We start from the raw sequence: 55,324 nt of genomic DNA on the forward strand, positions 1-55,324 counted from the left end.
AAGATGTATTTCCTATATGTGAATCGAAAGAAAATAGGTAATAGAGTAGAACATTGAAATAGAAAAGAGTAAAGACCTATTTCTTTCTTACGCTTTCGTGTAAAAAATCCGAAACCATACAAAATGATTTCGGATTTACTTTCGTTAAAATATTAAATTACATTTCGAACAAAAAGGAGCAGAATTTCCTCTTCGAATTTTCGCATCACATTTTGGACAATATACATATCTCTCTTCTATCTTTTCTCGTTCTATCATATGTAAAGATACGATTCTCATACTACACATAATCCCAATTAATATAAGGCTAACGATGAGTAGCATACCTCTCACTCCCCCCTCTATACTTTACCATAAAATAACAAAACCGATTCCCTCAATGAGAATCGGTTTTATCTTTATAACCCTAACTTCGTCTTCGCACCATCAGGAATTTTATCTATCGTTACTTGCACTTTATCATGTAAAATCTTTCCCCTTGTAAGCACATGCCAGTATGAATCTTTTTGTAATTCACCTACTCCATCAATCGTTACTTCTTTCTTATCGCCATTCTCATCATAGGCTGTAACTGTATATTCAAACCCTTTATTTCCACCAAACTCTTTTCCATCTGTATCAATAATTGCGTAATGATTTTCTAAATCAATAAATGGATTCACTCTATCAATCGCAGCGCTCCCATTTAATAAATATGCCGCTCCTGCCACGATAACAAGTAATGATCCAAAAATAAATCTTTTCATCTATATTCCGCCTTTCATTATGTTTTCTTTAAGATGTTTCTAAGTATAGAGCGTATTTCTTAATAAAAACTCGTACGGTTTCTTAACATTTTCTTAAACTAGAAGTGAAATATTAATTAGTAAGCTCAAGAAATAAAAAAAGAATTCTCCACACCACAATTGACAAAATTACACCTTTAGTGTAATTTTACACTATGATAAAAAAGGAGCTGTATGATGAATAAACAAGAATTTATTGAACTCGTTAATTCCAAATTAAAACTCATACGTGTTGAAAATGATTTATCACAAGATAAAATGTCAGAAATTATTGGTTTATCGAAGAAAACATTAGTAGAAATTGAAAAAGGAAGACGCACGCTAACATGGTCAGGTGCAGTTTGTGTCGTAACACTCTTCGAACAGAGCGATACAGTCCAGATGACATTCGGAGATGATGTGAATGAAATTATAAAAACAATCGCTTTTACACATTACAATACGAACTTCCCAAAGACGTTAGGAGGAAAAATGTGGTGGCGACAAATAAAAGAATTAAACGGTTATCAAATTCAACAAAATATTTTATCTCAACATTATAGAATTTTAGATAAAGAAGACCGCAGAATATGCCATTCATTCGAATTGGATGCAATAGAACAAAGATTTATGGAAATGGCAAAAACATCTCTATAAAGTGAAACTTTAATCAGTGGAGGTTTTACTACCCACAAATAGTGGGATAAATTAAACTTCGGAGTATAAATTAAATGAAGAAACAGATACATATTACTATTTTAAATACGTTAATCATTAGCAACTTAGTATTAAATTTATTTATTTTCACATCAAGAATGAGCTTTTTACCTTGGTATATTGAAGATGGTTGGGGCTATTTAGGATTATTATTTACATCCTTTATTTTTTTGCTTTGCTTCTTTCAATCGTCAAAGCTTCATAAAGACGGAAAGTTAACGACTCTGCAAAAGTTCATTCCACTTGCTTCTGCCGCACTTTCAATCTTTGTTCTTATCACTCCATCAAGTGATTTTATGACTGTATTAGCCAACTTAATTAATACAATTATATTAACAATTTATATAACTGTATTTCAAACAACACCTAATGTAAGTAATGAGAAGCTATTACGTTAAAAGGGAGAGTTATTCTACAAAATAACTCTCCCTAAGCATATACCTTTATTCTATTTACTTACTCATCACCGTACTTCTTCTTTGCTTATACAAATAAGCACCACTCGCAACAACAAAAACAATCCCGCCAAAATACACACCATACTCTATCGCAACTGCTACAATACTTTCAATATGTTGTCCAAATAAAGAACCGAGCACAAAGTAAACGAGTGTCCAAACAAATCCTGTCGTATAGGAATACAAAGCATATGCCTTAAATGACATGTTATTCATTCCAACTAAATACGGTACGATATGCCGCACGACTGGTATGAAGTAACTTGTGACTAACGCATAATGACCATACTTCTCTACCATTTGTTGAGATTTCAAAAGATATTTCGCTTTTTTCTTTTTCATTAGCTTATCAAGTATTTTTGTACCAAATATTTTCCCTAATATATAACCTAGCGATAACCCAGATACAACGCCTAAATATGTTAATAAAAATGCTGGAATGAAACTTAATATCCCTAGTGAAGATACAAAACCACCACTCATTGCAATCATTTCGTCTGGAATTGGCATACCAATAATACCTAACCATAAACAGAAAAATAACGCCCAATAACCGTATTGTTCAATATAAGATAATAATTCATGTAATTCCATTATGCATATGCTCTCCTGAGTTCTTTTTTACAGCTAAAGACGTACGCTGGTGGGAAATTGAGCCACACTTTCTCTAGCGTAATTTCGGGAAAGAAATGCTGTATAAATCCTTTTTTCACAAGCGAATATTGAAATGTTATGAATTCCCCATTCTCATGTATTGCTTCCATTGCATTGTTTAAAATGCGTTTTGAAACTTCTTCTGGCAAAGAAGTAAAAGGCAATCCTGATAAGACGTAATCAACGCATTCTATATGGAACTCTTCCATATACCTCTTTATATTTTCGGCTGAACCATGTACAACAATGACGTTTTGCTCATCTTTAAACTTTCTCTTTAACTCTTTGCAAAACACTTCATTAATTTCAATAAGAAGAAATATTGTTTCCTTCTTCTTTCTCTTCATAATTTCTTTCGTAAAGACTCCTGTACCAGGCCCTAACTCTACGATGCATTTTGCTTTATTAAAATCAATTACATCTACCATTTTCTTTGCTAATATTTTTGAACTTGGCGCAATTGCACCAGTATGTTTCGGATGTTTTATAAATTCATGTAAGAATGTTATGAGTTGCATGTAAACCTCTCCCCATTCGTTCAATAGTTTTTAACTTGGTTCTAAGTATAACTATCGTTTCTTAACAAAAATTGAGGAGATTTCTTAAGATTTTATGAAGAAATCAAAAAACAGCTACCGCTTATAGCGATAGCTGCTCCTTTATTATTTCGCACTCACAATCTTATAATAAGAACGAACTGTTATAAAGTAATATCCGATATAAATGACACCGTATACTCCAATACTAATTAGAAGCGGAATCATAATTTCAAATGGTAGTATGTTCCCTAAACCTTTTAATGCAAACAAGCTGTGCAGGATTCCGATTACTAACGGAATCGCAAAGATAAAGCTTACTTGTTTTGCGATAGCTTTTTTCATTTCTTGTTTTGTGACCCCTACTTTGTGAAGTACAATATAGCGCTCACGATCAGCATTTGCTTCTGTTAATTGCTTAAAGTAAATGATAGAACCCGTTGCTAGTAAGAATACAAGTCCTAAGAACATTCCGATAAACATCATTAGTCCTGTTCCTTCAAGCCCCATATGGAAACCAGTGTAGAAATCTCTAAATGGTGGTACCATTTCTGATTCACCAGCTGGCATCACTTTTGTTAATTTTTCTGTTAACACTTTACTATCTTTTTCATCTTTTACATCAATATTTTTTACAACGCGTGTTCCAAATGCTTGCTTCGCTTGCTCATACATTTCATCTGAAACGACAACAACTAATTCACCTAAATTTGTAATCGCAACGTCATTTGCACCTTGGATTTTTAATTGCTTCGTTTCATTTCCAATTTGGAATACTGCTTTGTTTCCTTTATATTGTGGACTAAACTCATGCCCTTCAATATATGAACTATCATATATAAATGCTTCACCAGCAGCTACATTCACTGTTTCTGCGTCGATTTTTTTAGCAAGTTTATTAAATTCAGACTGAGACATAAACTGATATTTCTCTGAAATCGTGTAATTCATATTAAGAATGAAATCAACTTTGTCTCCTTCAAACTTCCCTTTTACAGGAACTGTCTCAATTTCAAATTGATCTTTAACAGGGTGATTCTGCTTCTCTTCCGCAAGAATCGTATTTACTTTCTTATCTAGTTCTGCATCTTTTTTCTCATAAGAATAGCTGTATGGTGTAAATGCTTTTGATTGCGTAAATGTGTTGTAATACATCGTAACTGACGTACCAACCGCCGTTAATGTCACTGCACTTAAAATAGAAATTGTCGCAAGTGACTTTGCATTTCCTTTAATACGATATAGTAACTGTGACGTCGTTACCATATTCATACCGTTATAAAACGATGATTTATTATTTCTTGCACGTTTTAATACGAATACTGTAAAGAACATAAATAGTAAGTACGTACCTAATACTGTCGCAAGTAAAATATAAAGTGCAACTGCCATAAAGTCTGCATATTTAACTGCCTTCATAAACATTAACGCTAAGAAATAACCTGAACCGATTAAGAACACTGAAATTAATGCCATAATGACAGATCCTTTTGGCATTGCTTCTCCTTCACGTTCTGCGCGGAAAAGTTCAATTAACTTGAAGCGATAAATTAAACGATATCCTTGAAGTGATGTATACAATATAATCACAAAGAAAATAATTGCCGTATCAACAATTGCAGCCATCGGTACTTCAAAATGAACATTTAAGTTTAATCCCATCATACTTACTAGTAACTCAAGGAATAATTTTGAAAGGACACTACCAATCGCAATCCCGATTACTAATGACATTAATCCCATTAACATATTTTCATAAAACAGCATTTTACCAATCTGTCTTTTACGAATACCTAATAAGGAATATAATCCAACTTCTTTTTTACGTTTCCTTGTAAAGAAACCGTTTGAATATATAATGAACACTGCTACGAATATAATTAGCATGACACTGGAAACTTGGAACGCTCCACTAATTTTTTTAGAAGCTTCCGCTGCTTTTTCCATTTGTGAATTATATTGCAGTGCTTTAAATGTAAAATAAATAACAATACTAAAAATCATAGATGCAAAATATACAAAGTAGTCTTTAAAGTTCCGCTGTATGTTGCGGAGGGCAATGCTAGATAAGGTCATCAGCCATACCTCCGGAAATAGAAGACATTACGTCAACGACTTGTTGGAAGAACTGTTTGCGCGTTAATTCACCGCGGTGCAATTCTTTATATAACTCACCATCTTTAATGAAAATAACTCGTTTACAGTAACTCGCCGCAAACGCATCATGCGTTACCATTAAAATTGTAGAGTTATCATATTCATTTAACGACTTCATACTTTCAAGTAAATCTGTTGCTGATTTAGAATCAAGCGCTCCAGTTGGCTCATCCCCGAAAATCATACTTGGATTTGTAACAATCGCACGCGATGCTGCGCAACGCTGTTTCTGTCCGCCAGATACTTGATATGGGAACTGACTTAAAATATGATCGATACCGAACTTTTTCGAGATTTCAAGAACACGACGATCAATTTCATTTGCCTTTACTTTTGATAACGCAAGAGGTAACGCAATATTCTCTTTTACCGTTAACGTATCTAATAAATTATAATCTTGGAAAATGAAACCTAAATGATCGCGGCGGAATAACGCTAACTTATCATCATTCATTTTCACGATATCTTTTCCATCAATTAAAATCTCACCGTTCGTCGCATTATCAATTGTAGAAAGAACGTTTAGTAAAGTCGTCTTACCCGAACCAGAAGGTCCCATAATTCCAACGAACTCACCTTCTTTTACTTGTAAGTTAATACCTTTTAACGCTGCGAATTTATTACCACCCGTGTCATACACTTTTTCAATATTTTTTGCTTCTAACACTGTTTTCATCTCGACATCCCTCATTTCTTCTATTCTCTATTTTCAACTATATACATTCTCTACTCTTGCCACTATCGATGTTTCTTACACAAACATGACAGTTATGTAAGACGCATAAGTAAAGATATAAAAATTTAACCTACTGAACAAAAGTACTTTGTTACTATAGCATTGGGATATCATACCATCCATTCATTCTCCTTACAGGAACATTACAATTTTGTAAGGTTAAAAATGTATCCTACAAAGTTGTGCATGAAATGTCGGATGGGGCTATTTCTTTCCTGCTATTCTACTTACAGAGGAGGTCATTTAATGGATTCACTAAAAAATATGAATGCTGCAATGCAATATATTGAAGACAACTTGACAGATGAAATTAATTTTAAAGAAGTTGCACAGCTAGCACTCTGCTCTGAGTATCACTTTAAAAGAATGTTTTCTTTCCTAGCCGGCATATCACTGTCAGAATATATTCGCTGTAGACGTCTTACTCTCGCTGCTTTTGAACTAAAAGATAGCAATGCAAAAGTCATTGATGTCGCTATAAAATATGGGTACAACTCGCCAGATTCTTTTACACGTGCTTTTCAAAACTTGCACGGCATAACACCTTCAGAGGCCCGAAATAGTAGTCATTCTTTGAAAGCTTATTCACCAATGACCTTCCAGTTATCGATTCAAGGAGGAAACGAAATGAACTATCGAATTGAAGAAAAAGAACCATTTCAAATTATTGGTATTACAAAACGCGTACCGATTGTATTTAACGGTGTAAATGAAGAAATTGCTTCTATGTGGAAAAGTTTAAATCCAGAGTCCATTCAAACATTAAAGTCCCTTTCAAACATTGAACCTACTGGAATTATTAGTGCTTCTACTAACTTTTCTGAAGGTAGAATGGAGGAAAAGGGAGAACTCGATCACTACATTGGAGTAGCCTCAATGAAAGATTGTCCAGAGCAATTCACACAACTTGAAGTCGCAGCTTCAACGTGGGCCGTATTTGAAGCTGTCGGTCCATTTCCTGAAACATTACAAAATGTATGGGGACGCATTTATTCCGAATGGTTTCCTTCCTCAAACTATGAACTAGCGGAAGGACCAGAAATATTGTGGAATGAACAGAAAGATATATCTTCTCCGAATTTTAAAAGTGAAATTTGGATACCGGTTTTGAAGAAATAAAAAACAAAGCTGCTTTTCCATGAAAGGAAAAGCAGCTTTGTTTTACATTTTTAGTTCCTTTTTATAAGCGATATAGGAATACACCATCGTACCAACAACCAGTACGACTACAACACTTAACAAACTAATCATTTTCCACATTCCCGGTAGAAACGCCGAAATCGTAATTACAATACCGCCAATCATCATAATCTTTGATCCTAAGCGATGTGTTTTTCTCCACACTTCCTCACTACTTAACGTCCACGGTGTTTTTATACCTATGAAGAAATTTGGTTTACATTGCTGCATATAATTGCCGAGCACGACGAAGAGAATACCGACCATTATATTCACAACGATTCCAATTGGAATGTTATATCCTAAAGCATTTGCTAGTGTCATCATATTAATAGTAAATAAGAAAAATAAAATTGCTCCATTGATCCTTCCAAGTGCTTTAGGAAATTTTTTATAGTTATCGTACTTTGGATCTATCTTAGGCAATACAGTTACTAATGCATATATAAAAATCATAATTGCTACATCAAAAATCAACATTCCCATTTTTGACATATGCCCATTTACCTCACCATCAATGTTCCAATGGCTCGGAACTTCACCTGGTAAATGGGGCCACGCGACACACCATGCAATAATCGTTAAAGCAATTAATAATAACGGAAATATATGCTTCTTCATTTCCCCTCTTCCCCCTTATTCGTAAATGTAAACACCCAAGTCAATAAATCTTGAAATACAGTTGTGTTTAAAGAGTACATAACGAATTGTCCCTTTTTTTCATCTTGAATAAGTTCAGCATTTTTAAGTGCGTTTAAGTGGTGTGAAATACTTGGCTTTGTCATATTGAAATGTTTAGCAATCTCACCAGCAGTTAGATCACCTTCTTTTAATAAGTCCAAAATTTTTCGCCTTGTTGGGTCTGCTAATGCTTTAAATGCTTGATTCAATGTCTTTCTTCCTTTCACTAATTAGACATTTAGATATTTATCTAAATATTAAATCAATTTAAGTTAATTATCAATTGTACATACGCCCTTTTTACTTTCCACGCTTTTGACCTATACTGTTTACTAGCTTATCTTTCAACATAATGAAAAGACTTGAAACACATGATACACTATAGCTACAATTGTTTTTTTAGGAGGAATATACATATGTACAAAATTTTAATCGTTGAAGACGATCCAAATATTTCATCATTACTACAATCTCACATTCAAAAATATGGCTATGAAGCTGTTGTTGCAGAGAACTTCGATGATATTATGGAATCGTTTAACGCTGTAAAGCCACATCTTGTTTTACTTGATGTAAACTTACCGAAATTCGATGGATTCTACTGGTGCCGTCAAATTCGTCATGAATCTACTTGTCCTATTATTTTCATTTCAGCTCGTGCTGGTGAAATGGAACAAATTATGGCGATTGAAAGCGGTGCGGATGATTATATTACAAAACCGTTCCACTACGACGTTGTAATGGCAAAAATTAAAGGTCAACTACGTCGTATTTACGGTGATTATGCGCCAAATATTTCTGAACGTATCGTTGAAGTAGAAGGTTTAAAGTTATTCCCAGAACGCCCAGAAATTCATTTCGGTGCTGAGCAAGTTCTTTTAACGAAGAAAGAAGCTATTTTAGCAGAAATGTTATTATCTAAATTCCCTCGTACAGCGAGCCGTGAAGATTTACTAGCTGCTCTATGGGATGACGAAAGCTTTGTTGAGGAAAATACATTAAACGTAAACATTACGCGTCTTCGTAAAAAGTTCAATGAGCTTGGTATTGAAAATGCTATTGAAACAGTACGTGGACTTGGGTATCGTTTTAACGCAACTTGGAGTGAATAAGCATGAAGCTATTTTTACGTGATCATTTTGCATTTTTTCTACTATACGTATTAAACTTCGGTATCATTTTCGTTCTTTATGATGCAGTAGATGGATTTCAAAATAATAAATTTTACTTCGTCGTTTTAAGTTTATATTTATTCATTTGTTTCCTCGCTTATCGTTACGTTCGCAATCGTAGAATGTACCATAGATTAAGTGAGCAACCAGAGAAAATGGAAGATGCGTTTATTGAAAGAGCAACTGCTCCGATGCCTCACGGTGTAAATGAACTCGTGCGCACGCAGTACCGTCTCTTCCAGAAAGAACTACAATCATATGAAGTAAAACAACAAGAACATCAATTATTCATTAACCATTGGGTGCATCAAATGAAGACACCCGTTTCTGTTATGCAGCTTATGGTGCTCGAAATGGAAGACGAACATTTAATTCCGAAATATAAAAAGGAATTAGAGCGTCTAAACCAAGGGCTTGATATGGCTTTATACATGGCAAGATTAAATAACTTCCATGAAGATTTCCATGTTGAGACGATTTCATTAAAAGATGCGGTAACAAAAAATATTAATGGATTAAAAGAACTCTTCATTCGAAACGGGGTCTTCCCTGTTTTAGAAGTTCATTCTGATTTAAAAGTTGCTTCGGATGCGAAATGGCTAAAGTTCATTATTTATCAGTTAATGACAAATGCCGTCCGTTACTCTGGTGAGCGCGGAAAGAAAGTTTTCTTATCTGCTTACCGAAACGGAAAAGATATTATTTTAGAAGTTCGCGATGAAGGTGTTGGTATTCCGCAAGAAGATATTCGAAGAGTATTTGAACCGTTTTACACTGGGAAAAATGGTCGTGCATTCGGAGAATCTACTGGTATGGGACTTTATATTGTAAGTAAAATTTGTGATTATTTAGGTCACTCTGTCAAACTAAATTCTGAAGTTGGTAAAGGAACGACGATTAAAATCATCTTCCACAACGCTGCAAATAATCAAGCAGAAACTACGGAGAAGGTGACCGAAGCATGATCGGAACATATGCTAGCAAAATGTATGAGAACTTACTCTCATACATTTTTTGCAATAAAACTACATATTTGCCTTCTAGCGAGAGGTACATATTATGACATTTTGGCAATTTGCATTTAAAAATGTAACGCGCAACTCGAGAGCTTATTTTGCTTACTTTGTAAGTAGTTCCTTTTCCATTGCTGTTTTCTTTTCGTTTGCTGTTTATTTGTTTCATCCGAAATTACAGAATCCCACTATGATCTCTGAAATTTCAGGATTAATGATTTTTTCAGAAGTTGTTATTGTTTTGTTCTCGTTCTTTTTTCTACTCTATTCAATCGGATCGTTTTTAAAAGTTCGTAAAAAGCAATTTGGTATTTTAACTATTTTAGGTATATCAAAAAAACAATTACATCGACTCGTTTTCACTGAAAATATGTTAATTGGTATTTTATCTATCTTTTTCGGTATGCAGTTTGGATTTGTATTTTCACAATTTTTCTTATTAGTGACAGCGAAAATTACACATCTACCAGGGATATATTTATATCCCCCTACGAATGCTTTCATTTTAACAACGATTGTATTTCTTGGTCTCTTTATCGCTGTATCTTCATTTACACCCATGCTAATTCGTACGAAAAAGACGGTAAACCTTTTAAAAACTAATGGTGGGAAACAAAAGGAAAGAAAACCATCCATATTCATTTCTCTATTTGGTGCTATCTGTTTATTAGGTGGTTATACTTTAGCTGCAAACCCTAAATATTTCTTCTCAATAAACACGCAAGTAGGCGTTATCTATATGGTTTCAAGTGTTTTTGTGATTCCAGCACTTGTTACAATTGGGACATATTTTTTCTTTTCTCAAATTAGTTTCTTACTTATTTATATTTTAAAGAAAAGAAGAAATTTTTATATGAAACGAATTAATATGCTTTGGATTTCAGATTTAGCAAGTCGTATTCGAACGAATATCAATATGCTTTTTATTGTAGCGATGCTTTCTACAATTGCTTTCACAATGATTACGTTCCTATATGGATTCGGAAAGTTTACAAAGCTAGATGTTGCGAGAACTTCACCTTTTCCATTTTCTTATTTTTCGTATGACGCAAATCCTTTTGTTAACGAGCATTTAACTTGGCTTGAAAAGCAGTTACAAAAGGAAGATTTCTCTTATAAAAAACTAAAGGCTGATTTATATGAAACACCACTGAAAGAAGATGAAGGTATAACGACTTACAATGACATCTATGCAATGAAACAAAGTGACTATAACAAACTTGCAACTTCCCTGCGAATGAAACAACTATTCATGAGCGATAACGAAGCATATGTCTTAACAGGTAGCACTTATTTCACCTTATTCAGCCAATTTGAGCCAAGCTACAACAGAAAATCCATTACACTTTCTAGCACAAATACGACATTACAAGTAAAAGGCTATGAACAAGTAGGGGCCATTCCCTCTGACTTTTCATATCAAACTTTAATTTTACCTGACGCTGTTGTAAACAACTTACCAAATACAACAAAGCATGTAGCAGCGTACAATTATAACGTACAAAACTGGGAAAAAACGTATGAAATTGCTGATGATTTTATGAAAAGGATACAAAGAGATCGACAGGAATTCCAATACGATGGACCCCTTATACGCTCCTATGAATCAGCAGGCTCATTATATAGAATTACATCAGGAAGTGCCGCATACTTCCTAATCGGGACATTCTTAGGTGTCATTTTCTTTATTGGAGCAGGTAGCGTTCTTTACTTTAGAATGTATACTGATTTAACGAATGAACAAGAAAAATATGTAGCAATTTCAAAAATTGGTGTAACAGATGCAGAGATGAAAAAATCTGCAACCATTCAACTTAGCATTTTATTTTTCGTTCCGTACGTTATGGCGTCCATTCATACAATGTTCGCAACAAAAATGCTCCAAGACGTAATTGATTTATCACTATTCAAAGAAATTTCAGCTGTTCTTATTATTTTTGGAGTCGTTGAAGTCATCTTTTTCTTATTCATTCGTTCCTTTTACATGCAAAAGTTATCAGAGTATACGAATGGTTAAGTTTTATAAATATATTAGTACAGGAAAAGGGTATCTTTTATATCCTTTTCATCTTCACTCTATTAGGAGGCTTAGGTGAATGACATTTTGGCAGTTTGCATTTAAAAACGTGACTCGGAACGCCAGAGCTTATTTCGCCTATTTTGTAAGCAGTGCGTTTTCCATCGCAATTTTTTTCTCATTTGCAGTTTATTTATTTCATCCTAAATTGCATATGACAGACGTAAATGTTGCTCTGAACATATTAATGACAATATCAGAAGTTGTTATTGTATTCTTTTCGTTTTTCTTTTTACTATATTCAATTGGTACTTTCTTAAAAGTACGAAAAAAGCAATTTGGGATTTTAACAGTACTTGGCATATCTCAAAAGCAATTAAAGAGACTCGTATTTTTAGAAAACATGCTAATTGGTGTCCTATCCATATTTTTTGGCATTCAATTAGGGCTTGTCTTTTCACAGTTCTTTTTATTAGTTACCGCCAAAATTACGCATGTGCCTGGTCTATATTTATATTGGCCTACAGGCGCTATTATTTTAACAATAGTAATCTTTCTCGGTCTCTTTATTCTCGTATCGTCTTTTACACCGATGCTCATCCGTACGAGAAAAGCTGTACGACTTTTAAAAGAAGGAACAAAACAAAAAGAAAGAAAAGCATCCGTGCTCATCTCTCTATTTGGTGCGACGTGTTTAATATCTGGATATGCATTAGCCGCAAATCCGCTGTATTTTATGTCGCTAGGTGACATCATTGGGCTTTTATATGCCATCTCTAGTATATTTGTCATTCCATCGCTTATTGCAGCTGGAACATACTTTTTCTTTTCACAGATTAGTTTTTTACTCATTCGTATATTAAAAACGCGAAGAAAGTTTTATATGAAACGAATTAATATGCTCTGGATCTCTGATCTAGCATCGCGCATTCGTACGAATATTAATATGCTCTTTATAGTAGCGATGCTATCGACGCTCGCTTTTACAATGATTACATTCTTATATGGATTCGGTAAGTTTACAAAATTTGATGAAATTAGGAAAAACCCTTTCCCGTTTACTTATTTATCTCATACTGAAAATACGTTAGCTGATGAACATTTAAACTGGTTAGAACAAAAATTTAATGAAGAGCACTTTACTTATACAAAATTTAAAACGGATATATATGAAGTATCTTCAGCTGAAGATACCACGCATCTCTATTATGCCATTAAACAAAGTGACTATAATGTACTTGCTAAGGCTTTAAATTGGGAAACACTCACGGTGAATAAGAATGAATCTTATATTCTTATGAAAGACTTAGATGATCAGGTTATTGGAACACTTCATAATCAAGAAAAGAAAAATACTCTTACACTTACTCAAAACAATTTACAACTACAAGTGAAAGAATATAAAGGTTATAACCCATTCCCAAATCGCTTAATATACCAATTGCTCATACTATCTGATGAAAATGTAGAAGCATTATCCACCGTTTCAAAACAAATGAGTGTATATAGCTTTAAAGTTTACGATTGGGAAAAAGCACATAACATCGGTTCGGCATTTACAACAAAAATTTATAATGAAAGTGAAGCGATCAAAGCAGAGCATCCTCCTTTCCACGCAAGTGAAGCGAGTGATTCTCTATATAAAGCAAAATTAAATGTCGCTTCGTTCTTCTTAATTGGTACTTTCCTAGGAGTTATTTTCTTTATCGGTGCTGGTAGTGTTCTTTACTTCCGAATGTATACAGATTTAACAAATGAGCAAGAAAAGTATGTAACGATTACAAAAATTGGTTTAACAGCAGCTGAAATGAAACGTTCAGCAACTATTCAACTTGCTATTTTATTCTTTGTTCCATACATTATGGCATCGATCCATACGATGTTTGCGACAAAGATGCTACAAGAAGTTTTACATCTCTCGTTCTTCGCTGAGATTACAGTCGTACTGATGATTTTTGGAACAGTTGAAGTGATATTTTTCCTTTTAATTCGTTCCTTCTATATGCAAAAATTATCACAACATATTAAGTTTTAACGAATAGAAAGGTGATTACTATGGAAGAAGTTTTACACATAAAAAACGTATCAAAAGTCTATGAAGGAAAAGTCCCTCATACTGCTTTAAAAAATATAAATTTACATGTAGATAAAGGTGAATTTGTTGCTATCATGGGACCATCTGGTAGTGGTAAATCTACATTTTTAAACGTTATCTCCACAATTGATTCTCCTACTTCTGGTGACGTCGTTATTAACGGAAAAAAACCGCACACATTTCGTAGAGAGAAGTTAGCTATTTTCCGCCGCCAAGAGTTAGGATTTGTTTTCCAAAACTTTAACCTACTAGATACATTAACAATCGGTGAAAATATCGTACTCCCTTTAACGTTAGATAATGTTCCATTAAAAGAGATGGATGAAAAGCTTGATAACATTTCAAAAAAGCTTGGAATTGATCATATTTTAGACAAGCGTATTTTTGAAGTTTCTGGCGGACAAGCGCAGCGTACCGCAGTAGCACGTGCTGTTATTCATCATCCATCACTTCTACTTGCCGATGAACCGACAGGAAACTTAGATTCAAAGGCGGCAATTGATGTAATGGAGTTATTTACGAAGTTAAATAACGAAGAAGATGCAACAATTTTAATGGTTACGCACGATCCATTTGCAGCAAGTTATTGTAACCGTGTCATTTTCATTAAAGATGGCGAGCTTTACAACGAACTACACCGCGGACTATATCGCGAGAAATTTTATCAAGAAATATTAGATGTTTTAGCCTTATTAGGAGGAAGACGTGGATGACATTTTGGCAATTCGCATTTAAAAATGTCTCGCGTAATTCTAAAGCATATTTCGCTTATTTTGTAAGTAGTGCTTTTTCTATAATGGTTTTCTTTTCATTTACTGTATACGCGTATCATCCGCGCTTACAAAGTGTACAAAACTTTCAAGATCGAGATCCTCTAATGAATTTAGCTAGTACAGCTCAATTCGTTATCGTTATGTTCTCGTTCTTCTTTCTCTTATATTCAATCGGGACCTTTTTAAATGTTCGGAAGCAGCAATTCGGGATACTCACGATTCTCGGTATCTCACAGAGACAATTAAAAAGATTGTTATTTACTGAAAACATGATAATCGGGATATTATCTATCTTTATCGGCATTCAAGGTGGGCTTGTATTTTCTAACTTTTTCTTATTAGTCACTTCGAAATTAACAAGTGCGAAAGGCCTTTATTTATATTGGCCAACAGAAGCAATTATCGTGACAACCGTAACGTTTATCATTTTATTTTTAATCGTTTCTACGTTTACACCGATGTTTATTCGGACTCGTAAAACAGTCCACCTTATTAAAGGGAACAAGAAAGTGACAGCCGAAAAAAGGCCGTCTATACTCATTTCGATATTTGCTTTAACTTGTTTAGGGTTATGTTATTATATTGCCGGTTATCCACAAGGCTACGTAACCGAAAAAAATGTGCAAAACGGATCTGTCTTCTTTATTATATTATCTATTTTGCCACTCGTAGTAATCGGAACATATTTTTTCTTTTCACAAACATTTCTTCTTTTTATCTATATTTTAAAGAAGCGTAGAAAGTTTTATTTGAAACAAATAAACATGTTATGGATTTCAGATTTAGTTGCTCGTACCCGTAGTAATATTAATGTACTCTTTATCGTTTCTATGCTATCTGCGCTTGCATTTACGATTATTATCGGACTATTTGCTGCGAATAATAATACGAAAACGTCGATACTAGAGCGATATCCTATTCCCTTCACATACAAATTAGAAGGGGATCATTCCCTTGAACGAAAGCACGTTAATACTATTGAATCCGAACTTTCCAATGCTCATTTTCAATATAAAAAATATAAATTTACGCTTTTAAAAGATACTGCTTCAAAAGAAGAGATTGCAATTATGAAAATGAGTGATTATAACGAAATTGCTAAACAGTTAAAGAGACCTACAATCACCCTGGATTCAAAAGAAGTTTACATTATTTCTGGCTATTCACCAGAGCTATTAAACCTTGTATCAAATCCATTTGTAAAACAAAATACAATTACGCTTGAATCCAATAAAAAGGAGTTTTATATAAAGGGATTTATTAACAAAGGAATAGCACCACCATTTGCATTAGCAAATTTAGTTATTATGCAAGATTATGCAATCGATACTATGATTCCTCATATTGAAACCATTACAGTTTATAACTACTTCGTGGATAATTGGGAAAATGCAATTATTCCAACAAAAAATATATTAAAAAGTATTAGTAATGACACCGAAAAATATTATGAGGCACATAAAGACGATAAGCATGCATCTCCCGTTCCTTTTAATATTTATACAGCTACTGATGAGTTACTCCATAATAAAGAAAATGCAGTTGCTCAATTCTTTATTTGGGCATTTCTTGGCTTTATCTTCTTTATCGGTGCGGCTAGCGTTTTATACTTCCGTATGTATAACGACTTAACGAATGAAAAACAAAAATACATTACGATTACAAAACTAGGCTTAACTGAATCAGAAATGTTTCGCTCTGCAACGATTCAGTTAGGAATTTTATTTTTCGTTCCTTATATCGTTGCTGGTGTTCACACGTTATTTGCGGTTAAGTTTTTACAAAGCATGTTCGCTTTTTCTTTACTAAAAGAGTTATTGATTGTACTCACCTTTTTCGGGATTATCGAGATTATTTTCTTCTTCTTAATCCGTTCTCTGTACATTAATAAATTATCACAGCATATAAAAATATGAATAAAATAGCCTTGTGCAGTATGCACAAGGCTATTTTCAATAGTTTTTAATTAGCAGCAATATCCACCATAGCCGCCGCCATAACCGCCGTAACCACCATAACCACAACCGCCTCCGCCTCCGCCGAAGCAGCTAGCACCGATGATAATTAATAAAATAAACAATACGATTAGAAGCGCAAAACCGCCTCCGCAACCATGGTTTCTGCGGTTACAATCATCATGTCTGTGTTCACACTTTTCGCTCATTACTCTATTCCTCCTTTAGTATCATTCATAACAAGTTCACCTTGCTCTAAATGAGGGGATTCCATTTATAGTATGTTTTCAGGGCGAATAGGAAGCTTGGCTTACCTAAAAACGGGCTTGTTTTTGGAAATGGGCTTCATCAAAAAAAAGATACCAATTAAGGTATCTTCTAAATAAAAGTATTTAATAAAAGCGCAAAACCAAATGCAATAAATGATAACAATGTCTCAAGTACCGTCCACGTTTTAAACGTTTCCTTCACCGTTAATCCTAAATACTCTTTTACAAGCCAGAATCCTGCATCATTTACGTGAGAAAACATTAATGATCCTGCACCCGTTGCTATAACGAGCAATTCTAAATTTACACCTGACATGTGCTGAATAACTGGTGAAACAATCCCTGCTGCTGTCGTTAATGCTACTGTCGCTGAACCTGTTGCAATTCGAATTAATCCAGCTACCATAAAAGCTAACACAATTGGTGATAACGCTATATGTTCTGCCATTTGGGCAATCGCTGTTCCAACGCCGCTTTCAATTAATATTTGTTTAAATCCACCGCCTGCACCAATAATTAAAATAATGGAACCGACCGGTAATAAACTGTCATCCGTTAATTTTTTAATCATCTTTTTATTAATTCCTTGCCTTATTCCAAGTAAATAAAATGCTGCAAAACATGAAATAAGTAAAGCAATTACTGGACTTCCTATAAATACAAAAAATTCAGTTATCTTTTTTGGTAATGAAATATATGGTGCCACTACTGATAAAATCATCAATACAACTGGTAATAAAATAATAAAAAATGAAACTTTACGACTTGGTAAATCTGTTGATACAGTCGTAACTCGAACAAGCTCTGGTTCATTTTCAGGTATAACCCTTTTATGTACCCACTTTGCAAATATCGGTCCTGCGATAATGGCTGTTGGTAACGCGATAATTAATGAATATAAAAGTACCTTTCCTAAGTTCGCGTTATAAATACCGATTGCTGTCATCGCCCCTGGATGTGGTGGCACTAGCCCGTGCACAATAGATAATCCAGCAATAACAGGTAACGCAATTAATAATATATTTTGCTTCGTCGTTTTTCGAATAGAAATAACAAGTGGTAATAAAATGACGATCCCCACTTCAAAAAACACTGGAATTCCTATAACAAATCCTGCAAATAACATAGCCCACGGTAGTTTCTTTACACCGAAAAATCGAATAAAGAAGTCTGCCACTTGCATGCCGGCCCCTGAATCGGACATCATTTTTCCTAAAATTGTTCCGAGAGCTAAAATACCAACTAAATGCCCTAGTACACTACCAACACCAGTTTCATAGGCAGTCACTATTTTCGTCAAATTCAATCCAGACATGATAGCTAAAAATAAACTCGCAACTGTTAAACTAATAAATGCATGCCATTTCCACCATGATACCCCTAAAATAACAATCGCGATTGCAAATAACGTGACGATTAATAAGTATATATCCATCTCTCATTCCCCTTACTTTTATCCCGTATTTGCAGGCAATAAACACCTAATTGGTGCGGGATGAATCTAATGAAACACTTTATAAAAAAAGAGGGCGAATACCCTCCTTTTATACGTCATAATTCACTACATAATGCTGCATTTCTGTGTTGTAGTAGCCTTCGCTATATTCAATTACTTCGCCAACTTCATCGTAAGAATAGCGCATACGTTTTAATAACGCTGTCCCCTCTTTTTCACCTAACGCTTCTGCAACGAAACTAGGCGCAAGTCCAACAGCGAATTCATCTCTGAAGTTTTCTAAATGTATACCTCGGTCTTCAACTAAATCGTAAAGCGATTGCAAGTCAAAGTCCGATAAATCTGTACTTGCCATGTGTGCTGAGAAATAGTGCGTATAATGAATGTACGGTGCATCATTTAACGTATATAAACGTTCGATACGAAAACTTTCCCTACCGAATAATTGAAATGGCACTGTTCCTTCTTCATTCTGAACAATTTCTGCTTTTAGCAATTTTTTCTGTACTTTATATCCTTCTTCCACTAACACTTCAGTAAATTTCTTACCCTTTGACAGTTTTGTCGCAGAAGTGTTACGGATAACTTTCGTTCCTTTACCGCTTTTCTTTTCCAAATATCCTTCTTGAGCGAGTTCTTTAATCGCATTTCGTACTGTAATTTTACTTACTTTGAACTCTTCTTCTAACTGTGGTTCGGAAGGAATATTTGTATGAATCGCATATACACCATGCAATATTCGATCACGAATAATATTTTTTATTTGCAAATATAATGGTCCTTTTTTTCTCGTTACGTTCACCGTTACACCCACTACCTTTCTACATCACCTACTGATGCCGTCATTGCCCGAAGTATATCCTTCTCTGATGACATTGGCGTATCACCGACGATTGTATGTGCAAGCATTCCAGCTGCTGACGCAAATGAAACAGCTTTCTCTGGTGCAAACTCTTCTATCTCGCCATGAATAATCCCGCTCGTATAAGCATCTCCAGCACCTATTCTATCATATACAGAAAACGTAAGTGTTTTTGCAAAAGTGAACGCACCATCTTTACATATAAACCCGCGAAGCGAGTGTGTATTATCGCTATTAATAGAGCGATGTGTACCAGCAATTGTAGCGATATGATATGTTTCAGCAACCTTTGGAATAAGATCAACAAGTTGCGCCTCTCGCTCTGTCTCCTCTGTTTTCATTCCAAGAACGAACATTGCATCTTTTTCGTTCATCATAACGATATCAGCAAGAGATAGCATTTCTTCGTAATGTGGTTTCGCCTGCTCATACCCGTCTTTTCCCCAAAGAGATGGACGATAGTTGCAATCAAAGACGACAGTTCCTCCGTTTTCTTTCACTGCTTTCGCTAAAGATTTCATATGATGGCGCACCGTATCATTCATCGCAAGTGTAATTCCGCAAAAATGAACGATATCAATTTCCTTTGCGATTTCTTCAAATTGATACATGTCTTCACATGCCGTATTGAAGCTGCTTTCTAATCGATTTGAATATGTAACGCGGCTTGCACGTGCTCCAAATCCATTTTCTAAAAAGTACATGCCGACATATTTACCGCCTCTTGAAATAAACGGTGCCCGAATGCCTAACTTTTGAATATGTGATACCGCAGCATCCCCAACAGAATTTTCCGGTAAAGTTGAAATAAGAAAGCCTTCATGACCGAGATGAGAAAGTGCTGCTGCAACGTTCACACCTGTACCAGAAAATGAGTACTTTAATGTGTTAGCTTGCGATAACAATTCATACCCTGGTACTTGCAGGCGCATCATTACTTCGCCGAATGCTGCAATTTTCTTACGCATTTTGATCAACTAGCTTCTTCACTACCGCTAATAATTCGCGAACATCTTCTACTTTCGTATTGCCAGTTTCTTTATCAATAATAGAAGAGTACACGTGCGGGATAACTTGCTCTACATTTGCTTCTAGCGCAATACGTACAATTGTTTCGAAGTTTTCTTTATCAATTCCGCCTGTTGGCTCTAATGCAAATCCTTCTTCCGCACAAGCTTTCGCAACTGCGCGATATTCTTCTTCATGAGCTAACCCTTTCATTGGGAAGTATTTCAATGAATTTCCGCCCATATCACGTACAAGTGCGATTGCTGTTTTAATTGGAACGATTGCTTTTTCTTCTCCAGCTGCACTAATTGGACCAGTAGAAATATTTACGTACCCTACTTTTCCTGTTGGTGATACTAAACTATTAATCCAGCTATCTTTTCCGCCAAGATTTGCACGTGTCGCTCCAACTGAAGGGAACACTTGATTAATATGACTACCAGGGTAATGCTTCGCAATTTCAGCTACAACTGCCGCTTGGCGATTATCTCCAGCTCCTAGTCCGATTGATACCGCGTCATCAATTTCTTTTCCGTATGCTTTCATCGCTGTAACGGCTTCTTCTACTGTTGGGTAGTCTTTTGATAACACTCCCACTACTACATAACCTTCTGCTGCTTCAAAGATGTCTTTCGCATTTTCAATATTGTTCGCTAATACATTTAATGCTACACGGCCTTTATAAAAACGTTTTTGAATGTTTGTCATTTTAGTTTCCCCCTACAATTTCTCTCAATTTTTCTTCAATTACATGTATGTCATCACCTTGAAGTGGACGTGGATCAATATCAAAGAATCCTTGTCTTACTCCGTAATCACGTGTATAAATGGCAATTTCCCCTTCGCGTAATGCTGTTACGACGTCTTTTGCTGATTTATTTAACTCGTTCTCGTTAATGTGAATACGCGCTCTAAAGATTGCTCTTCCTGCCTCATCTTGAACGATCGTTACATTTACACCGTTTAATTCTTTAAGCGGCATAAGTACTTGTAATAACTCTTTTTCTTGTTCACTTTTATCTTCTTTTACTCCGTACTCGTCAAGCGCTTGAAGTAAGCCGAAAGTTGTTTCTTTCCCAACTTTCATACTTCTTCCGATGCAATGTAATTGCACTTTCAGCCACTCGATATATTTTCGTTTACCGCCGACAATACCAGAAGTTGGTCCTTCAATTGCCTTTGAACCGCTATAAATGGCAAGGTCTGAATACTTCACATATTTTTGAATATTTTCTTCAGCTGCCGCATCGACGATAAGTGGTACGTTATTTCGCTGCGCAACTTCCCATGCTTCTTCAACAGAAATCATATTTTTTTGCACGGCATGATGGGATTTCACATATAGAATCGCTGCTGTATTTTCACCAATCGCATCTTCAATATGTTCTGCTTTCCCTTCATTTGCGTAGCCAACTTCTACAAGTTTTCCTCCGCCTAAGTAAATCATCGTTTCAACAGGAGCACCGTATTGAACGTTATGACCTTTTAACATAATCACTTCGTTTTTCGCGATGACCTCTTGATGAAGTCTTTCACTTTTACGGCGATTTCCTTCTGTAACGATACTAGCGATAGAAAGTGCAATTCCGCTCGATGCTGAATTTACAACGACAGCTGCCTCTGAATCTAGAATTCTCGCAATATGGTCTCCCGCTTTATCTACTAAATCTGCAATTTCCACATAATTTTGTCCACCATGTTTCATCGCATCCATAACTGTATCTGTCGGAGCGGATACACCTAAAATACTCATTCTACCGCTCGCATTAATTACTCTTTTTAATCCGTACTTAGCATTCAATGAATGACCCATTGATTACAACCCCTTTCGTATCAATTCTTCTTTCAGCAACGCGCTGATCCCCTTCTGAATCAATTAACGTAATCGGTTCATCTTTCACCGTAAATAAAGTTAAGTTTGCAATATCGCCTTCTTGAATACGGCCAAGCTCTGGTTTCTTCAGCCACTCTGCCGCATTTTTCGTCACCGCATTTATTACTTCTTCTAGCGGATATCCTAAGTAAAGAAATTTCGAAAGAACGTGAGCCATACTATACACTGGACCGTGTATACGATTCTTCCGGTAAATGTCTGTACTAATTGTATTAAAGGCAATACCGTGACGCTTCGCCGCTTCTGCTACTTTAAAAGAAAAACTAGCATTACCGTGACCAACATCTAAATGAACACCGCGCTTCACTGCATCTAATAAAACTGGTAGCGGTTTTCCTTCTTCATCAAATAAATTATTTTCTTTCCCGTTTAAATAATGTGTAATCACATCATCTTTTTCTAAAAGAGGTACAACTTCCTCAATGCGAGGAGGCGCTGAACCGATATGTACCATAATCGGTAATGATGTTTCACGAGATAAAGAGCGTGCAACATGAAGCGGTTCAATTCCACTATCACAAACGACACTTTTACTCATTCTCGCCTTTAACCCGACGATTACATCTTTATACTTTTCTACTGCTTCTATTACTTTCTCTTTATCTATCCATCCCATGTTGGATAATTCATCAATTCGTTTCAAACCGATGCGAGAAATATTTAAAAAGGCAAATAAATTCGTTTTCGCCTGCTCTCTACTTTTTACTAAATCTGCAATACGATCAGCTCCGCAGCTACCCGCATCAACAATTGTCGTTACCCCTTGCTTAACGCCAATTTCATCCACCTCATCGCCATACGGATCAAACTCTGGAAAAGCATGAACGTGTAAATCAATCCAGCCACTCGATACGTAAGTACCTGAGTAATCAAGAACCTTTCCACCCTCGCCAGCACCAGCTTTCGTCACCTTTGCGATTTTATTATTTTCAATTACAATGTCAATCTCTTCCCCGTTCACACGTTTCACATTACGTAGTACGAATCGTTCTGTCATTGTATTTCCACCCTTTTCTATAAGAAGCCCAAGAATACGCTTACATTAAAGTTTCATTTTTATTTATCTCTTTCACATATTTAGAGTAGCACAAAAAAAGGAAGAAGTAAATATAACGTTATAATGTTTAAAAGTAGAATAAGAGATACTCCTCAAAATTCTGATAGTACAGGAAATTATATCAACGATTTTTCGAATATATCTATCAAAACCTGCACTATATCAACGATTTTTCAAATATATCTACCGTAATTCAAAATATATCAACGATTCAACAAGAAATATCGATTTACCGACAAAAAACGCCAATCCCTTTCTTATATACGAAAAAGCTGCTCCAAAACGGAACAACCTCTTTATCTATTCCTGAACCGTCACAATAACCCCATCCATATTGTTCCCCGAAATTTCATACTGCTTATTCGCTGGAACATTCACGTTCCTGTTCTCTGACACTTTATAATAAGAAACCGTATATTTCTTACCTTCCACATCGGTTGTGATTTCTTTTTTCTCTTTTAAGTAGTCTAAGTATTCCTCTAATGTAATTTTCTCCTTTTGCATAATCGCACTATGCGGTAAGCCTACATAACGTATATGCCACGGCTCATATTGAATGCCTGTAATATGACTTTTATTTTTCGGATAACGTAAAACAAAGCCATGCTTCCATACGTTCTCTTCAATCCACTTTCCTTCAGGGGCTCTCTCCATTTTCTTTTGCGTAGATCCAATGTCGAGTGATAATCCTAAATTATGTTCACTGTATCCTGCTGGAAGTGCATAGTCAGATCCCATTTCTTTATATAATTTACTTTGCTCTTGAAAATCTCGATAACCACTACTCATTAAGAAATGCTGTACTCCATCTTTTCCAGCTGCATCGACAACGTTCAAAAACTTTTTTACAACATCCTTTGATAAACGAAGGTTTCTATCAAATATTACGTAACCTCTTACTAATTCACTATTGTGATTTACATTTATAATGTCAGACCTAATACTATCTTTTTTTACTGGGTAATCTTTATTCACTAATAACAGATTACCTTTATAAATCTCGTCTTTTGTAATCTCTATCTTTTTCATATTTTCAGCCTTTACTGCACTATTTTCCTCGCCGATTTTCACATCAATTTCCTTTTGAAACAACGGTGATATATAAACGCCTACACAGATTGTGCATGCTATAAAAAAAGAAATAAATACCCACTTTTTCATTTCTAGTTCCTCCTTAACGTAACTTACGTATAGAATAGAAAAAACTATTAAAATAAAAAGTGGGGTAAAGTTTAAATTTTTATTAAATTGTTAAGTCTCGTCTTTTGGTAATCTCACTTCAAATACCGTTCTAACTACATTACTTTCAGCAGAAATCTTCCCATCATGCTGCTCGACAATATTTTTCGCAATAAATAGTCCAAGACCTGTCCCGCCACGGTTCTCCGTTCTCGATTTATCACCTGTATAAAACATATCAAATAGATACGGTAAATCTTCTTCTGGAATGCTATCTCCGTAATTAATAACTTGTACGACAACTTCTTCATTATCGATATACCCATTCAGATCAACAAGTTGTCCATCATATCCATATCGAACGGCATTTGTTAACAAGTTTTCAAATACTCTAGCTAACAATTTTCCATCACCGTTAATCGGTAAATGTGGATCAACATTCAATCTAGCTTCTAAATGCTGTTTCTCTAATAGCGGATACAATTCTTCATCTAGCTGTATAAGCAGCTCACTGATATCAATTGGCTTTTTATTTAGTTGTAACATGCCATAGTTCATACGTGTAATTTCAAATAGCTCATCAATTAAGCTTTCAAGCCTTTGTGATTTCGTAAAAGCAATCGTGGAAAAATGTTTAATTTGTTCTTTTGTTAAGTTTTTATCTTTAAGAATTAAATCTAAATATCCTAACACGGATGTTAATGGCGTTCTTAAATCATGAGCCAAATTCACAACGAGCTGATCTTTACTACTTTCAGCAAAGTCCCCTCTTTCCACAGCTTCTTTTAACTTTTCACTCGCAACATTTATTTCGCGCGCGATATTTCCAAACTCATCATTTGATGAAACTTGAACTTTATTTGTAAAGTTACCGTTCGCAAGATGATGAATTCCATTAGAAATTTCACTAAAGTATTTTAAATACGGTTTTGTCAAAAAGAAGAAAAAGATAATAGATAACGGAATAAAGAAAATTAAAAAGAAGTTAATATCTCCAACTTCCCTTACCATTGACCTAAATTGCGCTAAAGGCTCTTCGTAGCGAACCATCTTTTTATAATACAGCTGCAATCCTTTATAAATGATATAAGTTACAGTTGCTGCGAGCACCATACTTAACGCAAATAAGGCAATCATTTTAAATCGAAAGCTTTTCATCATGTTACCCATTGAAAGTATAACCTACCCCCCACACTGTTTTTATTAACTTATCCTTTCTTTTATCTTCTCCAAGTTTTTTCCGCAACGTACGAATATGTACCATAACTGTATTTCCGCTTTCATAATAATCATCTGCCCATACTTGCTGAAAAATATTTTCCACATTGTACACTTTCTTCGGATGGCTCGCTAATAAATATAAAATATCAAACTCTTTTGGCGTTAATTCAATTTTCTCATCGTACACATCTACCGTTCGGCGCTCAGGATCAATCACAACTCCGCCTATGGCTAAAGCAGATTTGCTCTCCGCTACTTTCGGTTGATTTAACGTAAGAAATCGGCGTAATTGTGCATTCACACGTGCGACTAATTCAATTGGTGTAAAAGGTTTTGTCATATAATCATCTGCACCTAATACAAGACCTGTCACCTTATCAAAATCAGATGTTTTCGCACTTAGAAAAATGATTGGCATATGGTGCTTCGCGCGAATTTGGCGCGTCACTTCATAACCATCCATTTTCGGCATCATAATATCTAAAACCACTAAGTCGATTGGCTGCGTTTCAATAACATGAATTGCCTCTTCTCCATCAGCTGCTTTCACGACGTGGTACCCTTCTTTTTCTAAATGTATCTCAATTAAATCAGCAATTTCTGCCTCATCATCCGCTATTAAAATTGAAATGCGCTTCATATTACTCCCCCTTATATACGCTCGATTGTAAACTAGTCTATCCAATTTGTACAATACGAAAAGGTTACTCGCAGGAGTAACCTTTTCGTATTGTACTGTGATAGTAAATGAAATTATATCGACGATTTTTCAAATATATCGAACACAACTTGAAATATATCAACGATTTTTTTAATATATCGACGTTTCGACAAGGAATATCGACTTACCGACAATTAACGACGAAATTCGCCTGCTATTTGAAAGACTCAACCTACCGCTCCAAAACAATTCGCTGCTTCGTAATTTCCGCCAGCCTTCCGCGGTCAACTTCATACTCAGCACCAACGCTTTGCGGTACAATCACTTTCCCGCCCTCAAGCATCACTTCCGGCGAAATAATATCCTTCTCCCAATGTCGACTAGAAGCGGATATATCACCAGGAATCGTAAAGTTCGGCAATGAGGCGAGAGCAACATTTTGAGCTCGTGAAATCCCCATCTCTACCATACCTCCGCACCAAACAGGTATGTTATGCTCCATACAATAATCATGGATTTGAATCGACTCCGTTAATCCGCCCACTCGTCCTGGTTTAATATTAACGATACGGCAACTGCCAAGCGTAATCGCAACGCGCGCGTCTTCTAAACTATGGATACTTTCGTCTAAACAAATCGGCGTTTCAATTTTCTTTTGCAGCTGTGCATGATCAAGAAAATCGTAATCCGCTAGCGGTTGCTCAATCATCAGCAATTGAAATTCATCTAATCGTTTCAGTTTCTCCGTATCCGCTAACGTGTACGCTGAATTTGCATCAGCCATTAACGGGATATGCGGGAACTCTTTACGAATTTCTTTCAATAATTCGTAATCATGCTCTGGCTTTATTTTTACTTTAAAACGCTCGTATCCTTCTTCCGCGTACTTCTCGATTTGTTTTAACATAACCGGAATCGTATTGATTCCAATTACAACACCGGCTTCAATTTCAGTCCTAGTTCCACCAAGTAATGTCGCTAACGGTTTCTTTTGACGCTTCGCATATAAATCCCAAACAGCTCCTTCAATTCCGGCCTTTGCCATTCGGTTTCTCTTTATATGCTGGAACAAACTCGGCATTTCATTCGGATGAGAAATTTCAGCCTTTAATAAATCAGGTAATAAAAAGTCTTGCAGTACATGCAGCGCTGTCTTCACTGTTTCTTCCGTATACCACGGTTCAGAGAAGGCAACGACTTCACCAAATCCAATATGTCCATCTGTATCTTCTAATTCAATAACGATGCTCTCACGCTTTTCGTAAGTTCCGTAGCTTGCAGCAAACGGGATGACGAGTGGCATTTCTGTTATATGAAGTGCCGCTTTTTTTATTTCCACTTACATCTCCTCCACTAATTGTCTTAACTCTCGTCTTAACAATTTTTTCGAAGCATTTCGTGGTAATTCCTCTAAGAAACATGCTTTCTTCGGCACTTTATATTTCGCTAATTTCTCCTCGCAAAAATGCAGAATTTCTTCTTCTGTTACCTCTCCACTTTTTACAACAAAAGCAGCAGGTACTTGTCCCCATTTATCGTCAGCCATACCGACAACACCAGCTTCTGCTACCATCGGATGAGAAAGCAACACTTCTTCAATTTGAGCCGGATATATATTTTCTCCGCCAGAAATAATTAAATCACTGCGGCGATCTAATACGTATAAAAATCCTTCTTCATCTAAATAACCGAGATCACCAGTATGAAGCCATCCGTTTTGAATGGTTTCGTGCGTCGCATCTTCACGGTTAAAATAACCACCTGTTACGTTCGGTCCTTTTACTACGATCTCGCCTTCTGCAAACGGCGGTACTACTACGCCATCTTTTTCAATACGAAGTTGACACTGAAATAGTGGTTTTCCAGCTGATCCTACTTTCGTTAACATATAATCTGCGGATAACGTACAAATTTGCGACGAAGTTTCTGTCATACCATACGTTTGATACACAGGAATTCCTTTATCTACACATGTTTCGAGTAACGGTTTCGGGGCTGGTCCTCCGCCAAGTAACATGCATCGTAAAGAAGATGGATATGTCTCTTCTCCAAGTCTCTCTAATAAATCAGTTAACATTTTTGAAACGACAGAAATAATCGTAACACCTCTCGTTTGAAGTGATTTATGAATAAAATCAGCATCGTATTTCGGAACGAGTAAAATGCGCATGCCGTACATAATATTTTTCATTAGAAGAGATAACCCGCCAACGTGGAACATCGGCATACAAGCTAACCAGCAATCATCCTCACGAAGTCCTAAATTAAACGAAGAACCAACTGCGCTCGCCCAATGATTGCCGTACGTTAAAATAACGCCTTTCGGTTTCCCTGTCGTCCCAGACGTATAAATAATTGTCATCGCTTCTTCTAAAGAGAATTCTTCTTGTATAAATGCTTCCGCCTTTGGCCCATTCATCACTTCGGCGAACGAATATACAGGAACATCTTTAGCCTCGAAATCTTGATCCGTCACTAAGCATACAACTTCAGCATCATCCATTTGCCAAAGTAGCTCTTCTCTTGAAAGACGCGTATTTAAAAGTACAGCTACTGCACCTACGTAAGATAGGGCGTGAATAACTGTAATCATCTCCATACCATTTTTCATCAGAACAGCCACCTTTTGCCCACGCTTTATCCCAACATATGAAAGGTGTTCACAAACAGATACTACTTTTTCATGCAGCTGCATAAAAGTAACCTTTTCATCCTCTATTTCAATTGCAGTGCGATCTGGTGTTAAAAATGCACGTTGCATTAACCAATTTGGCATCGTCTCCATCATTCATTCTCCTTTCATGAAAGAAAGAGACTTGATATGACATCAAGTCTCTTAGTTGTTTTGTTTCTTGTTGATCTCATCTAGCTACGCCTCCTAGCCCCTTCCGTCTAAGAACCTTCCGCACGAGAAAGTAAAAAACACTTTCTGTGCGAAAGAACCTTAGCCAACGGGGCTAAGCAGTCGGCTTCGCTTTTAAAACATCTAGCTACAGCGGCTAGAACAGTCGGTCGTTTCACGCCTTCCTACGAGGCAAAAAGCGCCTCTACGTCAGGAGTTCCAACGCCCTCTTGTTCTAAGCGAGCCGCTTCCGCTTTTGGTTTGATCACGGGAAACGAGGGAATTGACCGAAGTCCGGACTGCGTTTTTCTTTGAACGCGTCGCGACCTTCTTTTGCTTCGTCAGTTGTGTAGTACAATAACGTTGCATCTCCAGCTAGTTGTTGAATACCAGCTAGACCGTCTGTGTCTGCGTTGAATGCAGCTTTTAGGAAACGAAGTGCCATTGGGCTGTTTGCTAAGATTTCTTGTGCCCATTGTACTGTTTCTGCTTCAAGCTCTTCTAATGGTACTACTGTGTTTACTAAGCCCATATCAAGCGCTTCCTGTGCGCTGTATTGACGGCATAGGTACCAAATTTCGCGAGCTTTCTTGTGGCCTACCATACGAGCTAAGTAACCAGCTCCATATCCACCGTCAAAGCTTCCTACTTTAGGACCTGTTTGTCCGAATACAGCGTTGTCTGCAGCGATTGTTAAGTCACATACGATATGAAGTACGTGTCCACCACCGATTGCATAACCTGCTACCATTGCGATAACTGGTTTAGGAATTGCGCGAATTAGACGTTGTAGGTCTAATACGTTTAAACGAGGGATTTGGTCGTCACCTACATATCCACCATGACCGCGAACTTTTTGGTCGCCGCCAGAACAGAATGCACGTCCACCTTCACCTGTTAAAATGATAACGCCAACATTTGCATCATCACGAGCGTGTGCAAAAGCGTTGATTAACTCCATTACCGTTTTAGGACGGAATGCGTTATGTACTTCAGGACGGTTAATCGAAATCTTTGCGATACCATTGTATGTTGAATAAATAATATCTTCGTAATTGCCTTCTTTTACCCATTCAATAGCCATTACAACTACCTCCTTGTATATTTCTGATCTCCTCTATAAGTGTAGCTTCCTTCTTAGATGAAAAAGCATCACTGCATAGTTTTTAGAAATCCCTTTACTATTGTATCAAACTTTTCCGGTTGTTCCACATGAATTGCATGGCCAGCACCATCAATTTTGACAAATTTCGCGTCAGAGACGCATTTTTCGATGTTTTTTAATATGCGAAAGAACTTTTCATCATGCTCCCCATTCATTAAAAGAACAGGTATTTTTAAGTTTTGCAGCTCGTTCCACCATGAAGGCTGAGCCCCTGTTCCCATGCCGCGCAAGCTATTTGCAATTCCTTTTGGATTGTTAGCAAGTCTTTCTTTTCGCACTGCTTCTTGTACGTTTTGTGCTAAACGTTTTTGCGTTTCAAACAGCGGAATATTTTCCCACATCGTTACAAAACTATTGATGCCTTCTCGCTCAATTTTATCGGCAAGTCGCTCATCTTTTTCACAGCGTTCTTTTCTAGCCTCTTCACTTTCAAGCCCAGCTGTACAATTTTCTAATAAAAGAGAATGTACATACTCTGGATATAGACATGCCATTGTAATCGCCAGTCTACCGCCCATTGAATAGCCGAGTATGTGCGCTTTTTCAATATGAAGGTAATCTAGTAGTTCTTTCATTTGCAATGCTACATTTCGAATATCATAATGAGTCACATCTTCAGGACTTTCCGTTTTTCCGTGCCCCACAATGTCTACTAGAATGACTTGAAACTGCTCACTCCAAGAAGGAACGAAGGAACGCCACGTTTCCATGCTTCCCGTAAAACCATGAAGAAGTAGAAGTGGTTCCCCGCTTCCGACTACTTCATATTCATACGATACACCTTGCAGCGTTACGTTCATTTTGATTCACCTTGCAACGATGTAGTAATTACGTCCTGCGTTTTTGCCCACAATTTACGGTGCAATGTTAAGTTTTCATCACGGTTCGTACAAATTTCTACAACGTGTAAACCTTCCGTCGTCGTTCCTTTTTGTACCTCTTCTCGGAATTGCTCCCAACCATTTACACGACTAAATGAACCGCCGTACATTTTAACAACATGCTCGTAATCAAGTCCAATTGGCGTTCCAAATAATGATTCGAAATGTTCCTTTTTCTCATACTGTGGTAAGAATGAGAAAATACCACCACCGTCATTATTTACAACGACAATTGTTATATTTAATTCATGTAATTTTGCGGCTAATAATCCGTTTAAATCGTGATAAAATGATAAATCACCGATCACTAATACGAGCGGATCGCAAATAATGCTCGCTCCTAAAGCTGTCGAAATGATTCCGTCAATCCCATTTACACCGCGGTTTGCCATCACTTGAATATTTTTATCCGATGTGAAGAAGAATGAATCTGTATCACGAATTGGCATACTGTTACTTGCAAATAACGTTGCCCCTTCTGGTAATACGCGGACGATATCCGTAATGACTTTCCCTTCAAATGCCGTTTCATATGTTTCCATTTCACGAAGCGTTTCCTTCGTTTTTTCGTTTATATGTTTCCACATTCCGAACCAATCATTCTTTTTCATAACTGGCATTTTTTCTATTAGTGCACTGCAAAATGCAATATCACTTGCCTGTACAACTTCTGTCGCAACGAGAGCTGGGTCTCTCCATTGGCCAGATTCTTCAACAACGATATGAATGGCTTTCGTCTGTTTTTTAATGAACTGCGTTAATGCTTTCGAAACAGGCATACCACCAAAGCGAATTATAACTTCTGGCTTCCACGTTTCTTTTAACAATTCATTTCGTAAAAATGTATCGTAACAGTCGATTATCATCGTTTTATCGTGATGTCCGCTACGAATGTTAGAAAGTGGATCCGCTAATATTGGATATCCCGTTTTTTCAGCTAGTTCTGCCGCAAACGCTGCGATTTCTGAATGACTATCATCTCCACAAATAATAAGCCCCTTTTCCATATGTGAAAGGCGCCCTACAAGAGAATCTACATATTCACTCGGCATCATCACGTTCCCTTGCTGAACTACTCCTGTATATTCCCCGCGTCCTTTATCCCATAAACTTTCTAATGAGAAATCTGGGATAAGCGGCTCGCGAACTGGAAAATTAAGATGAACAGGTCCTTGCGGCGCTAGAAGTGCGCTTGCTATCGTGCGCTGCGTCGTCATGCGAGCATAATGATACATCGCTTCACTCGCTTCTGGAAGTGCCATCTCTGTAAATTGCTTCACAAATGTACCGTATAAATTGAATTGATTCATCGCTTGTGGTGCACCAACATCTCTTAATTCATGCGGTCTATCTGCCGTTAAGACGATAAGCGGCACTCGTGAATGAAAAGCTTCACATACAGCTGGATAGTAGTTCGCTGCTGCCGTTCCTGACGTACATAATAATGCAACAGGGCGTTTTTTTGCTTTTGCGATACCGAGTGCAAAAAATCCCGCTGATCTTTCATCTACATGTAAATATGTGTTCATTCCTTCATGTTGTTCCATTAGTAGAGCAATCGGTGTTGACCGTGAGCCTGGACTAATGACAACATCACATACATTTAGACGCGTCAGTTCATCCACGAACGCGCCTAAATAATATGATAATGCTTCTATATGATTGTTCATTTCATTAATTCCTCCAAAGCACCAAGCATCGGTCTAAACTTCAAGCTTGTTTCTTCATATTCAAGTTGCGGTACTGAATCAATTACAATCCCGCACCCGGCAAATAAGGATGCTTTTGCGCCATTTAATAATCCGCAGCGAAGTGCAACCGCAAATTCACCATTTCCTTCATCATCTATCCAGCCAATCGGTGCACCATATAACCCTCTGTCTAACAATTCAACATCACGAATCAGTTTCATCGCTTCCAAACGAGGTGTCCCGCCAAGAGCTGGTGTTGGGTGTAATTCTTCTACCATTGTTAAAAGACTCGCATCGCCTTTTGCCTCTACAGGCGTATATAAATGAATTAAGTTTTTCGTTGTTAATAAGCCCGGACTTTCCGGAATATTAACGGATTCGCAGTGCTCATTTAGTACTCCTCGAATCATATTCACAACATAACCGTGTTCAGCTAAATTCTTTTCATCATGAAGAAGCGCATTACTATTTCGTTTACTTTCTTCTATAGATTGACCATGACCAGTTGAACCAGCAAGACACATCGACGTAAACTTCTCATCTTCTTTGCGAATTAATCTCTCTGGCGTCGCTCCTAAGAAGCATGCTCCTTTATAATCAAAAGAAAATACGTAACAATCTGGTTGCCCAATGCGAAGCGCTTCTAAAACAAGAGCAGAATCAATATGATGATTCATTTCTACTTTTAGCTCCCTTGCTAATACAACCTTCTGCACGTTCCCCTGCTTCATCTCATCTTGCACTTTCTCAATGGCCTTCATCCAGCCTTTCGGATCTACTTCTACTTTAGAAGTAACTGTTAATTTCGATCCTTCTAGTGCACATTTACTCTCCCCAAAAATTTTCTCTTCTAAAGAAACAATTTCGTTATAAAGAGTTTCTGCACAATCAGTTGCTGAAACGAATGTATTCATTGTTAACCATGCTTTTTCATTTTTTACAGTTAATAAAAATGCTGGTAGTGAAAATGTCGTATCATCAAATTCTTTCCATAAGTCGGTTTTCTCTTTTTCTCGGTCAAATGAAAATCCACCAAATAAAAGAGGACCTGTTCCAAATTCGTATCTTTCTCTTTGAACAAATGCTTTCTCTTTTACTTTATCCCACTCGTCACGAGCCGTTTGAAAGCGTTTGTGAGAAGAAGTTGCTATAGTGAAAACAGAGCCAATTCCAGCAAATATTACATGCTGAGCTGGGTCTGCAAAATAACATCTATTTTCGAATGCAATCCTTTTTCCTGCTGCATAAAACAGAAGCGGATCCATCCAGTCTATTTGTTTTACGAAGCTCACTAATATTTTTTCATCAGTTGCACGCTTAATGGCTGCACTCAAAACTTCTTGCAAGCCTATTTGTTTCGTTTGAATCACAATTGTCTCCCCCCTATGGGCGAAAAATAGTCATAATTACGCTTGATTTTAAGATACACCTCAAACGAAAGGCCTGTCAACGTTTAGCATTTCTGAGAAATTCACCTTCTCCTCCTAGAAAATAAACGTTGACACTAAATGATGCTTTTTCTACACTTAGTTGTGTACAATATGTGACCAAAGGAGGATTCAACATGGAAATGAACGTCGAAACGAATTCCTCTCCTACGGCGCCAAAGCCAAGTAAGCAAACAGGCTGGCGCATTTGGTGGAGTTTACTACGTCCCCATACATTAACAGCAGCTTTCGTTCCTGTTTTCATCGGAACAGCCTATGCGATGCAGGTCGGAGGTATAAATCAAATACATCTCCCTCTTTTTCTTATGATGCTTCTCGCTTGTCTTCTCATTCAAGCAGCAACAAACATGTTTAATGAATACTTTGATTATAAAAGAGGACTCGATCACGAAGGATCAGTTGGTATCGGCGGCGCTATCGTTCGCGATGGCATTCAGCCGAAAACGGTGCTTAACTTAGCATTTGGATTTTTTGGGATCGCAATACTATTAGGTGTTTATATTTGTATGAATTCTAGCTGGTGGCTTGCTGCAATCGGTCTTGTTTGTATGGCCGTTGCCTACCTTTATACAGGCGGCCCACTTCCAATTGCCTATACACCATTTGGAGAGTTAACAGCCGGATTATTTATGGGTGTTATTATTATTGGGATTTCATTCTTTATTCAAACTGGAACTGTAACATCAGAAGTCATTTTATTATCTATTCCAAGCTCCATTTTAATTGGTGCCATTTTACTAGCTAATAACATTCGTGACTTAGATGGCGATAAAGAAAACGGTCGTAAAACATTAGCAATTCTCGTTGGACGTGAAAGAGCCGTTGGTGTACTCGCTTCTATGTTCATCGTTTCTTATATTTGGACAATCGCTCTAATTATCGTGAACATCGTATCACCGTGGATGCTTATCGTATTTTTAAGTGCACCGAAAGCATTGAAAGCGACGAAAGGCTTTGTTGGTAAAAGCATTCCAATGGAAATGGTACCTGCGATGATTGCAACAGCGAAAACAAATACAATCTTCGGTCTCCTCATGGGAATCGGATTATTGCTTGGATATTTCCTCTAAAAGGAGCTGCTTATGCAGCTCTTTTTTCATATACCAATTTCAGCTCATAATTCCTCCTCTCGACGCTCATACTATGTAAAGAAACTGAATTGTAGGAAGGTGGACGACTATGTTAACTCCACAACAAATAAATCAATTTAAATCTATTTTAGAAAAACAACAGCAAGAAGTTGAACAAACAATACAAACTCATGAGAATACAGATCGTGCTTCTGAACGCGATTCTATTGGAGAATTATCTAGCTATGACAATCATCCAGGTGATATGGCTACAGAATTGTACGAACGTGAGAAAGATTTCGGGCTCATCGAATTTTGGCATAAGCAGCTAGAAGATACGAAACATGCCCTGCAAAAAATTGAAGCAGGTACGTATGGAATTTGCGAAGTATCTGGCGAAGAAATTCCGTTTGAAAGATTAGAGGCAATGCCAACCGCTACAACATGTATTCAGCACACGACAAATAAATTAAATATGAACACGCGACCAGTTGAAGAAGAGGTGTTGGCTCCTTCTTTTCACAAGCACGACGAAGATCATTCTGTAGAATACGATGCTGAAGATGCATGGCAAGATGTCGCAAATTATGGGACATCAGAAACACCGTCCGATTTAGAAAGACAGGATTCCAAAAACTATAATGGCATGTACGTAAATAGTGAAGAAAATGTTGGGTATGTAGAGGATTTCGAAAATTTTATAGGAACAGACATGTATGGCAAAAACCCTCAAGTTTTCGCCACAGAAGAACATGAAGAGTATGAACAAATGCTTGATGACTTTGAAGAGCGTACTTTCAAAGGCGAGTTATCTTCAAATGAATCTAGCTCCAAAGAATAAAAAAAGCATTCCGAAATTCGGAATGCTTTTTATCGCTAGCTAATTAGTTTTTTGTAACGTTAGCTGCTTGTGGTCCGCGGTTTCCTTCAACGATTTCGAAAGAAACTTCTTGACCTTCTTCTAAAGTTTTGAAGCCGTCGCCTTGGATAGCTGAGAAATGTACGAATACGTCTTCTCCGCCTTCAACTTCGATGAAGCCAAAACCTTTTTCGCCGTTAAACCATTTAACTTTACCTGTTTGCATGTCATGTACCTCCTAAATAAAAATGAAACTATGAATCCACATGAAAAGGTGGATATAAAGGACATGAATGTATAACAAGCTTACAGCCTTTAATACAACGTGCTTTATTTCCGTACCACATTATGTAGCTCAATAGTTCTTTCACTATATCATGCTATGTCAAAAACGTCAAATGAGAACACTTTCAATCCATCGTTTTTTATAATCCTAGTATAACCTTAAATTTTCATTCTATTTTTATTCAAAAATTAACAAATCTACAGTATTCTAATTCCTTTGATTTCTGTACAATATAATTACTACATATGATGAGGTGAAAAAATGCAAGCACATGAAATCGAGTATAAATTATATGGCGATGATATGCAGTTTGTTGAAATTGAATTAGATCCAGAAGAAAGCGTTATCGCAGAGGCTGGCGCAATGATGATGATGGAAGATCATATCGAAATGGAAACCATTTTCGGTGATGGTTCTGGCCCATCTAGTGGTCTATTTGGTAAATTAATGGGCGCTGGTAAGCGTCTTGTTACAGGTGAAAGTATGTTTATGACTGTCTTTACAAATACAGGTCATGGCAAGCGCCACGTATCATTCGCCGCTCCTTATCCAGGAAAAATCATCCCTGTTGATTTAACACAATATCAAGGGAAAGTCGTTTGTCAAAAAGACGCGTTTCTTTGTGCAGCAAAGGGCGTTTCTATCGGAATTGAGTTTACGAAAAAAATTGGAACTGGTTTCTTCGGTGGTGAAGGTTTCATCATGCAGAAACTTGAAGGTGATGGACTCGCTTTCATGCATGCAGGAGGAACTGTATATAAGCGTGAATTAAAACCTGGCGAAAGACTTCGCATCGATACAGGTTGTCTCGTTGCCATGACAAAAGACGTTAACTACGATATCGAGTTCGTTGGAAAAGTAAAAACAGCTCTATTTGGCGGCGAAGGTTTATTCTTCGCAACGTTAGAAGGTCCTGGAACGGTTTGGATTCAGTCCTTAACACTTAGCCGTTTAGCAGCACGCCTTACAAGCCCAGCAGCTCAAAACAGCGGTGAAGGCAGCGTTTTAGGCGGACTTGGACGTTTATTAGATGGAAAAGAGTAAACAGTGCCCTTATGGGGTGCTGTTTTATTTTGGCATGATTCGTCCATAAGTCACTATAATTTCATCCACTAATTTAAATACGCGATACAAACTATTTGCCCCATCCAAAAGAATGAATCAAGTCCCTCACTGCATATATTGAACTATACCTTTTCTTAAGGAGGGCTTCCTTAATGCGTACTCCTTTATCCTTCGATAAAGATACCGCCATATTGTTAGCTTCTTGTTGTGAGTTAACGTATGAACAATATAAACAAAATGGGATTTTCGAAATACCAGATGGTTTTCAATATGTACAAGGCTTTCAAGGAAAAACCATTCAAACGACAGATTGGTTTGGATTCATACTAGAATCTGAGGATACGATTATTGTAGCTTTTCGCGGGACACAAACAGATACCGAATGGATTATCGATTCACTCGTCAATCAAAAACCATATCCATATGCTTTAAATAGCGGAAATGTCCATAACGGCTTTCTTTCTATTTATGAATCTTGCCGAGATTCTATTATGGATATGCTCGTATCATTACCAGCCCATAAAAAACTTCTTGCAACAGGTCATAGCTTAGGCGGCGCGCTCGCTACACTACATATACTAGATGCGCGTATCAACACCGCCTTCGCACAGTACGGTCTTTATACATTTGCCTCCCCCAAAGTGGGCGATATTGCATTTCGCAATTATTATAAACTACAAGTAGCTAGTAGCTTTCGCTTCGTTAATCTATTTGATGTCGTTCCTCTTCTCCCTCCGCGTAATGTCCATTTTAATGACCAAGACTGGGAATATGCACACGTTCATCACAATATGACTTTTACAAAAAACACAAAATCCATTACAAATAATCATGCCATGACAACATACAAAACATGTCTGACTTCTCATTTTTAACCAGGTAATGATTGGAAACTCTATATCCTTATACTATAATAATATATGAAGTTATTTTTGGATGAGGGGACCTTACATGCTAAAATTTATCTTTGCACTTTTTCTCATTGTAATTTTTTCGTTTACAGGTTTCTTTACATTTTCATACTTTGCGACAGGAGAATACGATGGAACAGGTATCATATATACCGCCATCCCATTTCTTTCTTAAGCAAAAAAAGAAAACCGAGCTTAATGAGATTAAGCTCGGTTTTTCAAGTGATTATATTCCTCTTTTAAAAGTGAATACACTTTAGCATCCCTATACGTATTATCCATTTTTACACTTTGTCTCAATATGCCTTCATATACCATTTTCAATTTTTGCATCACACGTTCAGAAGCTATATTCTCTGCGTCACATCTTCCTTCCATACGGTTTATATTCAGCTCCTGAAAGCCTATTTCAATGAGTTCTTCTAAAGCTTCCACAATAAGTCCTTTACCCCAATACGCTGGGCTAATTACAGCTCCAATCGATGCACTATTATGTGGCATGAGCCATATTCCACATGTCCCAATCACTTTTTGAGTATCCTTCAGCATAATAGACCATATAAGAGCCTTACCTTCTCGTATCGTTGCAAGCATATTTTCTACTAAACTATGCGTTTCCTCTTTCATTTTATGCACTTCCCGGGGTACATATATAGCTGCTTCTGGATTTGAATACACTTCAAACAAATCATCTACATGCGAATACTGTATCTTCGTTAATAGTAATCTATCTGTTTTTAAATTCAGTTCCTCACACATATCTCCCATACATCATTTCCCCCACTTCAACTTAATAAAGAAAAGTCCCTTCAAAAGGGACTTTCACTTAATACTGTGTAACCGCATTACCAATACTCCAAATCTCATTACTATACTGTAAAATCGTTCGATCACTCGCAAAATGACCAGACTGTGCAATATTTAAAATCGACATTTCTAACCACTTCGTTCGGTTTTCATACGCTCTACCGACAGCTTCTTGCCTTTCCGCATATGGACCAAAATCTCGCAGAACGAAGTATTCATCATTTTGAATTACGAGAGAATCATAAATCGCTTCAAATTCAGCTCCCGAATGTGCAAAGAAACCATTCGTTAACTGATCTACTACTTTTTTAATATGCATATTGTGGTGATAATAATCACTTGCACGATATCCACCATTTTGATAGTAATGAAGAACCTCTTCCGCTGTTAGGCCAAAAATGAAACAGTTATCATCACCGACCCGGTCTTTTATTTCAACATTAGCTCCGTCTAACGTTCCGAGTGTAATCGCACCATTCATCATAAATTTCATATTCCCTGTTCCTGATGCTTCTTTACTCGCAGTTGAAATTTGCTCACTCACATCCGCAGCTGGGAATATATCTTCCGCTAAAGACACTCGATAGTTTTCTAGAAAGATAACTTTCATATATTGACTCACATACGGATCATTATTCACTTTCCTTGCGAGTTCATTGATTAATTTAATAATTTTTTTCGCATAGTAATAGCCAGGTGATGCTTTCGCTCCAAAGATAAACGTACGTGGATAAAATGTAAAACTAGCATCCTCTTTCAAACGGTTATACAAATATAAAATATGAAGAACGTTTAATAGTTGTCGTTTGTAAGCATGTAGTCTTTTTACTTGGACATCAAAAATAGAATTAGGATCAATTGTAATCCCCATTTTATTATAAATACGCTCCGCTAAAATCTCTTTACGCTCTTGTTTTACCTCTGCAAATTTCTCTTGGAAACTCGCATCGTATTGAACTGTTTGCAGCGCTTGAAGCTTAATCGGTTCTTTCTTCCACTCTGTTCCAATCGCCTCTGAAATAAGGTTCGTCAGCTGCGGATTCGCCTTCATTAACCAACGTCTATGAGCGATTCCATTCGTTTTATTATTAAACTTATCTGGATAAAACTCATAAAACAGTCGCATTTCACGTTGCTTTAAAATTTCCGTATGAATTTTTGCTACACCATTTACGCTATGGCTACCGACAATTGCTAAATGAGCCATTTTCACAAGATCATGCGCAATAATCGCCATCTCTTCAATACGATGCCATTCATATGGATAACGTTCCCAAAGTTCATGACAGAAACGTTCATTAATCTCTTCAATAATCATATAAATTCTCGGTAATAACGGTTTAAAAATGTGAATTGGCCACTTCTCAAGCGCTTCTGATAACGTCGTATGATTTGTATAAGAAATCGTTTGCGATGTTATATGCCAAGCTTCTTCCCATGCTAGTTTTTCTTCATCTAATAAAATACGCATTAGTTCTGGAATCGCCAAAACTGGATGTGTATCATTAATATGAATCGCAATTTTCTCATGTAATTGACGAAGGTCACCATATCTTTCTCTATGCAAACGAACGATATTTTGCAAGCTTGCTGATACGAGGAAATATTGTTGCTTCAAACGAAGTATTTTCCCCTCATCATGCGTATCATCTGGATATAAAAACTCCGATACCGCCTCTGTTTCACGCTTATATTTCAAAATATCTTTGCAATTTTGCGGGAAAGGAACTGGTTCAGCATTCCAAAGTCTGAGTGTATTTACAGTACTCGTCTCGTAACCTACTACTGGAACGTCATATGGTACTGCCATAATCACTTCTGCATTCGTATGCCTAAACTCTAAACGCCCATCAATGTATAGCGGTTCAACATTGCCGAAATAACTTACTTCTACAGCTTGATCATGCCTTCTTACTTCCCATACGTTTTCATGAAGAAGCCACTGCTCTGGAAATTCAACTTGATAACCATCAACAATTTTTTGATCAAATAAACCGTGTTTGTAACGAATTCCACAGCCATGACCTGGTAAGTTTAAAGATGCAAGTGAATCAAGGAAACAGGCTGCTAATCGTCCAAGTCCACCATTTCCAAGACCTGCATCTGCTTCCACCTCTTCTAACTGTTGTAAAGAAATCCCAAGCTCAGAAAGTCCTTGCTCACATACATCCCTGATGCCTAAATTTAATATGTTACTTCCAAGCAAACGCCCAAGTAAAAACTCAATGGATAAGTAATACATTTGCTTTTGCTCTCCAGACCGATAACTTTCATTCGTTGCAATCCATTGACTATTCATATACTCACGTACCATGTACCCAAGCGTATTGTATTGATCACGAGTTGTAGAGTCTTTAAAACTTTTACCATACATCGTCTCTAACTTTTCTAGAAAAGCTGATTTGAAACTTTCAACATGAGTAAACATTTCTTCACCACCTACATGTTATTCCATGAGACTTTTATACAATTTCTTATAGGCAAGAGCTGATTTCTCCCAGCTATAATCTTCAGTCATCGCTTGTTTTACAAGCTGCTCCCATACCGGTTTATCATGATAAAATTCAATCGCACGAAGAACCGTGTGCAACATGTCATGCGCATTAAAGTTCGTGAAACTGAAACCATTTCCTTCTCCAGTTTCTTCGTCATAAGATTGTACAGTATCATTTAATCCGCCTGTCTCTCTTACAATCGGAATTGTACCGTACGCTAATGCGATAAGTTGTCCAAGTCCACACGGTTCAAATAGTGATGGCATTAAGAATAAATCACTTCCCGCATACACTTGATGGGCTAGTTCTTCATTAAATCCGATATACACTTTTACCTTCTCAGGATACTCATATGCCATCCACTCAAAGAATTGTTCATATTCAGAATCACCTGATCCTAAAATAATACATTGCACATCTTCCTCCATTATTTCGCGGAATACAGTACGTACTAAATCAAGACCTTTTTGCTTCGTTAATCTCGTTACCATCGAAATAATTGGTGTATCTTCTTTTTCTGGCAAACCAAAATAACGCTGCAAGGCGCTTTTATTTTCATTCTTTTCCTCTAATGACTCTGCATCATACTGAGCAGTAATATACGAATCTGTTTCTGGATTATATACGCTCGTATCAATTCCATTTACGATGCCGCTAAGCTTACCATTATTTTTTCGTAACAACCCATCTAACTTCTCACCGAAAAACTCATATTGAATTTCCTCTTTGTATGTCGGGCTAACCGCTGTAATTTGATCAGAAGCGATAATTCCGCCCTTCATAAAGTTCACATTTCCATAAAACTCTAGCTGCTCACTATGAAAATATTCATCACCAAGTTCTAACAAGTCGTACATCACTTCAGGAGGAAATACACCTTGGAACTGCAAGTTATGAATCGTATACACCGTTTTAATATGCTCATATAATGGATTATCTTGATACTTTTCACGTAGTAAGAAATTCACCATAGCTGTATGCCAATCGTGGCTATGGAGAACATCCACTTCGAAATCAAGATGCGGAATACACTCTAAAACTGCTTTTGAAAAATAAGAAAAACGCTCTCCGTCATCATAATGACCATATAGAGAATCTCTCTTAAAATAATATTCATTATCTATTAAGTAATACGTAATCCCGTCTTGCTCACCTTTTAAAATTCCGCAATATTGATTTCTCCACCCAAGCGGGACGTTAATTACTTTGTGTAACGTACATCCATCCCTTAATTTTTGCGGAATAAGACTATAATTTGGAAGTATAATGCGAACGTCCACACCTAATTTTTTCAGCTCTTTTGGGAGCGCACCTGCTACATCAGCTAATCCTCCCGATTTAACAAATGGTACACATTCTGATACTGCAAATAAAATATTCACTTGTTGTCCCACTGCACGAAAAGCTTATACGACTTCCCTTGCAGCTTCCTCCCTTCGAGTTTTCATTTGAATGAATGCTTTAATCAGTGGAGGAAAACCCCCCACTGATTCTTTTAAGAATAACTATTAATCGTACTGTTTTGAATGCTTCCTTTTTCTACAACATATGGCTCATCGGCGTTTCCTTTTAGTACTACACCGTCACCAATTTTCACGTCTTTATCAATAATAACACCGTCTATTATACAGTTATCTCCAATTTTGCTCTTTTGCATAATAATGCTATTACGAACAATTGAACCTTTTCCAATTTTAACAGAACGGGAGATAACACTATTTTCTACTTCTCCTTCAATAATACTGCCGTTTGCAATCATTGTATTTTTTACGGCTGCACCCTTCAGGTAACGAGTTGGTGGTTCATCTTTTACTTTCGTAAAGATCGGTGCTTCTTTCTTAAATAATTGCTTCCAAATAGCAGGTTGCAAAATTTCTAAGCTATGTTTATAGTAACTTTCAATCGAATCAATAATAGCTACATATCCTGTATGCTCATACGTAGCAATATGCAGTGATTTTCCGCGCTTTTCTCTCACTACATCAAATAAACTGTATTGCTCCACATCTTTATATGTCTCAAATAAATCTAACAATAATTGTTTCTTTAACACGTATGTTTGAAGCGAAACCCCTTCATGGCAAACTTCAGTAATATCAGCTGCCGTATGTATATGTCGCTCTAACACCGCTTGAAAATTTAATGCTGTTACGAGATGGCTATTCGTAATAACAACGTATTCTTCTCTAGCTCTTAAAAAATAATCAATATGTCTTCTAAAATGTGCAAAAGACCCAAATTCATCTTGGTCACATTGGCAATTTGGCGGGAATAAAAACAGTCCGTCTCTTTTTCTATCTAAATCCCACTGTTTTCCTGAACCAACATGGTCCATTAGTGAACGGTTTTTATGACTTGTAAAAACCGCTACACTATGAATATTAGAATTCACCATATTTGAAAGCATGAAATCAATGAGTCGATAACGGCCCCCAAATGGTAACGCCGCTAATGAACGATGCCCTGTTACTTTCTTTAAGGAAGGAAAACTTCCCGTTGCATTAATAATTCCTAACATTTTTTCTCCCATTCATTTCATCCCCCTTTTCTATTTCCCTTCAGCAATGAGTACTACATCGTCGACATTTTTTTCTGGACGAATAATTGTTCCATCTTCAATAACCATTTCCGATCCAACAATCGCTCTTTCAATCACAACATTTTTACCAATCTTCGCTCCTGGCATAACGACAGAATCAATAACCATACTACCTTCTTCCACTGTCACCCCTTGGAATAATACAGAATGCTTCACGTCCCCTTCAATGACGCATCCTTCGTTAATAAGTGATTCTTCTACTTTTGCCTTTTCTGCAATATATTGAGGTGGCTCATTTGGATTCACAGAATAAATACGCCAATTACGATCGTTTAAATTCAGCGATGTTTCATCGCGAAGTAAATCCATATTCGCTTCCCATAAGCTTTTCACCGTTCCAACATCTTTCCAATATCCTTCAAACGGATACGCCATCAGCTTTTTCCCTTCATCTAATAAAAGCGGAAGTACATCTTTTCCGAAATCATTACTAGATTCAGGATTTCTTGCATCCATCTCTAAATACTCTTTCAAAATTGCCCAGTTAAAAATATAAATTCCCATTGATGCAAGATTACTTCTTGGAAATTGCGGTTTCTCTTCAAATTCAACAATCTCCATCTCTTCGTTCGTATTCATAATACCGAAGCGACTCGCTTCATCCCACGGCACTTCAATAACAGAAATCGAAACGTCCGCTTCTTTCTCAATATGGTAATCTAGCATTTTACTGTAATCCATTTTATAAATATGATCGCCTGATAAAATCAGAACATACTCTGGTTCATACTGACTTAAATAGTTTAAGTTTTGATAAATGGCACTGGCCGTACCTGTGTACCACTTCACACCTGAAGACTCCGCATAAGGAGGTAACACTGTGACTCCACCGCTTACTCGGTCTAAATCCCAAGCATTGCCGATTCCGATATAATTATGAAGTTCGAGTGGTTGATATTGCGTCAAAATCCCAACCGTTTCAATACCAGAATTCGCACAGTTACTTAGCGTAAAGTCAATAATGCGATATTTACCACCAAATGGAACAGCTGGCTTGGCTAAATTTTTTGTTAATGCACTTAATCGACTACCTTTTCCCCCTGCTAGTAACATTGCTACGCACTTTTGCTTTTGAGCCATCTTGTTTTTTGCTCCCCTTTCTCGTCTTCACTGGTCGTAATATGGATACGCCAAATGGTGGAATTGTAATTTCTACATGTGCCGCTTGATTATGATACGGTTCTTGAATCGTCTTGAGACGTTTCTTATTCACTTGCCCCGATCCGCCATATTGCTCAGCGTCACTGTTTAAAATCTCGTTATAATACTCGAAATCTGGCAAACCTACTTTATAGTTTTCATATGTAGCTTTCGTAAAATTACATACGACAACTAACGCATCTTCTTGTTTATCCCCTTGGCGAATAAATGAGAAAATACTTTGCTCATGATTATTAGCATCTATCCACTGAAATCCTTCAGGTGAATGATCAAGCTGCCAAAGTGGTTTGGAGCGCTTATACAATGCTATGAGCTCTTTAAAGTAATCATGCATATAACGATGCATTTCAAAATCATGTAAATTCCAATCTAAATCTTCAAGGTCTTTCCACTCATCAAACTGCCCGAATTCTCCACCCATAAAGAGCAATTTCTTACCTGGATGAGTAAAGAAATATCCATATAATAAACGAAGTTGAGCAAACTTATCCCAGTAATCTCCTGGCATTTTATTTAATAACGACTTTTTCCCATGAACGACTTCATCATGAGAAAGCGGTAATATGAAATTTTCAGAGTAAGCATATATTAAAGAGAACGTCATTTTCTCATGAATATACTTCCTATACTCAGGCGCACACTCCATATATTTCAGCACATCATTCATCCAGCCCATATTCCATTTGTAATTGAACCCAAGCCCACCTTCATACGTTGGAGCTGTTACAAGTGGCCAAGCTGTTGAATCTTCTGCTGTCATAAGAAAATCTTCATCTTCTGCAAACACCGCTTCATTTAACTCTCGTAAAAATGAAACAGCGTGCTCATTACTTTGTTCTTGTCCTTCTTTATTCCAATACAGCATATTCGCAACTGCATCCACCCTGAAACCGTCAATGTGGAAATACTTCATCCAAAATAACGCATTTGAAATTAAGAAATTACGTACTTCCCTCTTCCCTAAATCAAAATTAACAGTTCCCCATACTAGGTTTTCTTGTACATCTATATCTTTATATTCATAAGTCGGTGTCCCATCAAACAAATATAAACCGTGAGCATCTTTACAAAAATGCCCCGGCACCCAATCTAAAATGACACCGATTCCATATTTATGACATTCATCGACAAAATACATCAAATCATGTGGCGTGCCGAATCTACTTGTCGCTGCATAATATCCCGTCCCTTGATATCCCCAAGAACGATCATATGGATGCTCAACAAGCGGCATAATTTCAATATGTGTAAATTGATGTTCCACCACATACGGAATGAGCTCCTCGGCCATTTCTCTATAAGAATACAGAGCGCCATCTTCTTTCTTTTTCCAAGAACCGAAATGTAATTCATAAACTGTCATCGCTTCTTTATAAATCGATTTTTTCTTTCTCTTACGAATCCAGTTTTTATCATTCCATTCATATCCCTCTATATCAAAAACTACAGATGCCGTATTTGGTCTTACTTCTGCATATACTGCGTAAGGATCTGCTTTTAAAATAACGTCACCATCCATCGTTTCAATCGCATACTTATATATCTCATTCTCTTCAATATGCGGTACAAACAAGGACCAAATCCCCTCTTCTGTCACTTGTAGCATCTTATGTTGCTCATAATTCCATTCATTAAAATCTCCAACAACACTCATTGCTTTCGCATGAGGAGCCCATACTGTGAATCGTACACCTCGCATCCCATCTTCCGTCACAATATGTGCCCCAAAGATGTTATAACTGTCATAGTACTTTTCTGTATGAAACTCATCTCGTTTCACTTCTTCACAATTTATTACATCCAATATGTTCACCTCACTAAGATGACAGAAATTTTTTACTCTTTATCATTTCTGCGAAAAACTGAAATATCCTTGTTATTTTTTTAAAAATATTCGTTTTTTTCTTTAATTTCACTTAAAATATTCAAATTTACTGTGTAAAATATCGAATTTTGACGAATATTCATTGTAAACGCTTTATTACCTACTAGTCTTTCATCCTATTATTTATTTCTCAACCTTTATTTCATTAGAGTTATCCTATTTTACCCGCTATTTATCACTTAAAATCGCAACAAAATAATCTGTCATAAAAAAATGTTTCTCAACATTTTTTGTCACAATTTTATTGAAATGGCAAATTCATAAGCATATACTTGTTCTCACTAAAGAACTACGAACTCTCGCAAATATAATTCATACTGAAACACTATGTTTACTCTGTCCATTCTCCTGGAAAAAGTTTGATAAAAAATTAAATTAGGGGGCTTTCTTATGTCATTAAAACAAAAAGTTGGAATGGGAGTTGTCACAGCTTCACTTGGCTTATCCCTTACATTTGGCGGTGTATTCGCCTATTTCAGTGATTCTGAAACATCTAGTAACTCATTTCAAGCTGGTACACTAGATCTTTCTATTAACCCAAGCGTAATTGTTAATGTGAAAGATTTAAAACCAGGTGATTTGATTGAAAGAAACTTCAAGCTTGAAAATAAAGGAACATTGCATATTGCAAAAGTAGCACTTGAAACATCCTATGAAGTTACAGATGCAAAGCAAAATAATGATGGTGAAGATTTAGGCGATCACATCATCGTCAAATTTTTAGTGAATGACGGAAAGCCATCTAATCCAAACGATGATCATGAAATTTTGTGGGAAACAAAATTATCAGAATTAAAAACTATGAAACCTGAGGATGTAGCTACTTCTCTAGAACGTCATAACTTAATAGACGGTATTAAGTCTGGTGAAACAGACTATTTACACGTTCTCTTCTCCTTTGAAGATAACGACCAAGATCAAAATAAATTCCAGGGTGATTCCATGCAGCTAAACTGGACATTCCATACAGAGCAAACACCAGGCGTGGAGAAATAATTTTTAAAATATAAATTATCGGAGGCCTATACATGAAAAAGAAAAATCGTTTTGTTATCGGAATTGTAACGGCTGGTGTTCTATTTTCAACTGCCCTTCCGTTCAATGTACTTGCTGAAAACCCTATTAACCAAATTGACTCTTCAAACGCCCAGTCTTTACTATCAAAACTTTCTAAAGAACAGCGTCAGGCATTACAAACGTTAGATGCCAATCCTGGTTTTACGATTTCACCAGATATTAATACGAGCAGTTCCGAACCAGTAAATATCATTGTAGAATTTCAAACTGCGCCAGTAAAGATTAATGAATTAAAACAAAAAGAAAAAGGGTTACAAGCTGCTCCTGAAAATATAAAGGCACGTATTGATCAAGAACATGAGGAATTCCAAAAAGGATTAAAACGCCTTTATCAATTTAGCCCATCAGTAAAATCAGGGAATTTCCAGTCTGTACAAATTAAACGTTCTTATAAGCACGCTATAAATGGCGTTGCGCTGACATTACCTGCAAATACAGTTGAAGAATTGTTAAGAATTGGCGTTGTAAAACGTATTTGGAAAGATTACGAAGTGAAATTAAATTTACCAAAACAAGCAGAGCAGAAAGTACCTCAAAAACTAACAGATAGCATTCCCCAAATTGGGGTAGATAAGTTACATAGCGAGGGTATTACCGGAAAAGGAATTAAAGTTGGTGTACTAGATACAGGTATTGATTACAATCACCCTGACTTAAAAGACGTGTATAAAGGCTATCGCGCAAAACCGGGTGAGGATTCTAGTAAGATAGACCCAAACTCCGTAAAAGGTTGGGACTTTATTAATAACGATGCAGATCCGATGGAAACTACGTATGCAGAATGGCAACAATCTGGCGCTCCTGAATTTGATGATCGTGGCTCTTCCTTCTACACCGCGCATGGTACTCACGTAGCAGGTATCGTTTCTGCTCAAAAGAAAAATACATCCGATTCCGCAGTAAAAGGTGTTGCACCTGACATTGAACTGTATAACTATCGTGTACTTGGTCCATACGGAAGCGGAGATAGTTCTGGTATTATTGCTGCAATCGATAAATCTATTTCTGACGGTATGAACGTTATTAACTTATCGTTAGGTGACGATAGTAACAATCCGCTTGATCCAACGTCTATCGCTGTCAATAACGCGATGCTTTCTGGCGTTGTTACAGTCGTTGCTGCTGGGAACTCTGGTCCAAATCCAGCGACACTCGGATCACCAGGTGCTTCTCCATTTGCGATTACGGTCGGGGCAAGTGATAGTTCTATTTCCTTACCAAAACTATCAGGTCATGCTGGACAAGTACAATTCCCTAACTTAATTTTATTTGGCAAAAACTTCACTGATAAAATAGAAGATTTCAAAGGACAATCTCTCCCTATTGAATCTGTAGGAATCGGTACGCCTGACGAATTTAGTAAAAAGGATGTAAAAGGGAAAATCGCTCTCGTTGCACGTGGTACACTCTCATTTGATGAAAAAATCGCGAATGCGAAACAAGCTGGTGCAAAAGCCGTTATTATTTATAACAATGTGGACGGAGAAATTCCTTTCTACGTTGGCGAAAGCACAAAATACATTCCAGCATTCCGCCTAACGAAAGAAGATGGTGAAAAACTAAAAGCTCAAATCGAACAAGGTAACACCTCCTTTACTTTTGGCGAAATTAGTTATATTCAAACAGAAGGCGATCATCTTGCAGACTTTAGCTCACGCGGCCCTGTTACATCAAATGATGATATTAAACCTGATATTACAGCACCTGGTGTTGCTGTACTTTCAACAGTGCCTGAATATATTAACGATCCACAAGAAGGCGAAAACTATGACGTTTCCTATGAGCGTATGCAAGGAACATCTATGGCATCCCCTCATATCGCTGGCGTTGCTGCTCTTATTTTACAAGAACACCCAGAATACTCTCCATTCGATGTAAAGGCGTCTCTTATGAACACGGCTGATGATTTAAAAGAAAAGTATTCTGTATATGAAGTTGGAGCTGGGCGAGTAGATGCATACAACGCTGTTCATACAGAAACAAGCTTTAAAGTATTAGATACGACAAAAACTGTTGTAAATGATGAAGTAATTGAAGTACCAGAAGAAACTGGATCTATTGCATTCGGTAAGTTTTATCAAAAAGACGGTGAAGCTCTTGAACAAAAACGAAATATAAAAGTGGAAAACCATAATAAACAAGAGAAGAAAGAATTTAAAACAGAAATTTCTTATACACCGGCTTCTTCTACTATTAACGATGCTGTCGCAAACAGTGTAAAAGTCTCTGTTCCAGAAACAATTACTCTTGATGCTGGCAAATCAGATGAAATCGAAGCAAAAATTAATGTCCCAGCCGGTGTAAAACAAGGCCGATATGAAGGATATATTCATATTACAAATACGAAAAATAAAGAAGAAACGTATCAAATTCCGTTCTCTATTCGTGTATCAGAGCCTGGTATTGAAAACGCGATATTATCAAGAAAAGCCATTTCAACTGATACATCGAAATTTAATCCATACGGTGAATCCTATGTTCACGGGGCATTCCAATTAAATAGCGAACTTGAAACGTTAGATCTTATCGTGAAAGATTCCAAAACAAATAAAGCGCTCGGCTTCATCGGAACATTAAACACGAGTGGACTAAAAACGGATGTGTATTATTATTTAGATTCATTCTTTAACGGAAAAGTATATCCTTTTACAAATGATCCTGCAAAACCAATCGGTGATGAGAAAATCAACTTACCAGAAGGAGACTACACAATTGAGTTTGTCGGCTACGATAAAGCCGGGAAAGCACGTGTGAAAGGTGATTATGTCGTAATTGATAATACACCACCGGAAGTGAAATTAACGGGATTAAAACCTGGTATTTATGAATTAAATGAAGAGAATTATACAGTGGAAGATGGCAAAAAGGCACTATGGATTAAAGGTAATGTATATGATTCAAACGTTGACTACTTAAAAGGAAAAGGCTTAAACATTACGCAAGAAGCGAATGGCGTTATGTACTATGATTATTCCCCATACTTGCATAAGTTTTTACCTATTAATGCAAATGGTGACTTTAAAGTTGGCATTACTCCTGAATCCTTTAAGGTGGAAGGCCCAATGAACACAGGCGTATATATTTTCGATTATGCAACTGCAGGACCTGACTATCCAAACGGTGTAAATAACTATTGGTTTATCCCACAAGGAGCTCAATATGCGAAAACTAGCTATGATAAAAAAGAAGTATACAAAAATGATGAACTTACTGTAACCCTAAATGCGAAACACGTAAAACAATTCGTTGCTGGGGAATATAACGTAAAATTCCTAGAGAAGAACTTCAAATTTGCAAATGCGAAATTGAATCCTGCTTTTGAAAAACTCCTTTCTGAAAAAGGGGTAACAGCAAAAGTAAATGAACCGAAACTAGAAGCAGGTTCTGTTACAGTGGGCGGCGCTATCGATGACAAAAACTTCGCTGGATTAGATGGTGATTTCCCATTCATTGATGTAACGTTCAAAGTAGAAAATGATGAGTTTTATGAAGCAAATGCTCAATTAGATTTATCAGTGTTCGCTTACTGGAAACAAGGTGAATCAGAACCAAACAGAATGCGTGTGCTTCAAGATCAAACATTCTCAGTTATGTCTTTAAACTCACTAGTAGAAGGAAATATTAAACCTGGTGCATTCTTAAATGAACGTGGATATTTAGATGAAAAATCCGATTATACAAAGCTTGGTATAAAAGTATATGCGACTGATTCTTACCGTCATAAGTTTGAAGGCTCACTAGATAAATACGGATACTTCAAATTAAATGGACTTCCTGTTAATAAACGCGACTACAACTTATATGTAGAAGTGCCAGGGCATTTAACAAGCCAACTAACAACAAAATTAGGTACTGAAAAAGATGGTAAGCTGCTTGGCCAATATTATTATGCACGCCTTGATGAAAACCTTGCCGGTGATGTAAATGGTGATAAAGTAATTGATATAAAAGATGCTGAAATTATCGCTAGCAACTATGGTAAAAAAGGAGTATCTGTAAAAGACGGAGACCTTAACAAAGATGGTATTGTCGACGAAAAAGATATTCGCTTCGTTGAAAAGAACTTCTTGAAAAAGGGTCCGGATGCATCTAAATCACAAACACCTGCGGAAAAATCAAAAAGCGGTACACTGGCAGATATCTTAAAGAAATTGGGATTAACGCCTAAAAAATAATAATAAAGAGCACTCTACGTAAAGTAGAGTGCTCTTTTCTATAAACGATCCTTATCCAGCAAAAGGGGTATATTGGGGATATACAAGGGAAACCGGAAAAGGAATTTATATTAAATTATATGAATTCAGAGGTAGGAAGCAGTGTCCCGCCTCTGAATGATTTATCAATTATTATAGTACTGGTGCCATTGTTTCTTTTAATACTTTTACAGAATGAGCGAATTTCGCTTTTTCATCTTCATTTAGCTCAAGTTCTACGATTTCACGTACACCTTCGCGGTTAATAACAGCTGGAACACCTACGAAAGCATCTTTCTCACCGTATTGTCCTTCAAGGTATGCAGATACAGTTAATACGCTGTTCTCGTTGCTTAAGATTGCTTTAGTTACACGAAGTAGTGACATACCGATTCCGTAGTAAGTTGCACCTTTACGCTCGATGATATGGTAAGCTGCATCACGTACGTTTTCGAAGATTTTGTCTAAGTCTTCTTGTTTGTACTGTTCGTTGTTAGCTAAGATTGTTTCTAGTTTTTGTACACCGATAGTAGCGTGGCTCCATACTGGAAGTTCAGTGTCACCGTGTTCACCAACGATGTAAGCATGAACGTTACGTGGATCTACATCTAAGTAGTCACCTAACATGTAACGGAAACGAGCAGAGTCTAAAGTTGTACCAGAACCGATTACACGCTCTTTTGGTAGACCAGATTCTTTCCAAGTTACGTAAGTTAAAATGTCAACTGGGTTTGTAGCGATTAAGAAAATTCCATCGAACCCGCTATCCATAATGCCGCGAACGATTTGTTTAAAGATTTTTGTGTTTTTCTCAACTAAATCTAAACGAGTTTCACCTGGCTTTTGTGGTAATCCAGCAGTGATAACTACTAAATCTGCATCTTTACAATCTGCATAGCTACCGCTCCAAACTTTTGTTGGCGCTGGAGAGAATGGTACCGCATGGCTTAAGTCCATTGCTTCTCCTTCTGCTTTTGCTTCATTAACATCTACAAGTACGAATTCTTCAGCTACACCTTGGTTGATCATTGAGTAAGCGTAACTACAACCTACAGCTCCTGTTCCTACTAATACTACACGATTGATACCTTTTTTCATGTTAATTTCCCCTCTCTATTGTTCACATATATTTTTTTATGATTGTTTAAGTAATTAATTAAAATACTAATTTAATGTTGTTTAACTTCTTTACATTCATATTGTAGCACGTATTATTGTGAATTACTTCACAAATTATGACCTATTTGTGAATTTTTTCACATAGAGTGTAAAGTTGATGGAATAGGTGTGGAATCCATTTCAATGGAGGCGTTTTCTTTAGATTGTGAAAGGGTTTTTCTTATGTTTTTGTCGGTAAGTGAAATTATATCGGCGATTATTTTCATATATCAACGATTTTTAGAATATATCTACCGTAACTCAAAATATATCAACGATTCGACAAGGAATATCGATTTACCGACAAAACCCGCCAATAATAACAGCATAAAAAAGCTGTCTCCAGTAGATCACCTATTGAAAGACAGCTTTTTTCTATTTATACTATTTATTTTCCGCGGTAGCTCCTAACACAGCGGCCTTTACATAATTTTGACCGTTTAATTTTTGTAAATCCGCAGCCGTTCCTGTCACAACAACACCAATAACTTTTACATCTTGCTCACTTGGTTTTGCTTTCTTTCCTTTTAGGTAATCATATATACGTTTATATTCCTCATAAAACTTTCCCTTTTGCTCCAATCAATTGAACAGATTCAATCGGGATTTGTTCAATACGCTGTTGCCTTCTTGCTAGATCACGATGCCTATTAATCGCAACCTGAAATAACCATGTTTTTATATACGTAATTTTCATGTTCGGTATAGATAATAACGCCTTATGTATCGTATCTTGAACGATATCCTCTGCTTCTACTGGTGTTACTCCAATTTTAAGCAAATACCTATAAATACTTTTTGATGTTTCTACAATAATCTTTTCATACTCCATCGCTCTCTCCTTTCTATTAGTTAGACGATTCAAATAGAAAAAAGTATACAAGAAATCTATAAAAAAAAGCAGACTATTCAAAGTCCGCTTTTACACAATAAAAAAGAGATAGCAGATTATGCTATCTCTTTTAGTATGACCCGTACGGGATTCGAACCCGTGTTACCGCCGTGAAAGGGCGGTGTCTTAACCACTTGACCAACGGGCCAATTCTGGCAGAGAAGAAGGGATTCGAACCCTCGCACCGCGTTCGCGATCTACTCCCTTAGCAGGGGAGCCCCTTGAGCCACTTGGGTACTTCTCTATAATATGGCTCCGCAGGTAGGACTCGAACCTACGACCGATCGGTTAACAGCCGATAGCTCTACCACTGAGCTACTGCGGA

The 55,324-nt window shown here is 36.8% G+C and carries 48 protein-coding genes, 3 tRNA genes and 2 pseudogenes; 16 read left to right on the top strand and 37 right to left on the bottom strand.

Annotated features, from left to right (window positions below; translation table 11 throughout):
* Positions 1-144: 144 nt before the first annotated feature.
* The gene (locus tag JDS82_RS09160) at positions 145-324 is read right to left on the bottom strand and encodes a hypothetical protein (RefSeq protein ID WP_076541023.1); all 180 of its coding nucleotides are present in this window, start codon (positions 322-324) and stop codon (positions 145-147) included.
* Positions 325-398: 74 nt separating this feature from the next.
* Positions 399-746 (bottom strand): YxeA family protein, encoded by a 348-nt coding sequence (locus JDS82_RS09165; RefSeq protein WP_076541025.1) that lies wholly within the window; start codon positions 744-746, stop codon positions 399-401.
* A gap of 216 nt (positions 747-962) precedes the next feature.
* Here JDS82_RS09165 and JDS82_RS09170 point away from each other — a divergent pair, with 216 nt between their 5' ends.
* Positions 963-1,421, top strand: a complete 459-nt coding sequence (locus JDS82_RS09170; protein WP_199713119.1) for a helix-turn-helix transcriptional regulator — start codon at positions 963-965, stop codon at positions 1,419-1,421.
* Between the two features lie 74 nt (positions 1,422-1,495).
* Positions 1,496-1,879, top strand: coding sequence for a hypothetical protein (locus JDS82_RS09175; RefSeq protein WP_076541029.1), 384 nt, complete (start codon positions 1,496-1,498; stop codon positions 1,877-1,879).
* A 54-nt stretch (positions 1,880-1,933) separates the two neighbouring features.
* Here the strand turns inward: JDS82_RS09175 and JDS82_RS09180 are convergent, their stop codons facing one another.
* From JDS82_RS09180 to JDS82_RS09195, 4 genes are all read right to left on the bottom strand, one after another.
* Positions 1,934-2,533, bottom strand: coding sequence for a DedA family protein (locus JDS82_RS09180; protein WP_199713120.1), 600 nt, complete (start codon positions 2,531-2,533; stop codon positions 1,934-1,936).
* A complete protein-coding gene (locus tag JDS82_RS09185; RefSeq protein ID WP_064449164.1) occupies positions 2,533-3,111 on the bottom strand; it encodes a class I SAM-dependent methyltransferase in 579 nt (192 codons plus the stop codon). Before JDS82_RS09185 ends, JDS82_RS09180 begins: the two co-directional genes overlap by 1 nt.
* A gap of 144 nt (positions 3,112-3,255) precedes the next feature.
* The gene (locus JDS82_RS09190; RefSeq protein ID WP_016085794.1) at positions 3,256-5,205 is read right to left on the bottom strand and encodes an ABC transporter permease; all 1,950 of its coding nucleotides are present in this window, start codon (positions 5,203-5,205) and stop codon (positions 3,256-3,258) included.
* Entirely contained in the window at positions 5,192-5,962 is a 771-nt protein-coding gene (locus JDS82_RS09195; RefSeq protein ID WP_000859653.1) for an ABC transporter ATP-binding protein, read from the bottom strand. The genes JDS82_RS09190 and JDS82_RS09195 overlap by 14 nt, the downstream gene beginning before the upstream one ends.
* 306 nt (positions 5,963-6,268) lie before the next feature.
* Between JDS82_RS09195 and JDS82_RS09200 the strand changes: the two genes are divergently transcribed.
* The gene (locus tag JDS82_RS09200; protein ID WP_199713121.1) at positions 6,269-7,141 is read left to right on the top strand and encodes an AraC family transcriptional regulator; all 873 of its coding nucleotides are present in this window, start codon (positions 6,269-6,271) and stop codon (positions 7,139-7,141) included.
* 42 nt (positions 7,142-7,183) lie between these two features.
* Here JDS82_RS09200 and JDS82_RS09205 read toward each other — a convergent pair whose 3' ends face one another.
* Positions 7,184-7,822, bottom strand: coding sequence for an SdpI family protein (locus tag JDS82_RS09205; protein WP_064449162.1), 639 nt, complete (start codon positions 7,820-7,822; stop codon positions 7,184-7,186).
* On the bottom strand, positions 7,819-8,091 hold the full coding sequence (locus JDS82_RS09210) for an autorepressor SdpR family transcription factor (RefSeq protein WP_098508076.1): 273 nt from the start codon (positions 8,089-8,091) through the stop codon (positions 7,819-7,821). The genes JDS82_RS09205 and JDS82_RS09210 overlap by 4 nt, the downstream gene beginning before the upstream one ends.
* 207 nt (positions 8,092-8,298) lie before the next feature.
* Between JDS82_RS09210 and JDS82_RS09215 the strand changes: the two genes are divergently transcribed.
* The 6 genes from JDS82_RS09215 to JDS82_RS09240 all read left to right on the top strand — a co-directional run bounded on the left by JDS82_RS09215 (position 8,299) and on the right by JDS82_RS09240 (position 16,868).
* Positions 8,299-8,994 carry a response regulator transcription factor gene (locus tag JDS82_RS09215; protein ID WP_000276736.1) on the top strand — a complete coding sequence of 232 codons (696 nt, stop codon included), beginning with the start codon at positions 8,299-8,301 and terminating at the stop codon, positions 8,992-8,994.
* A gap of 2 nt (positions 8,995-8,996) precedes the next feature.
* Positions 8,997-10,019 carry a sensor histidine kinase gene (locus JDS82_RS09220; RefSeq protein ID WP_076541047.1) on the top strand — a complete coding sequence of 341 codons (1,023 nt, stop codon included), beginning with the start codon at positions 8,997-8,999 and terminating at the stop codon, positions 10,017-10,019.
* A gap of 94 nt (positions 10,020-10,113) precedes the next feature.
* Positions 10,114-12,084, top strand: coding sequence for an FtsX-like permease family protein (locus JDS82_RS09225; RefSeq protein WP_199713122.1), 1,971 nt, complete (start codon positions 10,114-10,116; stop codon positions 12,082-12,084).
* Between the two features lie 79 nt (positions 12,085-12,163).
* Entirely contained in the window at positions 12,164-14,119 is a 1,956-nt protein-coding gene (locus tag JDS82_RS09230; protein WP_199713123.1) for an ABC transporter permease, read from the top strand.
* A gap of 20 nt (positions 14,120-14,139) precedes the next feature.
* Positions 14,140-14,892 carry an ABC transporter ATP-binding protein gene (locus tag JDS82_RS09235; protein WP_064056394.1) on the top strand — a complete coding sequence of 251 codons (753 nt, stop codon included), beginning with the start codon at positions 14,140-14,142 and terminating at the stop codon, positions 14,890-14,892.
* Complete coding sequence (locus JDS82_RS09240) at positions 14,889-16,868, top strand: FtsX-like permease family protein (protein ID WP_064056395.1); 1,980 nt, start codon at positions 14,889-14,891, stop codon at positions 16,866-16,868. The genes JDS82_RS09235 and JDS82_RS09240 overlap by 4 nt, the downstream gene beginning before the upstream one ends.
* Positions 16,869-16,918: 50 nt before the next feature.
* Here the strand turns inward: JDS82_RS09240 and JDS82_RS09245 are convergent, their stop codons facing one another.
* The 16 genes from JDS82_RS09245 to JDS82_RS09320 form a co-directional block, all read right to left on the bottom strand.
* Positions 16,919-17,116, bottom strand: coding sequence for a YjcZ family sporulation protein (locus JDS82_RS09245; RefSeq protein WP_001290407.1), 198 nt, complete (start codon positions 17,114-17,116; stop codon positions 16,919-16,921).
* 169 nt (positions 17,117-17,285) lie between these two features.
* Complete coding sequence (gntP, locus tag JDS82_RS09250) at positions 17,286-18,611, bottom strand: gluconate permease GntP (protein WP_000356137.1); 1,326 nt, start codon at positions 18,609-18,611, stop codon at positions 17,286-17,288.
* A 109-nt stretch (positions 18,612-18,720) separates the two neighbouring features.
* Positions 18,721-19,446 (bottom strand): UTRA domain-containing protein, encoded by a 726-nt coding sequence (locus tag JDS82_RS09255; RefSeq protein ID WP_199713124.1) that lies wholly within the window; start codon positions 19,444-19,446, stop codon positions 18,721-18,723.
* Complete coding sequence (locus JDS82_RS09260) at positions 19,446-20,462, bottom strand: sugar kinase (RefSeq protein WP_199713125.1); 1,017 nt, start codon at positions 20,460-20,462, stop codon at positions 19,446-19,448. The genes JDS82_RS09255 and JDS82_RS09260 overlap by 1 nt, the downstream gene beginning before the upstream one ends.
* Positions 20,455-21,210 carry a 2-dehydro-3-deoxy-phosphogluconate aldolase gene (dagF, locus tag JDS82_RS09265; RefSeq protein WP_000181914.1) on the bottom strand — a complete coding sequence of 252 codons (756 nt, stop codon included), beginning with the start codon at positions 21,208-21,210 and terminating at the stop codon, positions 20,455-20,457. Before dagF ends, JDS82_RS09260 begins: the two co-directional genes overlap by 8 nt.
* A 1-nt stretch (position 21,211) precedes the next feature.
* Positions 21,212-22,315, bottom strand: a complete 1,104-nt coding sequence (locus tag JDS82_RS09270; RefSeq protein ID WP_199713126.1) for a DgaE family pyridoxal phosphate-dependent ammonia lyase — start codon at positions 22,313-22,315, stop codon at positions 21,212-21,214.
* Positions 22,293-23,393 carry an amidohydrolase/deacetylase family metallohydrolase gene (locus JDS82_RS09275; RefSeq protein WP_048565824.1) on the bottom strand — a complete coding sequence of 367 codons (1,101 nt, stop codon included), beginning with the start codon at positions 23,391-23,393 and terminating at the stop codon, positions 22,293-22,295. The genes JDS82_RS09270 and JDS82_RS09275 overlap by 23 nt, the downstream gene beginning before the upstream one ends.
* Before the next feature lie 360 nt (positions 23,394-23,753).
* Complete coding sequence (locus JDS82_RS09280) at positions 23,754-24,614, bottom strand: M15 family metallopeptidase (RefSeq protein ID WP_199713127.1); 861 nt, start codon at positions 24,612-24,614, stop codon at positions 23,754-23,756.
* Positions 24,615-24,704: 90 nt separating this feature from the next.
* A complete protein-coding gene (locus tag JDS82_RS09285; RefSeq protein WP_199713128.1) occupies positions 24,705-25,802 on the bottom strand; it encodes a HAMP domain-containing sensor histidine kinase in 1,098 nt (365 codons plus the stop codon).
* Positions 25,795-26,493 (bottom strand): response regulator transcription factor, encoded by a 699-nt coding sequence (locus JDS82_RS09290; RefSeq protein WP_199713129.1) that lies wholly within the window; start codon positions 26,491-26,493, stop codon positions 25,795-25,797. The genes JDS82_RS09285 and JDS82_RS09290 overlap by 8 nt, the downstream gene beginning before the upstream one ends.
* Positions 26,494-26,746: 253 nt before the next feature.
* A complete protein-coding gene (gene menC, locus JDS82_RS09295; RefSeq protein ID WP_199713130.1) occupies positions 26,747-27,853 on the bottom strand; it encodes an o-succinylbenzoate synthase in 1,107 nt (368 codons plus the stop codon).
* Complete coding sequence (locus JDS82_RS09300; RefSeq protein WP_199713131.1) at positions 27,854-29,299, bottom strand: o-succinylbenzoate--CoA ligase; 1,446 nt, start codon at positions 29,297-29,299, stop codon at positions 27,854-27,856.
* A 322-nt stretch (positions 29,300-29,621) separates the two neighbouring features.
* Positions 29,622-30,440 (bottom strand): 1,4-dihydroxy-2-naphthoyl-CoA synthase, encoded by an 819-nt coding sequence (menB, locus tag JDS82_RS09305; protein ID WP_000963888.1) that lies wholly within the window; start codon positions 30,438-30,440, stop codon positions 29,622-29,624.
* Positions 30,441-30,508: 68 nt separating this feature from the next.
* Complete coding sequence (gene menH / locus JDS82_RS09310; RefSeq protein ID WP_061673092.1) at positions 30,509-31,321, bottom strand: 2-succinyl-6-hydroxy-2,4-cyclohexadiene-1-carboxylate synthase; 813 nt, start codon at positions 31,319-31,321, stop codon at positions 30,509-30,511.
* Positions 31,318-33,072 (bottom strand): 2-succinyl-5-enolpyruvyl-6-hydroxy-3-cyclohexene-1-carboxylic-acid synthase, encoded by a 1,755-nt coding sequence (gene menD / locus JDS82_RS09315; protein WP_064470188.1) that lies wholly within the window; start codon positions 33,070-33,072, stop codon positions 31,318-31,320. The genes menH and menD overlap by 4 nt, the downstream gene beginning before the upstream one ends.
* Positions 33,069-34,463: an isochorismate synthase gene (locus tag JDS82_RS09320; RefSeq protein ID WP_000616719.1), complete on the bottom strand. Its 1,395-nt coding sequence runs from the start codon at positions 34,461-34,463 to the stop codon at positions 33,069-33,071. Before JDS82_RS09320 ends, menD begins: the two co-directional genes overlap by 4 nt.
* A gap of 194 nt (positions 34,464-34,657) precedes the next feature.
* Between JDS82_RS09320 and JDS82_RS09325 the strand changes: the two genes are divergently transcribed.
* Together JDS82_RS09325 and JDS82_RS09330 are read left to right on the top strand one after the other, a co-directional pair.
* Positions 34,658-35,611: a 1,4-dihydroxy-2-naphthoate polyprenyltransferase gene (locus tag JDS82_RS09325; RefSeq protein WP_000425756.1), complete on the top strand. Its 954-nt coding sequence runs from the start codon at positions 34,658-34,660 to the stop codon at positions 35,609-35,611.
* 109 nt (positions 35,612-35,720) lie between these two features.
* On the top strand, positions 35,721-36,452 hold the full coding sequence (locus JDS82_RS09330) for a yteA family sporulation protein (protein ID WP_149236784.1): 732 nt from the start codon (positions 35,721-35,723) through the stop codon (positions 36,450-36,452).
* 43 nt (positions 36,453-36,495) lie between these two features.
* Here JDS82_RS09330 and cspD read toward each other — a convergent pair whose 3' ends face one another.
* Positions 36,496-36,696 (bottom strand): cold-shock protein CspD, encoded by a 201-nt coding sequence (gene cspD, locus JDS82_RS09335; protein ID WP_001193052.1) that lies wholly within the window; start codon positions 36,694-36,696, stop codon positions 36,496-36,498.
* 321 nt (positions 36,697-37,017) lie between these two features.
* Between cspD and JDS82_RS09340 the strand changes: the two genes are divergently transcribed.
* The 3 genes from JDS82_RS09340 to JDS82_RS30055 all read left to right on the top strand — a co-directional run bounded on the left by JDS82_RS09340 (position 37,018) and on the right by JDS82_RS30055 (position 38,907).
* On the top strand, positions 37,018-37,800 hold the full coding sequence (locus JDS82_RS09340) for a TIGR00266 family protein (RefSeq protein WP_001147830.1): 783 nt from the start codon (positions 37,018-37,020) through the stop codon (positions 37,798-37,800).
* 173 nt (positions 37,801-37,973) lie between these two features.
* On the top strand, positions 37,974-38,696 hold the full coding sequence (locus JDS82_RS09345) for a lipase family protein (RefSeq protein ID WP_001260117.1): 723 nt from the start codon (positions 37,974-37,976) through the stop codon (positions 38,694-38,696).
* A gap of 76 nt (positions 38,697-38,772) precedes the next feature.
* Positions 38,773-38,907 (top strand): hypothetical protein, encoded by a 135-nt coding sequence (locus tag JDS82_RS30055; RefSeq protein ID WP_000911067.1) that lies wholly within the window; start codon positions 38,773-38,775, stop codon positions 38,905-38,907.
* A 29-nt stretch (positions 38,908-38,936) separates the two neighbouring features.
* Here JDS82_RS30055 and JDS82_RS09350 read toward each other — a convergent pair whose 3' ends face one another.
* The 6 genes from JDS82_RS09350 to glgB form a co-directional block, all read right to left on the bottom strand.
* Complete coding sequence (locus tag JDS82_RS09350) at positions 38,937-39,500, bottom strand: GNAT family N-acetyltransferase (protein ID WP_000502676.1); 564 nt, start codon at positions 39,498-39,500, stop codon at positions 38,937-38,939.
* 58 nt (positions 39,501-39,558) lie between these two features.
* Positions 39,559-41,967 (bottom strand): glycogen phosphorylase, encoded by a 2,409-nt coding sequence (gene glgP / locus JDS82_RS09355; protein WP_000494074.1) that lies wholly within the window; start codon positions 41,965-41,967, stop codon positions 39,559-39,561.
* A gap of 18 nt (positions 41,968-41,985) precedes the next feature.
* Positions 41,986-43,416 carry a glycogen synthase GlgA gene (glgA, locus tag JDS82_RS09360; protein ID WP_002107519.1) on the bottom strand — a complete coding sequence of 477 codons (1,431 nt, stop codon included), beginning with the start codon at positions 43,414-43,416 and terminating at the stop codon, positions 41,986-41,988.
* A 113-nt stretch (positions 43,417-43,529) separates the two neighbouring features.
* On the bottom strand, positions 43,530-44,564 hold the full coding sequence (gene glgD / locus JDS82_RS09365; protein WP_000504142.1) for a glucose-1-phosphate adenylyltransferase subunit GlgD: 1,035 nt from the start codon (positions 44,562-44,564) through the stop codon (positions 43,530-43,532).
* Positions 44,565-44,582: 18 nt separating this feature from the next.
* Complete coding sequence (gene glgC / locus JDS82_RS09370) at positions 44,583-45,713, bottom strand: glucose-1-phosphate adenylyltransferase (RefSeq protein ID WP_000057613.1); 1,131 nt, start codon at positions 45,711-45,713, stop codon at positions 44,583-44,585.
* On the bottom strand, positions 45,661-47,598 hold the full coding sequence (gene glgB, locus JDS82_RS09375) for a 1,4-alpha-glucan branching protein GlgB (protein ID WP_000382602.1): 1,938 nt from the start codon (positions 47,596-47,598) through the stop codon (positions 45,661-45,663). The genes glgC and glgB overlap by 53 nt, the downstream gene beginning before the upstream one ends.
* A 471-nt stretch (positions 47,599-48,069) precedes the next feature.
* On the opposite strand from glgB, the gene JDS82_RS09380 reads away from it, so the two are divergent.
* A complete protein-coding gene (locus JDS82_RS09380) occupies positions 48,070-48,675 on the top strand; it encodes a CalY family protein (protein ID WP_199713132.1) in 606 nt (201 codons plus the stop codon).
* Between the two features lie 32 nt (positions 48,676-48,707).
* A complete protein-coding gene (locus JDS82_RS09385) occupies positions 48,708-52,931 on the top strand; it encodes a S8 family serine peptidase (protein WP_199713133.1) in 4,224 nt (1,407 codons plus the stop codon).
* A gap of 171 nt (positions 52,932-53,102) precedes the next feature.
* Here JDS82_RS09385 and JDS82_RS09390 read toward each other — a convergent pair whose 3' ends face one another.
* The 6 genes and pseudogenes from JDS82_RS09390 to JDS82_RS09415 all read right to left on the bottom strand — a co-directional run bounded on the left by JDS82_RS09390 (position 53,103) and on the right by JDS82_RS09415 (position 55,324).
* Complete coding sequence (locus tag JDS82_RS09390; protein WP_000715335.1) at positions 53,103-54,047, bottom strand: L-lactate dehydrogenase; 945 nt, start codon at positions 54,045-54,047, stop codon at positions 53,103-53,105.
* Between the two features lie 444 nt (positions 54,048-54,491).
* Positions 54,492-54,689 (bottom strand): annotated as a pseudogene (locus JDS82_RS09395) (anti sigma factor C-terminal domain-containing protein); the annotation flags it as partial.
* Positions 54,676-54,939, bottom strand: a pseudogene (locus JDS82_RS09400) (RNA polymerase sigma factor); the annotation flags it as partial. The pseudogenes JDS82_RS09400 and JDS82_RS09395, both read right to left, overlap by 14 nt.
* Before the next feature lie 136 nt (positions 54,940-55,075).
* Positions 55,076-55,147 (bottom strand) — tRNA-Glu (locus JDS82_RS09405).
* Between the two features lie 5 nt (positions 55,148-55,152).
* Positions 55,153-55,243, bottom strand: a tRNA-Ser gene (locus JDS82_RS09410).
* Positions 55,244-55,249: 6 nt separating this feature from the next.
* Positions 55,250-55,324, bottom strand: a tRNA-Asn gene (locus JDS82_RS09415).

Origin of the sequence: Bacillus cereus group sp. N14, assembly GCF_016483555.1 — a bacterium.
GTDB lineage: Bacteria > Bacillota > Bacilli > Bacillales > Bacillaceae_G > Bacillus_A > Bacillus_A wiedmannii.

Excerpts from the sequence above, each read along its gene's own strand:
- JDS82_RS09160 (WP_076541023.1), bottom strand. The coding sequence starts at position 324 with ATGCTACTCATCGTTAGCCTTATATTAATTGGGATTATGTGTAGTATG.
- JDS82_RS09165 (WP_076541025.1), bottom strand. The coding sequence starts at position 746 with ATGAAAAGATTTATTTTTGGATCATTACTTGTTATCGTGGCAGGAGCG.
- JDS82_RS09170 (WP_199713119.1), top strand. The coding sequence starts at position 963 with ATGAATAAACAAGAATTTATTGAACTCGTTAATTCCAAATTAAAACTC.
- JDS82_RS09175 (WP_076541029.1), top strand. The coding sequence starts at position 1,496 with ATGAAGAAACAGATACATATTACTATTTTAAATACGTTAATCATTAGC.
- JDS82_RS09180 (WP_199713120.1), bottom strand. The coding sequence starts at position 2,533 with ATGGAATTACATGAATTATTATCTTATATTGAACAATACGGTTATTGG.
- JDS82_RS09185 (WP_064449164.1), bottom strand. The coding sequence starts at position 3,111 with ATGCAACTCATAACATTCTTACATGAATTTATAAAACATCCGAAACAT.
- JDS82_RS09190 (WP_016085794.1), bottom strand. The coding sequence starts at position 5,205 with ATGACCTTATCTAGCATTGCCCTCCGCAACATACAGCGGAACTTTAAA.
- JDS82_RS09195 (WP_000859653.1), bottom strand. The coding sequence starts at position 5,962 with ATGAAAACAGTGTTAGAAGCAAAAAATATTGAAAAAGTGTATGACACG.
- JDS82_RS09200 (WP_199713121.1), top strand. The coding sequence starts at position 6,269 with ATGGATTCACTAAAAAATATGAATGCTGCAATGCAATATATTGAAGAC.
- JDS82_RS09205 (WP_064449162.1), bottom strand. The coding sequence starts at position 7,822 with ATGAAGAAGCATATATTTCCGTTATTATTAATTGCTTTAACGATTATT.
- JDS82_RS09215 (WP_000276736.1), top strand. The coding sequence starts at position 8,299 with ATGTACAAAATTTTAATCGTTGAAGACGATCCAAATATTTCATCATTA.
- JDS82_RS09220 (WP_076541047.1), top strand. The coding sequence starts at position 8,997 with ATGAAGCTATTTTTACGTGATCATTTTGCATTTTTTCTACTATACGTA.
- JDS82_RS09225 (WP_199713122.1), top strand. The coding sequence starts at position 10,114 with ATGACATTTTGGCAATTTGCATTTAAAAATGTAACGCGCAACTCGAGA.
- JDS82_RS09230 (WP_199713123.1), top strand. The coding sequence starts at position 12,164 with ATGACATTTTGGCAGTTTGCATTTAAAAACGTGACTCGGAACGCCAGA.
- JDS82_RS09235 (WP_064056394.1), top strand. The coding sequence starts at position 14,140 with ATGGAAGAAGTTTTACACATAAAAAACGTATCAAAAGTCTATGAAGGA.
- JDS82_RS09240 (WP_064056395.1), top strand. The coding sequence starts at position 14,889 with ATGACATTTTGGCAATTCGCATTTAAAAATGTCTCGCGTAATTCTAAA.
- JDS82_RS09245 (WP_001290407.1), bottom strand. The coding sequence starts at position 17,116 with ATGAGCGAAAAGTGTGAACACAGACATGATGATTGTAACCGCAGAAAC.
- gntP (WP_000356137.1), bottom strand. The coding sequence starts at position 18,611 with ATGGATATATACTTATTAATCGTCACGTTATTTGCAATCGCGATTGTT.
- JDS82_RS09260 (WP_199713125.1), bottom strand. The coding sequence starts at position 20,462 with ATGCGTAAGAAAATTGCAGCATTCGGCGAAGTAATGATGCGCCTGCAA.
- dagF (WP_000181914.1), bottom strand. The coding sequence starts at position 21,210 with ATGACAAACATTCAAAAACGTTTTTATAAAGGCCGTGTAGCATTAAAT.
- JDS82_RS09270 (WP_199713126.1), bottom strand. The coding sequence starts at position 22,315 with ATGGGTCATTCATTGAATGCTAAGTACGGATTAAAAAGAGTAATTAAT.
- JDS82_RS09275 (WP_048565824.1), bottom strand. The coding sequence starts at position 23,393 with ATGACAGAACGATTCGTACTACGTAATGTGAAACGTGTGAACGGGGAA.
- JDS82_RS09280 (WP_199713127.1), bottom strand. The coding sequence starts at position 24,614 with ATGAAAAAGTGGGTATTTATTTCTTTTTTTATAGCATGCACAATCTGT.
- JDS82_RS09285 (WP_199713128.1), bottom strand. The coding sequence starts at position 25,802 with ATGGGTAACATGATGAAAAGCTTTCGATTTAAAATGATTGCCTTATTT.
- JDS82_RS09290 (WP_199713129.1), bottom strand. The coding sequence starts at position 26,493 with ATGAAGCGCATTTCAATTTTAATAGCGGATGATGAGGCAGAAATTGCT.
- JDS82_RS09300 (WP_199713131.1), bottom strand. The coding sequence starts at position 29,299 with ATGGAGACGATGCCAAATTGGTTAATGCAACGTGCATTTTTAACACCA.
- menB (WP_000963888.1), bottom strand. The coding sequence starts at position 30,440 with ATGGCTATTGAATGGGTAAAAGAAGGCAATTACGAAGATATTATTTAT.
- menH (WP_061673092.1), bottom strand. The coding sequence starts at position 31,321 with ATGAACGTAACGCTGCAAGGTGTATCGTATGAATATGAAGTAGTCGGA.
- menD (WP_064470188.1), bottom strand. The coding sequence starts at position 33,072 with ATGAACAATCATATAGAAGCATTATCATATTATTTAGGCGCGTTCGTG.
- JDS82_RS09325 (WP_000425756.1), top strand. The coding sequence starts at position 34,658 with ATGGAAATGAACGTCGAAACGAATTCCTCTCCTACGGCGCCAAAGCCA.
- JDS82_RS09330 (WP_149236784.1), top strand. The coding sequence starts at position 35,721 with ATGTTAACTCCACAACAAATAAATCAATTTAAATCTATTTTAGAAAAA.
- cspD (WP_001193052.1), bottom strand. The coding sequence starts at position 36,696 with ATGCAAACAGGTAAAGTTAAATGGTTTAACGGCGAAAAAGGTTTTGGC.
- JDS82_RS09340 (WP_001147830.1), top strand. The coding sequence starts at position 37,018 with ATGCAAGCACATGAAATCGAGTATAAATTATATGGCGATGATATGCAG.
- JDS82_RS09345 (WP_001260117.1), top strand. The coding sequence starts at position 37,974 with ATGCGTACTCCTTTATCCTTCGATAAAGATACCGCCATATTGTTAGCT.
- JDS82_RS30055 (WP_000911067.1), top strand. The coding sequence starts at position 38,773 with ATGCTAAAATTTATCTTTGCACTTTTTCTCATTGTAATTTTTTCGTTT.
- JDS82_RS09350 (WP_000502676.1), bottom strand. The coding sequence starts at position 39,500 with ATGGGAGATATGTGTGAGGAACTGAATTTAAAAACAGATAGATTACTA.
- glgP (WP_000494074.1), bottom strand. The coding sequence starts at position 41,967 with ATGTTTACTCATGTTGAAAGTTTCAAATCAGCTTTTCTAGAAAAGTTA.
- glgD (WP_000504142.1), bottom strand. The coding sequence starts at position 44,564 with ATGGGAGAAAAAATGTTAGGAATTATTAATGCAACGGGAAGTTTTCCT.
- glgC (WP_000057613.1), bottom strand. The coding sequence starts at position 45,713 with ATGGCTCAAAAGCAAAAGTGCGTAGCAATGTTACTAGCAGGGGGAAAA.
- JDS82_RS09380 (WP_199713132.1), top strand. The coding sequence starts at position 48,070 with ATGTCATTAAAACAAAAAGTTGGAATGGGAGTTGTCACAGCTTCACTT.
- JDS82_RS09385 (WP_199713133.1), top strand. The coding sequence starts at position 48,708 with ATGAAAAAGAAAAATCGTTTTGTTATCGGAATTGTAACGGCTGGTGTT.
- JDS82_RS09390 (WP_000715335.1), bottom strand. The coding sequence starts at position 54,047 with ATGAAAAAAGGTATCAATCGTGTAGTATTAGTAGGAACAGGAGCTGTA.